The 57,671-nt window shown below is 44.5% G+C and carries 48 protein-coding genes, 2 tRNA genes, 1 other RNA gene and 1 pseudogene (2 of these 52 cut by a window edge); 35 read left to right on the forward strand and 17 right to left on the reverse strand.

Annotated elements, in window-relative coordinates; all coding sequences use genetic code 11:
- A protein-coding gene (locus BACPLE_RS11470; protein ID WP_007562062.1) for a Crp/Fnr family transcriptional regulator crosses the window boundary here: on the reverse strand, positions 1-219 show its beginning. 348 nt of this gene lie to the left of the window's left edge; only the first 219 of its 567 coding nucleotides appear in the window; the start codon lies at positions 217-219; its stop codon lies off the left edge, out of view.
- Positions 220-393: 174 nt separating this feature from the next.
- Positions 394-1,755: an MATE family efflux transporter gene (locus tag BACPLE_RS11475; protein ID WP_040313086.1), complete on the reverse strand. Its 1,362-nt coding sequence runs from the start codon at positions 1,753-1,755 to the stop codon at positions 394-396.
- Between the two features lie 572 nt (positions 1,756-2,327).
- Between BACPLE_RS11475 and BACPLE_RS11480 the strand changes: the two genes are divergently transcribed.
- Genes BACPLE_RS11480 through BACPLE_RS11490 form a run of 3 tightly spaced genes read left to right on the forward strand, consistent with a single transcriptional unit; the run spans position 2,328 to position 5,886 of the window.
- A complete protein-coding gene (locus tag BACPLE_RS11480) occupies positions 2,328-4,328 on the forward strand; it encodes an AAA family ATPase (protein ID WP_007562066.1) in 2,001 nt (666 codons plus the stop codon).
- 49 nt (positions 4,329-4,377) lie between these two features.
- On the forward strand, positions 4,378-4,989 hold the full coding sequence (locus BACPLE_RS11485) for an L-threonylcarbamoyladenylate synthase (protein WP_040313049.1): 612 nt from the start codon (positions 4,378-4,380) through the stop codon (positions 4,987-4,989).
- A 30-nt stretch (positions 4,990-5,019) separates the two neighbouring features.
- On the forward strand, positions 5,020-5,886 hold the full coding sequence (locus BACPLE_RS11490) for a mechanosensitive ion channel family protein (protein WP_007562070.1): 867 nt from the start codon (positions 5,020-5,022) through the stop codon (positions 5,884-5,886).
- Between the two features lie 85 nt (positions 5,887-5,971).
- Here the strand turns inward: BACPLE_RS11490 and BACPLE_RS11495 are convergent, their stop codons facing one another.
- The 5 genes from BACPLE_RS11495 to BACPLE_RS11515 all read right to left on the reverse strand — a co-directional run bounded on the left by BACPLE_RS11495 (position 5,972) and on the right by BACPLE_RS11515 (position 9,850).
- Complete coding sequence (locus BACPLE_RS11495; protein WP_007562072.1) at positions 5,972-7,162, reverse strand: FprA family A-type flavoprotein; 1,191 nt, start codon at positions 7,160-7,162, stop codon at positions 5,972-5,974.
- Between the two features lie 29 nt (positions 7,163-7,191).
- Positions 7,192-8,136 (reverse strand): TIGR01212 family radical SAM protein, encoded by a 945-nt coding sequence (locus BACPLE_RS11500; RefSeq protein WP_007562074.1) that lies wholly within the window; start codon positions 8,134-8,136, stop codon positions 7,192-7,194.
- Between the two features lie 154 nt (positions 8,137-8,290).
- Complete coding sequence (locus BACPLE_RS11505) at positions 8,291-9,430, reverse strand: OmpA family protein (RefSeq protein ID WP_007562077.1); 1,140 nt, start codon at positions 9,428-9,430, stop codon at positions 8,291-8,293.
- A 238-nt stretch (positions 9,431-9,668) separates the two neighbouring features.
- Positions 9,669-9,739 (reverse strand) — tRNA-Gln (locus BACPLE_RS11510).
- A gap of 40 nt (positions 9,740-9,779) precedes the next feature.
- Positions 9,780-9,850, reverse strand: a tRNA-Gln gene (locus BACPLE_RS11515).
- Between the two features lie 224 nt (positions 9,851-10,074).
- Here BACPLE_RS11515 and rsfS point away from each other — a divergent pair.
- The 3 genes from rsfS to BACPLE_RS11530 are packed head-to-tail and all read left to right on the forward strand — an operon-like array spanning position 10,075 to position 13,365.
- Positions 10,075-10,434 carry a ribosome silencing factor gene (rsfS, locus tag BACPLE_RS11520; RefSeq protein ID WP_007562079.1) on the forward strand — a complete coding sequence of 120 codons (360 nt, stop codon included), beginning with the start codon at positions 10,075-10,077 and terminating at the stop codon, positions 10,432-10,434.
- A 22-nt stretch (positions 10,435-10,456) separates the two neighbouring features.
- Positions 10,457-12,487, forward strand: a complete 2,031-nt coding sequence (gene ftsH / locus BACPLE_RS11525) for an ATP-dependent zinc metalloprotease FtsH (protein WP_007562080.1) — start codon at positions 10,457-10,459, stop codon at positions 12,485-12,487.
- Between the two features lie 20 nt (positions 12,488-12,507).
- Entirely contained in the window at positions 12,508-13,365 is an 858-nt protein-coding gene (locus BACPLE_RS11530; protein WP_007562082.1) for a phosphatidate cytidylyltransferase, read from the forward strand.
- Positions 13,366-13,399: 34 nt separating this feature from the next.
- On the opposite strand, the gene lpxB is transcribed toward BACPLE_RS11530, so the two are convergent.
- Both lpxB and surE read right to left on the reverse strand, forming a co-directional pair.
- Positions 13,400-14,551 carry a lipid-A-disaccharide synthase gene (lpxB, locus tag BACPLE_RS11535; RefSeq protein WP_007562083.1) on the reverse strand — a complete coding sequence of 384 codons (1,152 nt, stop codon included), beginning with the start codon at positions 14,549-14,551 and terminating at the stop codon, positions 13,400-13,402.
- Complete coding sequence (gene surE, locus BACPLE_RS11540) at positions 14,548-15,321, reverse strand: 5'/3'-nucleotidase SurE (protein WP_007562085.1); 774 nt, start codon at positions 15,319-15,321, stop codon at positions 14,548-14,550. The genes lpxB and surE overlap by 4 nt, the downstream gene beginning before the upstream one ends.
- Positions 15,322-15,535: 214 nt before the next feature.
- Here surE and BACPLE_RS11545 point away from each other — a divergent pair, with 214 nt between their 5' ends.
- The 5 genes from BACPLE_RS11545 (at position 15,536) to BACPLE_RS11565 (ending at position 21,625) form a co-directional block, all read left to right on the forward strand.
- Positions 15,536-16,303, forward strand: a complete 768-nt coding sequence (locus BACPLE_RS11545) for a ParA family protein (protein ID WP_007562086.1) — start codon at positions 15,536-15,538, stop codon at positions 16,301-16,303.
- Between the two features lie 4 nt (positions 16,304-16,307).
- Positions 16,308-17,204 (forward strand): ParB/RepB/Spo0J family partition protein, encoded by an 897-nt coding sequence (locus tag BACPLE_RS11550; protein ID WP_007562088.1) that lies wholly within the window; start codon positions 16,308-16,310, stop codon positions 17,202-17,204.
- A gap of 11 nt (positions 17,205-17,215) precedes the next feature.
- On the forward strand, positions 17,216-17,998 hold the full coding sequence (locus tag BACPLE_RS11555; protein WP_223805040.1) for a DUF5683 domain-containing protein: 783 nt from the start codon (positions 17,216-17,218) through the stop codon (positions 17,996-17,998).
- A 3-nt stretch (positions 17,999-18,001) separates the two neighbouring features.
- Entirely contained in the window at positions 18,002-19,267 is a 1,266-nt protein-coding gene (locus BACPLE_RS11560) for a lytic transglycosylase domain-containing protein (RefSeq protein ID WP_007562093.1), read from the forward strand.
- Positions 19,268-19,345: 78 nt separating this feature from the next.
- Positions 19,346-21,625: a RelA/SpoT family protein gene (locus tag BACPLE_RS11565; protein ID WP_007562095.1), complete on the forward strand. Its 2,280-nt coding sequence runs from the start codon at positions 19,346-19,348 to the stop codon at positions 21,623-21,625.
- 440 nt (positions 21,626-22,065) lie between these two features.
- Here the strand turns inward: BACPLE_RS11565 and ssrA are convergent.
- Positions 22,066-22,462, reverse strand: a transfer-messenger RNA (tmRNA) gene (ssrA, locus tag BACPLE_RS18900).
- Positions 22,463-22,588: 126 nt separating this feature from the next.
- Positions 22,589-23,767, reverse strand: a complete 1,179-nt coding sequence (locus tag BACPLE_RS11570) for a phosphoribosylaminoimidazolecarboxamide formyltransferase (RefSeq protein WP_007562101.1) — start codon at positions 23,765-23,767, stop codon at positions 22,589-22,591.
- Between the two features lie 157 nt (positions 23,768-23,924).
- Between BACPLE_RS11570 and BACPLE_RS11575 the strand changes: the two genes are divergently transcribed.
- On the forward strand, positions 23,925-24,473 hold the full coding sequence (locus BACPLE_RS11575; protein WP_007562103.1) for a beta-class carbonic anhydrase: 549 nt from the start codon (positions 23,925-23,927) through the stop codon (positions 24,471-24,473).
- Between the two features lie 61 nt (positions 24,474-24,534).
- Here the strand turns inward: BACPLE_RS11575 and BACPLE_RS11580 are convergent, their stop codons facing one another.
- Positions 24,535-26,829: an inorganic phosphate transporter gene (locus BACPLE_RS11580; RefSeq protein ID WP_007562105.1), complete on the reverse strand. Its 2,295-nt coding sequence runs from the start codon at positions 26,827-26,829 to the stop codon at positions 24,535-24,537.
- 244 nt (positions 26,830-27,073) lie between these two features.
- Here BACPLE_RS11580 and BACPLE_RS11585 point away from each other — a divergent pair.
- The 6 genes and pseudogenes from BACPLE_RS11585 to rodA form a co-directional block, all read left to right on the forward strand.
- A pseudogene (locus BACPLE_RS11585) lies at positions 27,074-27,658 on the forward strand (IMP cyclohydrolase); the annotation flags it as partial.
- A gap of 81 nt (positions 27,659-27,739) precedes the next feature.
- Positions 27,740-28,762, forward strand: coding sequence for a rod shape-determining protein (locus BACPLE_RS11590; RefSeq protein ID WP_007562111.1), 1,023 nt, complete (start codon positions 27,740-27,742; stop codon positions 28,760-28,762).
- A gap of 89 nt (positions 28,763-28,851) precedes the next feature.
- Entirely contained in the window at positions 28,852-29,703 is an 852-nt protein-coding gene (gene mreC / locus BACPLE_RS11595; protein ID WP_007562113.1) for a rod shape-determining protein MreC, read from the forward strand.
- Positions 29,704-29,733: 30 nt separating this feature from the next.
- Positions 29,734-30,231: a rod shape-determining protein MreD gene (gene mreD, locus BACPLE_RS11600; protein ID WP_007562114.1), complete on the forward strand. Its 498-nt coding sequence runs from the start codon at positions 29,734-29,736 to the stop codon at positions 30,229-30,231.
- On the forward strand, positions 30,231-32,081 hold the full coding sequence (gene mrdA, locus BACPLE_RS11605; protein ID WP_007562116.1) for a penicillin-binding protein 2: 1,851 nt from the start codon (positions 30,231-30,233) through the stop codon (positions 32,079-32,081). Before mreD ends, mrdA begins: the two co-directional genes overlap by 1 nt.
- The gene (gene rodA, locus BACPLE_RS11610) at positions 32,062-33,519 is read left to right on the forward strand and encodes a rod shape-determining protein RodA (RefSeq protein WP_040313051.1); all 1,458 of its coding nucleotides are present in this window, start codon (positions 32,062-32,064) and stop codon (positions 33,517-33,519) included. The genes mrdA and rodA overlap by 20 nt, the downstream gene beginning before the upstream one ends.
- Here the strand turns inward: rodA and BACPLE_RS18905 are convergent.
- The 4 genes from BACPLE_RS18905 to cls form a co-directional block, all read right to left on the reverse strand.
- Positions 33,454-34,005: a gliding motility lipoprotein GldH gene (locus BACPLE_RS18905; RefSeq protein ID WP_081458127.1), complete on the reverse strand. Its 552-nt coding sequence runs from the start codon at positions 34,003-34,005 to the stop codon at positions 33,454-33,456. The genes rodA and BACPLE_RS18905 overlap by 66 nt on opposite strands.
- Positions 33,992-35,389, reverse strand: a complete 1,398-nt coding sequence (locus tag BACPLE_RS11615; protein WP_007562122.1) for a PSP1 domain-containing protein — start codon at positions 35,387-35,389, stop codon at positions 33,992-33,994. Before BACPLE_RS11615 ends, BACPLE_RS18905 begins: the two co-directional genes overlap by 14 nt.
- Before the next feature lie 6 nt (positions 35,390-35,395).
- On the reverse strand, positions 35,396-36,526 hold the full coding sequence (gene holB, locus BACPLE_RS11620) for a DNA polymerase III subunit delta' (RefSeq protein ID WP_007562124.1): 1,131 nt from the start codon (positions 36,524-36,526) through the stop codon (positions 35,396-35,398).
- A 103-nt stretch (positions 36,527-36,629) separates the two neighbouring features.
- Entirely contained in the window at positions 36,630-37,919 is a 1,290-nt protein-coding gene (cls, locus tag BACPLE_RS11625) for a cardiolipin synthase (protein ID WP_007562126.1), read from the reverse strand.
- Between the two features lie 582 nt (positions 37,920-38,501).
- On the opposite strand from cls, the gene BACPLE_RS11630 reads away from it, so the two are divergent.
- Positions 38,502-39,503: a malate dehydrogenase gene (locus tag BACPLE_RS11630; protein ID WP_007562130.1), complete on the forward strand. Its 1,002-nt coding sequence runs from the start codon at positions 38,502-38,504 to the stop codon at positions 39,501-39,503.
- A gap of 392 nt (positions 39,504-39,895) precedes the next feature.
- Positions 39,896-41,290: a phosphatase PAP2 family protein gene (locus BACPLE_RS11635; protein ID WP_040313053.1), complete on the forward strand. Its 1,395-nt coding sequence runs from the start codon at positions 39,896-39,898 to the stop codon at positions 41,288-41,290.
- A 13-nt stretch (positions 41,291-41,303) separates the two neighbouring features.
- On the opposite strand, the gene BACPLE_RS11640 is transcribed toward BACPLE_RS11635, so the two are convergent.
- Positions 41,304-42,857, reverse strand: a complete 1,554-nt coding sequence (locus BACPLE_RS11640; RefSeq protein ID WP_007562134.1) for a hybrid sensor histidine kinase/response regulator transcription factor — start codon at positions 42,855-42,857, stop codon at positions 41,304-41,306.
- A gap of 206 nt (positions 42,858-43,063) precedes the next feature.
- Here BACPLE_RS11640 and BACPLE_RS11645 point away from each other — a divergent pair, with 206 nt between their 5' ends.
- From BACPLE_RS11645 to BACPLE_RS11715, 15 genes are all read left to right on the forward strand, one after another.
- Complete coding sequence (locus BACPLE_RS11645; RefSeq protein WP_007562137.1) at positions 43,064-44,194, forward strand: site-specific integrase; 1,131 nt, start codon at positions 43,064-43,066, stop codon at positions 44,192-44,194.
- A gap of 258 nt (positions 44,195-44,452) precedes the next feature.
- Entirely contained in the window at positions 44,453-45,097 is a 645-nt protein-coding gene (locus BACPLE_RS11650; RefSeq protein WP_032953679.1) for a hypothetical protein, read from the forward strand.
- 198 nt (positions 45,098-45,295) lie between these two features.
- Positions 45,296-45,670 carry a helix-turn-helix domain-containing protein gene (locus BACPLE_RS11655; protein WP_004294465.1) on the forward strand — a complete coding sequence of 125 codons (375 nt, stop codon included), beginning with the start codon at positions 45,296-45,298 and terminating at the stop codon, positions 45,668-45,670.
- Positions 45,648-46,772, forward strand: a complete 1,125-nt coding sequence (locus BACPLE_RS11660) for an AAA family ATPase (RefSeq protein ID WP_007562144.1) — start codon at positions 45,648-45,650, stop codon at positions 46,770-46,772. The genes BACPLE_RS11655 and BACPLE_RS11660 overlap by 23 nt, the downstream gene beginning before the upstream one ends.
- Before the next feature lie 81 nt (positions 46,773-46,853).
- A complete protein-coding gene (locus BACPLE_RS11665) occupies positions 46,854-47,741 on the forward strand; it encodes a toprim domain-containing protein (protein ID WP_007562147.1) in 888 nt (295 codons plus the stop codon).
- Between the two features lie 240 nt (positions 47,742-47,981).
- Positions 47,982-48,428, forward strand: a complete 447-nt coding sequence (locus BACPLE_RS11670; RefSeq protein ID WP_007562149.1) for a hypothetical protein — start codon at positions 47,982-47,984, stop codon at positions 48,426-48,428.
- 1 nt (position 48,429) lies between these two features.
- On the forward strand, positions 48,430-48,756 hold the full coding sequence (locus BACPLE_RS11675) for a DUF4134 domain-containing protein (protein ID WP_004289321.1): 327 nt from the start codon (positions 48,430-48,432) through the stop codon (positions 48,754-48,756).
- Positions 48,757-48,832: 76 nt separating this feature from the next.
- Positions 48,833-49,198, forward strand: coding sequence for a DUF4134 domain-containing protein (locus BACPLE_RS11680; protein WP_007562151.1), 366 nt, complete (start codon positions 48,833-48,835; stop codon positions 49,196-49,198).
- Positions 49,199-49,210: 12 nt separating this feature from the next.
- On the forward strand, positions 49,211-49,507 hold the full coding sequence (locus BACPLE_RS11685) for a DUF4133 domain-containing protein (protein WP_007562154.1): 297 nt from the start codon (positions 49,211-49,213) through the stop codon (positions 49,505-49,507).
- 103 nt (positions 49,508-49,610) lie between these two features.
- Entirely contained in the window at positions 49,611-52,316 is a 2,706-nt protein-coding gene (locus BACPLE_RS11690; RefSeq protein ID WP_085930687.1) for a TraG/VirB4 family ATPase, read from the forward strand.
- A gap of 23 nt (positions 52,317-52,339) precedes the next feature.
- Positions 52,340-52,750, forward strand: coding sequence for a DNA-directed RNA polymerase subunit alpha C-terminal domain-containing protein (locus tag BACPLE_RS11695; RefSeq protein ID WP_004289328.1), 411 nt, complete (start codon positions 52,340-52,342; stop codon positions 52,748-52,750).
- Between the two features lie 34 nt (positions 52,751-52,784).
- Positions 52,785-55,331, forward strand: a complete 2,547-nt coding sequence (locus BACPLE_RS11700; RefSeq protein ID WP_032953677.1) for a hypothetical protein — start codon at positions 52,785-52,787, stop codon at positions 55,329-55,331.
- The gene (locus BACPLE_RS11705; RefSeq protein WP_007562159.1) at positions 55,328-56,050 is read left to right on the forward strand and encodes a hypothetical protein; all 723 of its coding nucleotides are present in this window, start codon (positions 55,328-55,330) and stop codon (positions 56,048-56,050) included. Before BACPLE_RS11700 ends, BACPLE_RS11705 begins: the two co-directional genes overlap by 4 nt.
- 206 nt (positions 56,051-56,256) lie before the next feature.
- Positions 56,257-57,021: a DNA-methyltransferase gene (locus tag BACPLE_RS11710; RefSeq protein WP_007562162.1), complete on the forward strand. Its 765-nt coding sequence runs from the start codon at positions 56,257-56,259 to the stop codon at positions 57,019-57,021.
- 67 nt (positions 57,022-57,088) lie between these two features.
- Positions 57,089-57,671: the 5' portion of a DUF5045 domain-containing protein gene (locus BACPLE_RS11715; RefSeq protein WP_007562164.1), read on the forward strand. 185 nt of this gene lie beyond the right edge of the window; 583 of the gene's 768 nt are visible here — the first part of the coding sequence; it begins with the start codon at positions 57,089-57,091; its stop codon lies off the right edge, out of view.

Here is a 57,671-nt window from a genome sequence, read left to right on the forward strand (position 1 = left end):
CTCTGCCCCGAACGAGGTAGTGTATTCCTCTCCATCGACCACCCAATAGGCTCTTAAGATACCCTTCTCTATAAAATAAGCATACTTACAATAAATACCTTCTTTTATAAGTTGATACCTTTTAGGGAAACTGCAAGGTGTTAAATAGGATTCAAGTTCCTTTATAGTCAAATCGGACACCGGATATTGCTTTCTGATACTCTCTATTATATTTTTCATTTATAAGATTTGGTTTTCAATAAATAAAACTTGCATGCCGGGCTAATCAGCTCGGAAACACAACCGTATTCGTTTTTACATTTTAAGCCATCCCAATAATAGCCACGATATACTTGGAGGATAAAGTTATAAAGATTTATAGCATAGCCGATGATTTCTATCAGAAAATTAGTTCTATACCAGATTCTGCATCTTACGAAGTATCTTCGGGAACTGCCAGAAGAAGAGTAATGTACAACAGATGGCAGCCGTAGCATCCGAAACTGCTTCGGCCATAAATACACCTTCCACGCCACAGAAGCGAGGCAGAACCAGAGCAAGAGGTACCAACAATATAACCTTACGCAGCAAAGCTATAAAAATAGAAATCCGTGCCTGACCAAGGGCTACAAACATATTCTGGCAGGCACGCTGCAAACCAAAGATTGTCATTCCAGCCAGGAAGAGCGGCAGCACATGCTCTACGGTAGCTATTAACTCCGAATCACTCGTAAATGCCGAAGCGACTACCGTAGGGAAACAAATCATCAGTAACATCAGGACAAAATTGAAAGAGAACATTACCGTCAGTACAATGCGAAAACAGTCTTTCACCCGCTGGCGGTCACCATGTCCGTAGTTGTAGCTGGCCACCGGTACAAAACCTTGGGCAAAGCCTGTAAGTGGTACACTGACCAGCTGCATGGCACTCTGCAAAATAGCCAGGGCTCCTACATATATATCGCCAAATTTCTCCAGACTGCCGTTCAGCACAAATCCTACCAGACTCTCTGTACTAGCCATAATGAAGGGAGATATCCCCAAAGCCAACATCCCCCCGACGATACGGCGGTCGAATTTCAGGTAACATTTTTGCAAGCGCAAAGAGGCACGGTCGGAACATAGAAACCCTAACACCCACCAGGCGCTGCATGCCTGCGAAAGAATAGTGGCCAGTGCCGCTCCTTTTACGCCCATATCGAACCAGAAAATAAAAATCGGATCGAGCAAGATATTCAGCAAAGCCCCAATCAAGACGGAATACATCGCAATATTGGGGCGCCCCTGTGAATTGATGAACGTATTGAGTCCGGTAGAGATTTCCACAAACAAGGTACCCAGCAAGTACACTGAAAGATAATCTTCTGCATAGGGGAGTGTAACGACAGATGCCCCCGCAAACCGCAGAATAGGCTCCATAAACAAATAAGATACCAGCGAAGTCAGCACGGTAAACAGAATCAGCAGCATGAAACCGTTGCCTAAGAATTTCCCCGCACGCACCCGGTCGCCTTGCCCCAGTGCCATGGCAGCCAGCGGTGCACCTCCGGCCCCCACGATAGCCGAAAAAGAAGAAATCAGAATTACAATAGAGGTGGTCACGCCTACTCCCGCCAATGCATTTGTCCCTATTTCCGGTATATGACCGATATAAATACGGTCTACTATATTATATAGGAGATTGACGAACTGCGCGGCCACTGCCGGTAAAGCCATTTTGAAAATGAGAGGAAGCATCCGCTCCGTTCCCAGGCGTTCTTCGTACTGATTGTTCATTCTTGCTGCCATAGGTATTCTACAAAACGGCTGCAAAGTTACAAGTTTTTCGGGAGAGAAAGAGGAAAATGTAATTGAAAAGAAATAACCCTGTCTCCGGATTTGATTTACATCAACAAATTGGCCTTTTACAAGAAAAACATGCTATAAAACATATTTTATAAAGAAAAAAGGCCTATATTTGCAGTGTAAAAAGAAAGGCTAAAAGAAAAGGCCAATAAAAAGTTTTCAAGGTAAATAAGGTAACAAGTACAACGGCCGGCTGGGAAGTCCGCTAAGAAGATTTAATTAAACTAACTAAAAAAAGAAAGGGTAACAATTATGAAAAAGGTAAAAAACATTTTCCACAAGATTGCAAATGCAGATCCAATGATCTGGGGTTATGTAATGCTGAATGACGAAAGACGCAAATAAAACTGCGACGCTGACAAGTTCAGCATTTAAAGACGAATCTGATAAATGCCGAAAGGCTTCTCGTAAATATTCTGACGAAAAAGCGGTTAGACTTCTAACCGCTTTTTTTATTTCCCATTTGTCCGTATCTTTGCATGAATCTCTAAACACAACGACAGATGACTCCTACCCTGATAGATACCGACAACCTCGAATTTCAGAATGCACTGAAACTCATCCAATATACCCGCCAATCGGTCTTTCTGACCGGAAAAGCGGGAACGGGTAAGTCTACATTTCTGAAATACGTCTGCCAGCATACCAAAAAGAAATATGTGGTACTGGCTCCTACGGGCATTGCCGCTATCAATGCGGGTGGCAGTACCCTACACAGTTTCTTCAAACTCCCGTTTCATCCGCTCCTGCCCGATGATCCGAAGTTTCAGGGGCGGAAACTGAAAGATTTTCTGAAGTATTCTTCCGATCACCGGAAACTTATTCAGAACATCGAGCTCATCATCATTGATGAAATTTCCATGGTGCGGGCCGACATCATCGACTTTATCGACAAGGTGCTTCGCACGTACTCTCACAACTTACGTGAGCCGTTCGGTGGAAAACAATTGCTGTTAGTGGGTGACGTATTCCAACTGGAACCGGTAGTAAAAAGTGACGAACGGGAGATTCTGAACCGTTTTTATCCGAATCCGTATTTCTTTTCGGCTAAAGTGTTTCAGGAGATGGAACTGGTATCCATCGAACTCACCAAGGTATACCGGCAAACAGACCAGGTATTCGTCAGCGTACTCGACCATATCCGGACCAATACTGCCGGAAATGCGGATTTACAACTATTGAACACCCGTTATACTCCGACACCACCTTGTCCGGAAGAGAATGATTTGTACATCACGCTGGCCACCCGGAGAGACAATGTAGATTATATCAACGAAAAGAAACTCAACGAACTGCCAGGCGAACCGATCACATTAAAAGGAGAAATACATGGTGAATTTCCGGAAAGCAGCCTCCCTACCCTGATGGAACTGGTCATCAAGCCGGGAGCACAGGTGATTTTCATCAAGAACGACCAGGAAAAACGCTGGGTAAACGGTACCATCGGTACGGTTTCAGGCCTTTCGGAAGACGGTACCATCTATGTAATAACGGAAGACGGGAGTGAATTCGATGTACACAAGGAAAGCTGGAGCAACATCCGCTACCGATATAACGAGACGGAAAAGAAAATAGAAGAAGAGGAATTAGGCACATTTACACAATACCCCATCCGGTTGGCCTGGGCCATCACCGTACACAAGAGTCAGGGGCTGACTTTCAATCGGGTAGTTATCGACTTTACGGGAGGAGTTTTTGCCGGAGGACAGGCTTATGTAGCCCTGAGCCGCTGCACCTCATTGGACGGCATCCAGTTGAAGCGGCGGATTTCGCACGCAGATGTGTTTGTCCGACCGGAAATTGTCAGCTTTGCCCAGCGCTTCAATGACAACCAGACATTTGAGAGGGCCATGAAGCAGGCACAGGCAGACATTCAATACGTAGCTTCCGTAAAAGCTTTCGACAAAGGCAATTTTGCCGAATTCTTAGAAGCTTTCTTTAAGGCCATCCACAGTCGATATGACATTGAAAAACCGTTGATACAGCGTTTTATCCGCCGGAAATTAGGCATCATCAACCGGTTAAAGGAAGAAAACCGATTGTTGAAGGAGCAAATGCAACAACAGCGCCAGAATTTACAGAAGTACGCCCGGGAATATTACCTGATGGGAAACGAATGCATCACTAAGGCACACGACCCGAGGGCAGCACAAGCCAACTATGACAAGGCTCTGGAGCTGTATCCGGAGTATGTGGATGCCTGGGTACGAAAAGGAGTGACATTCTTTGATGAAAACCGAATGGAAGAAGCTGAGGAATGCCTGAATCGTGCCGTACAACTACGGCCACAGGATTTCAAAGCAGTGTACAACCGAGGAAAACTTCGTCTGCTGACCGGGAAAACGGAAGAAGCGCTTTCCGATTTGGACAAGGCTACCAGCCTGAAGCCACAGCATGCCGGTGCTCATGAATATTTTGCTGAAGCACTCGAAAAAAGCGGAAAGGAAATAGAAGCCGCCATTCACTATCGAATTGCAGAAGAACTGCGAAAGAAAAAGAAATAATTTTCTTATTTTTGCGTTCATACGAAGTCAAATCTTCGTAGATAACGCCATGTTACTTAAATTATATTCTAAAAACAACCGACCTGAAGACCTACAGCGCATAGTAGACATTCTGAACGATGGGGGCATCATTATCTACCCCACAGACACGGTATACGCATTAGGCTGTCATGCGCTGAAGGAACGCCCTATTGAGCGTATCTGCAAACTGAAAAATATCGATCCGCGCAAGAATAATTTATCCATTATCTGTTACGACCTGAGCAACATCAGCGAATATGCTCGCGTAAGTAATGCCACTTTCAAACTGATGAAACGCAATCTGCCCGGTCCGTTTACCTTTATCCTGAATGCAGACAGCCGCTTGCCCAAAATCTTCCGCAACCGGAAGGAAGTGGGTATCCGTGTACCCGATAATGCCATCATCCGTGAAATCTGTCAGCTGCTCGATGCACCGATTTTGACTACCACTCTGCCGTTAGAGGAAGGAGAAGACATTGAATACATCACTGAGCCGGAGCTGATTGACGAAAAGTTTGGAGAGAAAGTAGACCTTATTATCGATGGAGGTACGGGAGGTATTGAACCTTCTACCGTCATAAATTGTTGTGATGATGTACCTGAAATTGTCCGACAAGGCAAGGGGATATTAAATGAATGATTAACTATAAAAATTTAATTCACATTACACATGTTACTTACATTATTACAAGCTACAGCACAAGCAAGCAATACTGCTTCAAGAATTAACGTAGAACAGCTGCTGGACAGACTGCTCAACTGGGGAATCGAGGTTGGAAAAGACATTCTGGCTGCCATTATCATCTACATCGTCGGCCGGTTTATCATCAAGCAAATCAGCCGACTGGTCAGCAAAATTTTGGAAAAACGTAAACTGGAAATCAGTGTACAGACCTTCTTAAAAAGTCTGCTCAGCATACTTCTGAACCTAATCTTAGCATTTGCCATCATCAGCAAATTAGGAGTGGAAACCACCAGCTTCGCTGCAATCTTAGCTTCTGCCGGTGTGGCAATCGGTATGGCATTGTCCGGAAACCTGTCTAACTTCGCCGGAGGATTAATCATCTTAGTATTCAAGCCCTTCAAGGTAGGAGACTACATCGACGGACAAGGTGCCAGCGGAACAGTAAAAGAAATTCAGATTTTCCACACCATTCTGGCTACGGTAGACAACCGAATTATTTATGTACCAAACGGTGCACTGAGCAGCAATGCCATCACCAATTACAGCAAACAAGACATGCGCCGCGCTGAATGGGTATTCGGTGTAGAATACGGAGAAGATTATGAAAAAGTAAAAGCTGTACTGGAGAGAATCATTGCGGCCGATGAACGAATCCTCACTACTCCAGCTCCTTTTATCGGACTTGGAGCTTTGTCTGCCAGCAGTGTAGATATTAAGGTACGTGTGTGGACCAAGACTGAAAACTACTGGGATGTGTATTTTGACATGAATAAAATCGTATACGACACATTCAACAAAGAAGGCATCGGATTCCCGTTCCCGCAACTGACCGTACACCAGGCAAAAGACTGATAAGCAGATATCACTCCATGAAAAAACTTCCACCAAGGGAAAATCCTTTAGTGGAAGTTTTTTTTATATCTATCAAAAAGATGATTTATTTACGGTCTGCTTTCAAACGGTCGGCCATTGCCTTAGCCAATTCCTTAGCCTGGGCATAATTGTCGGCCTTCATGCTCTGCTTCATTTCTACCGGGTTACCTACTACTTCAAATTTCAGTTTTTCAGTAAACTCACCCAATTTCTTCACTGCTGCACTGGCCCAGGTGAACGAGCCGAAGTAACCAAACAGACGATTCTTCATTTCACGAGCAGCTACCTTGCTCAACAGAGATTCCATTTCAGGATACAAATGCATGTTATAAGTAGTACAGCCTGCTATCAAAGCTTTATACTTAAAGATGTCGGCCAGGATATAAGAATGATGCGTATGAGAAACATTGTGCAGAATGATATTCTTGATGCCCTGTGCACTCAGTTCTTCTGCAATAGCTTCAGCCAGTTCTTCTGTATTACCATACATGGTTCCATACACAATCACTACACCTTCTTCACCTTCATAGCGGCTCAGCTTGTCATACATATCTACCACTTGCGGAATACATTCTTCCCATACCGGTCCATGAGTCGGACAGATTGTCTTGATAGGCAGTCCTCCACATTTCTGTAAAGCTTTCTGTACCGGATTACCGAACTTACCTACGATATTAGCATAGTAACGGCGCATTTCATTCCAATAAATATCAGTATTGATGTTACGGTCGATGCATCCTCCGTTCAATGCTCCAAAACAGCCGAAAGCATCTCCAGAGAACAGGATACCTTCTGTTTCATCGAAAGTTACCATTGTTTCCGGCCAGTGTACCATGGGTACCAGATAGAAGCGAAGGCTATGATGTCCCAGTTTCAGGAAATCTCCATCACCTACCACATAACGTTCACCTGTTACTCCATAATATCCTTCTACCATTTCGAAAGTCTTCTTGTTACCTACCAATACGATTTCAGGATAGTATTTCTTAATCAGAGCAATTGAACCGGAATGGTCAGGCTCCATGTGATTTATAATCAAATAATTGATTTTACGGTCTCCGATAACACTGCGTATCTTTTTAATATATACTTCAAAGAAAGCCACATCTACCGTATCGACCAATGCGACCATATCGTCATCGGCAATCAGGTAAGAGTTATAAGACACGCCATAAGGAAGTGGCCACAAATTTTCAAACAAAGCTTTTGTACGGTCGTTCACACCGACATAATGAACTTTACCTTTAATTTCCATTGAATCCTAACTAATTTAAAAATTTGATATTATATTGTTTCCTTTTTTACTTCTTCATAGAATTTTCCCTGCCAGGTATCTCTTTCCTGAAGACGACGCTGCATACGAACGGCAAATTCGTAATTTTTAATGCCCCAGTCTGGAGCTATCAGCAATTCCTTGGGAGACTGCGAAACAAAACGTTCCAGCACAAGATCCGGACGCACACGCTCCAGATAATCAATCACAAGATCAATGTATTCATCTACCTCATACAAATGAAAATCTTCAGGACACAACTCATATTCATGTGCCATCCGTGTACCGCGCACTAACTGCAGCTGATGCATTTTCAGCGTTGTCAAAGGAAGTTCGGACACCTGTCGTGCCTGACGGATGATAGCTTCATGATTTTCTCCCGGAAGTCCTAAAATCACATGACCTCCCACACGTATCCCTCTTTCCGCTGTACGTTTTACGGCATCCACCGTACATTCAAAAGTATGTCCCCGGTTTATTCGCTGCAAAGTATGATTATCCGTACTCTCAATACCATATTCCACTAAAAGAAAGGTTCGCTTATTCAACTTTTCCAGATAATCCAGCAATTCTTCGGGCATACAATCGGGACGCGTGCCGATAACGAGTCCGACAACTCCTTCTACCCGCAATGCCTCTTCATACATCTGACGCAGCTTGTCCAATTCTGCATAGGTATTCGTGTAGGCTTGAAAATATGCCAAAAACTTCATTTCCGGATATTTTCTGGCGAAAAACTCTTTTCCTTCCTCCAACTGCTGCGTAACAGACTTGTCTGTCCGACAATATGCCGGATTAAAGGTCTGGTTATTGCAATAGGTACATCCTCCATATCCTTTTACACCATCTCTATTCGGACAAGTAAATCCCACATTCAATGAGATTTTTTGCACCTTAAAAGGAAAATGAAGGGCCAAAAACCGGGCAAAATCATTGTATCGTGTACGTTCTCCCATGAGTTTACAAATTCCTCGCAAAGATAAGGATTTTCAGTTACTTTTCCCAGTCTTTATCTGTACAAGAAATGTAAAAACAAAGAGACATAAAAAAAGGCTGCCACAGTATTTACCTGCAACAGCCTTCAGACTACATTATTTCAATAAAAAAGAATTATTCTGATTCACTCAAAGTAGCAATACTTACACGGTTCCAATCCGGTTCTGAGAACATAGATCCTACACCCTGACCTTCAGCTGTGATACGTGAAGCACTAATTTTATACTTACTTATCAACATATTCTTTACAGCTTCCGCACGCTGCTTAGCTACACGTGCATTTACTTCGGCACTACCTTCTGGAGAAGCGTATCCCTTGATAGATACCGTACTCTTTGGATTATTCTTCATATAAGTTGCAATACGCTCTACATTAGGCACCTGATCAGTACTGATTGTGGTCTTTCCCTGACGGAACGTAACAACTGATTCCAATGACTTGGAATGTGTATTCTGAATAATAGTTTCTACCTGCTTAGGTGCATTACGCAAATCTGTCAGTTCTTTTTCCAAACGTGCATTTTCTGCATCCTTTGCTCCTAAAGCTTCATCTTTACGGGCATTTTCTGCACGCAAGGCATTAATCGTTTCATTCAAAGAGTTCACCTCAGCCTGGTTGTATGGCTTCTGAATAGTCATATAGTGCTTTCCGTTGCTGCTTGCGAAACGATAAGTTACTCCAGCCAAAATTTCAATCTTCGACTTGTTTACATTCAGCTGTTGTGCACGATCGCCATCCATTCTGTAAACAATAGCCGGACGTACATTTACAGCCCATGCTTTTTTCTCACCCAGGTTGAAGTTAAAGCTGGCACCAAAACGGCTTACCATATAAGAACGATCATAACCACTACCCGAGTTCATGAAATCATGTCCCCAACCAAATCCGGCGATACCTTCTACTTCAAATAATCTGGGTTCACCGTTATATCCCCCAAAAAGATTATTTAAATTAATCTTACCCAATACACCTAAATTCAAATCATCAAAAGCTGTTTTGCTGAAAGATGTATTGATACCTGTCAATCCTTCAAAAGAAACACCTAACACCGGAGTAATCTGTTTTCCTAGCTCAATGCCAGTTTCAGCACGCATGTTAGGCCAAAATGCAGAATGAGCCGTAGGAGTAGTTACTCCACCTTTCACACCTACATACCAATTATCCAAGAAACGAGTTCCTTCATACGCTTTTTGTGCATTCACAGAAAGAGCAGATACAGCTAACGCTGCTACTAAAAAACTTACCTTTTTCATTTTTTCATTCAAAAAACTTTAATACCTAATTACTTTTATCAATCTCGATGACTTAATAACTACAATATCGAACATTTTGTTTTCACAACAGCGCGCATTAACATCTGTTAAGCATCGACAAGTCCTATGAATCATAGCATAAGAAGTTGATTCTGAATGCGGATAGGAATTAAGAGAATTCACCAATGAGAATAAGAAACAAAAAAGGTGTTCTGATTACTCAGAACACCTTTTTTGTTTGGGCTACTCGGACTCGAACCAAGAAAAACAGGACCAGAATCTGTTGTGTTACCATTACACCATAGCCCAATAAGGCTTTATTCTCTCCGTGAGAATGCAGCAAATGAAGTTGGGCTACTCGGACTCGAACCAAGAAAAACAGGACCAGAATCTGTTGTGTTACCATTACACCATAGCCCAAAATCAGAGAACGATTGTCATCTTTTTGTTTTGACGGTGCAAAGGTACAACTTTTTTGGAACATACAAAGCTTTTCGGCATTTTTTTCTTTCAAAAAACATATTTTTCTTCTTTTTTCTTCATCTTTCAAGTAAAAATTTTCGGATATACAGAAAACCAAGTATATTTGTCCTATGTTATAATAGAACTTTATTTTCAATTTTAAAATAGGAATAATCAAAAGAATGAACGAAACAACGACTTTAATAGAAAAAATCATTGAAGGAATTCAAGAGAAAAAAGGCAAGCAAATCGTAGTAGCTGATTTAAACGAAATAGAAGATACCATCTGTAAATATTTTATCATTTGCCAGGGAAACTCTCCCAGTCAGGTATTGGCAATTGTAGACTCCATCAAAGAACATGTAAGAAAAGAGACCGGCACTAAAGCATATGCCATAGACGGCCAAAGAAATGCACAATGGGTGGCTATGGATTATAGCGATATCATTGTACATATTTTTTTACCGGAGGTACGACATTTTTATAATCTGGAACACTTGTGGGCAGATGCCAAACTGACCAACATACCAGATTTAGACTAATATATAATAAGGAAAGAGAAATATGAGTGATAACAATAAACCAAAAATCAATGTACCACGCTTTAATCTAACGTGGCTTTATGTCATTATTGCCTTGATTTTTGCCTTTCTCTATTTTTCTGGAGACGAAGGAAGTGCCACCAAAGAGGTGAACTATACCGAATTTCAGGAAATGGTGTCCAAAGGCTATGCTGACAAAATCGTGGCATACGACAACAATGCGGTGGAAATGTATATCAAGCCAGACCACATTGTAGATGTATTCAAAAAAGATGCCAGCAAAGTTGGAAGAAGTCCTTCCATCAACGTACAGATCGGCTCCATGGAAGCTTTAGATAAGTTTCTGGATGAACAGACCAAAGAAGGTAACTTTACCGGTTCTATCCAATACGAAAAGAAAAGTGACTATTTTAGCATAATCCTGTGGAACGTTCTGCCGTTTGTCTTCCTTATCGGTATCTGGATGTTTGCCATGCGCCGCATGGGTGGCGGAGGAGGAGCCGGAGGAGGCTCAAATGTATTTAATGTGGGAAGAAGCAAAGCACAGCTTTTTGAAAAAGGGACTAATCGCATTACATTTAAGGATGTTGCCGGACAAGCCGCTGCCAAACAGGAAGTACAGGAAATTGTAGATTTCTTGAAACAGCCGCAAAAATATACAGAACTAGGTGGAAAGATTCCCAAGGGTGCTCTGCTTGTAGGCCCTCCGGGAACTGGTAAGACATTGTTAGCCAAAGCCGTCGCAGGTGAAGCCGATGTACCCTTTTTCTCTATTTCCGGATCAGACTTTGTAGAAATGTTTGTCGGTGTCGGTGCTTCTCGCGTACGTGATTTGTTCCGTCAGGCAAAAGAAAAATCGCCTTGTATCATCTTTATTGATGAAATTGATGCTGTAGGCCGTGCCCGTGGCAAAAACCCAAGCATGGGAGGAAATGACGAACGTGAAAATACATTGAACCAGCTTCTGACAGAAATGGACGGATTTGGTTCAAACAGTGGAGTCATTATCTTAGCGGCAACCAACCGTGTAGATATTCTGGATAAGGCCTTACTGCGTGCAGGACGTTTTGACCGACAAATATATGTAGACCTTCCTGATTTGAATGAACGAAAGGAAGTGTTTGGTGTTCATCTTAAACCTTTGAAACTGGACAGCAACGTAGATGTGGATTTGTTAGCGCGTCAAACCCCTGGATTCAGTGGTGCAGACATTGCCAACGTATGTAATGAGGCTGCTCTTATTGCAGCACGTCATCAAAAGAAGAGTGTAGATAAAGATGATTTCTTAGCTGCAATTGACCGTATCGTAGGTGGCTTGGAAAAGAAAACAAAAGTCATGACTGCTGCCGAAAAACGCGCCATTGCGCTTCACGAAGCAGGTCATGCCACCATCTCATGGTTCTTGGAACATGCCAACCCGCTGATTAAAGTAACGATTGTCCCAAGAGGACGTGCATTAGGAGCAGCATGGTATCTGCCTGAAGAGCGACAGATTACCACCAAGGAACAAATGCTGGATGAAATGTGTGCCACATTAGGCGGACGCGCTGCTGAAGAAATTTTCATCGGACACATCTCTACCGGAGCGATGAATGACTTGGAAAGAGTCACCAAACAGGCTTACGGCATGATTGCATACGCAGGTATGAGTGACAAGCTTCCTAATCTCTGTTATTATAATAGCAATGAAGATTACAGCTTTACGAAACCATACAGTGAACATACAGCTGAGCTTATAGACCAGGAAGTACAGCACATGATTAATGAGCAGTACATGCGTGCAAAGGCCTTGCTGCAAGAACATAGTGAAGGGCACAATCAACTGGCACAGCTGTTAATTGACCGAGAAGTAATCTTTGCAGAAGATGTTGAAAAGATTTTCGGTAAACGTCCATGGACTTCCCGTTCGGAAGAAATTATGGCGGCCAATGAGCAGCTACCGGAAACCAAACAACTGGAAAACAAGCAGGAAAATACGGATGGTGAAAATAACTCTTCTAGTGAAAACAACACCCCTTCACAGGAAGAAAACCAAGAAAAAGAAGAAGCATAACCGAACAAAAACCTACCAACGTGAAAAATAACTTTATTCAACGAGCAATTACGGGAATAATCTTCGTAGGAGTACTTATTGGTTGTATTCTTGGAGGTCCTATCTCTTTCACCCTATTGTTTGCACTGATTACAGCCCTGACTATTCATGAGTTCGGGAACATCGTAAGCAAACAACCGGATGTAGAGATAAACAAACCTATATGTATGTTGGCCGGTGTATTTTTATTTTTCGGATTTGCCTATTTAGGTGTCATGCCTGGACAAACAGAAATACTGATTCCTTACTTATTTCTTATCATATACCTGCTTGTCAGTGAGCTATATTTAAAGAAAAAGAATCCACTGAACAACTGGGCGTATGCCATGATGAGCCAAATCTACATCGCACTTTCGTTTGCGATGTTAAACGTACTGGCCTATCATTCTATTGGAAATGAAGGAGAACTGTCACATTATCAGGTACAGTACAACCCGATATTGCCGTTGTCAATATTTATTTTCACATGGATTAATGATACGGGAGCATATTGTACAGGCATGCTATTCGGGAAACATCGCTTGTTTGAACGAATATCCCCTAAAAAATCATGGGAAGGTTCCATTGGTGGAGGAGTCTTCAGTATCATAGGGGCTATTGTAATGGCGCATTTCTTTCCGTTTATGCCAATCAGTATCTGGATAGGCTTGGCTTTGACCGTTGTGATATTCGGTACATTAGGAGATTTGACAGAATCGTTGCTTAAACGCACTATTGGAATAAAGGACTCAGGCAATATATTACCTGGCCATGGAGGTATGTTAGATCGCTTTGACAGTACCCTGATGGCGGTTCCAGCAGCGGTTGTTTATCTGTATATCATTTCTTTTATTGAATAATATAAGCAGAAAATTGATAACAGGTCCTTCAGTCTTACTGTAAGGACCTGTTATATTTTTGAGATAAAAGTTCAACGATTTTTCCGGCTGCCCGTTCAGAAGCTCCTTCCTGTCCTAGAATTTTAATCAACGCATCATAATCCTGCAACATTTTCTCACGAGTCATTTGCCCAGGTAGGATTGCATCTAATTGTTGCTTCACATTTTCTACGGTCATACCATCCGCTACCAGTTCAGCCACGACTTCACGACCAGCAATCAAATTGACCAAAGAAATATATTTAACTTTTAAAATATGTCGGCGTAAGAATGAAACCAGTTTTCCTGCAGCAGTATAATAACACACCACCTGAGGCACCCAGAACAAGGCTGTTTCAAGCGTAGCCGTACCACTGGTAACCAAAGCAGCCGTAGCATGACTTAGTAAGCTATATGTCTGCCCAAATATAATTTTAGTATCAGTCCCCATATAAGCCTGATAAAATTCAGGTGCTATTCCAGGAGCTCCCGCAATAACAAACTGATACTCTGTATAGTTACGGGAAGCTTGTATCATTCGCTGTAGATTATCCTTAATCTCCTGTTTACGGCTACCAGCCAACAAAGCAATAATCGGCTTTTTATCCAACCCGTTACGAAAGGTAAATTCCTCAAAGCTCTCGGTATATCCTTGCCTAAAACAATGTACGGCATCTACACACGGATTTCCGACATAATGAATGGGATAATTATGTTTCTTGAAAAAATCCACTTCAAAAGGTAATATAGAGAACAATTCATCCACATCTCGTTTAATATTCTTGATGCGGTATTCCTTCCAAGCCCAAATTTTAGGAGAAATATAATAGAAGATTGGAATATTCGTATGCGCTTTTATATATTCAGCTATTTTCAAGTTAAACCCCGGATAATCCACCAAAATCAATGCGTCAGGATTCCACTGAACAATATCTTTCTTACAAAAATCCATATTACGAAAGATTGTCCGCAAATGAAGCAACACCGGGATAAATCCCATGTATGCCATATCCTTATAATGCTTGACCAGTGAACCTCCTGCTGCTGCCATTAAATCACCTCCGAAAAAACGAAACTCGGCTTTGGAATCTTTTTCTTGCAGTGCCTTCATTAAATTAGATGCATGCAAATCACCCGAGGCTTCACCTACAATTAAATAATATTTCATAGCTGCCAATTCCAGTGATTCAATTGCTCCATCAAAGTATAAGCCGTTACATCTATCTGAGTAGGAGTAATAGCTACGTATCCATGATCTAATGCCCAATGGTCGGTATCTTGTGCCTCAGGTTCATCGTTCCGGTAAGAACCTGTAAGCCAATAATAGTTTCCACCTCTAGGATGAACAGACTTTACGAACTCATTTGTCCAGACTCCGTCTGTTTGACGACAAATACGCACACCCTTCAGCTCCTTTACATCAGGGAAATTTACATTCAAACAGGTGCCTACAGGCAACCCATGCTGCAATACCTCTTCTACGATACGTTGTATATAAGGGAAAGTAGGCGTAAAATCAGCATCTTCCGCATGATTACAAAGAGAAAAACCGACTGAAGGTATTTTTTTCAGACATCCTTCTATTACAACTCCCATTGTACCTGAATAGTGTACATTAACAGAAGAGTTATCTCCGTGATTAATTCCTCCTATCACCATATCAGGCGTACGGGGTACCAAGTCGTGCAAGGCCAGTTTCACACAGTCCACAGGAGTACCCGTACAACTGTACAATGAAAATCCCGGTGCCGACTCTATCTTTTTACAACGAAGCGGATGCTCTGAAGTAATAGAACCGGAAGCTCCAGAACGTGGTCCAGAAGGTGCTACTACCATCAAATCAGCCATTGGTCTTAATACTTTTATCAGTTCCTGAATGCCCTTTGCGGCAAATCCATCATCATTCGACAACAACAGAAATGGTTTCTCTTTCATCATATCTTTATTATCCAAACTTTTATGAGTGTAAAGTTACAACAAATCTTAATCTTACCAAACCACATCATGCAATTAGCTAAAAATATATATCTTTGCCCGCGTGAAGTTATTAACAGATGAGGTGAGTTTTCAACACTTTCCCAAAAGTCATGGAATTTTAATTGAAACTATCGTCATTTATTAGTTACTTCGCAATCAGAATAAACTGATTAATATGGGAAAAATTATTGCTTTAGCCAACCAAAAAGGAGGTGTAGGCAAAACTACTACCACTATAAATTTGGCTGCATCTTTAGCTACTCTCGAGAAGAAAGTACTAGTGATTGACGCTGACCCTCAGGCAAATGCCTCATCCGGCCTTGGTGTAGATTTGAAAGACATTGACTGTTCAATCTATGAATGTCTGATCAATCAGGCTGATATACGGGAAGCGATTTATACAACCGATATTGACGGATTAGACATCATACCTTCTCACATTGACCTGGTGGGTGCTGAAATCGAAATGCTGAATTTGGAGAACCGTGAGAAAATCATGCGACGCGCGTTAGAGCCGATGAAAAGCGAATACGATTACATTTTGATAGACTGTTCTCCATCTTTAGGTTTAATTACCATCAATGCCTTAACAGCTGCCGACTCTGTAATTATTCCAGTGCAATGTGAGTATTTTGCGCTAGAGGGTATCAGCAAGCTTTTAAACACAATCAAGATTATCAAGACAAAACTAAATCCTTCATTGGAAATCGAAGGATTCCTGCTGACGATGTTCGACTCGCGTTTGCGTCTGGCCAACCAGATATACGACGAAGTGAAAAGACATTTCCAGGAACTGGTTTTCAAAACCATTATTCAGCGTAATGTCAAATTAAGCGAAGCACCCAGCCACGGCATTCCTGCTATTCTTTATGATGCAGAATCAACCGGAGCTAAAAACCATTTGGCTTTAGCCAATGAAATTATAACAAGAAATAGCAAATAAGTATATGGCAGTACAAAAAAAATTTGCATTAGGACGAGGACTTGATGCTCTGATATCCAACGAAGAAGTGAAAACTTCCGGATCATCATCCATCAACGAAATAGAACTGGACAAAATATCTGTAAACCCCAACCAGCCTCGTCGTGAATTTGACCCTATCGCCTTACAAGAACTGGCTGATTCCATTGCGGAAATAGGTATCATCCAGCCCATCACCTTACGTAAGCTCAACGAAGATTCTTATCAAATTATTGCAGGTGAAAGACGATACAGAGCATCTATACTTGCCGGTCTGAAAACAATTCCAGCATACATTCGTACTGCAGATGACGAGAATGTGATGGAAATGGCCTTGATTGAAAATATTCAACGCGAAGACCTGAATTCTCTGGAAATCGCATTGGCCTACCAGCATTTAATTGAACAATATGAACTGACACAAGAACGCCTGAGCGAACGCATTGGCAAAAAACGAACAACCATAGCAAACTATTTACGTCTGCTAAAATTGCCAGCCCCCATCCAGGTAGCCTTGAAGAATAAGGAAATAGATATGGGACATGCACGCGCGTTACTAACTCTGGAAGATCCTAAAACTCAGATACGTATTTTTAATGAGACGGTCGCTCAAGGGTATTCCGTGCGTAAAGTGGAAGAAATCGTAAAAGCACTGGCTAACGGTGAAAGTATAAAAAGTGGAGGAAAAACAATCTCTGCCAAAGGCACACAACTATCTGAAGAATACTCTATGCTTCAAAATCATCTATGTACTTTCTTTGGAACAAAAGTACAGCTTTCCTGTACCAATAAAGGGAAAGGAAAAATCAGCATTCCTTTCAACAGCGATGCAGATTTGGAAAGAATTATGGAGATTCTGGATTCTTTGAAAAAAACGGAATAAACAAAAATAATTTGAGAGCACATACTTTTACATATATTCTGTCGCTTATCCTGCTATTCTGTATCCCTTGGGGAAACATGGAAGTGAATGCACAGCGAGCCCAAAAACGCAGGGAAGGTATACTTACAGCCGATTCTATCCGCTCACAGAATCGTGCTGACAGTCTAGCCTTGGCCGATACGACCAACCTACACCGGCAACTTGCTTTGGAAACGCTGGAAGCGCCTATAGATACAGCTGCTCTAGCAAAACAGAATGATTCTATTCAAAAGAACTTACCTCCAACTCAGGAGAAAAAACGCTGGATACCCAATTCTAACCGTACAGTATGGTTAGGACTCGTTATCCCTGGAGCCGGACAGATTTACAACCGGAAGTACTGGAAACTACCTATCATTTATGGAGGTTTCGTAGGATGTGCATACGCCTTGACATGGAACGGACAGATGTATAAGGATTATTCGCAAGCCTACCAAGACATTATGAGCGATAACCCCAATAACAACAGCTATCTGGATTTCCTTCCCCCCGGAACAAATGTCAATGACCGTTTGGAGTATTGGCAGGAAATCTTCCGAAAACGAAAAGACCTTTATCGCCGTCAACGCGACTTAAGTATATTTGCATTCATTGGTGTATATCTGCTATCAGTGATTGATGCCTATGTAGATGCTGAGCTGTCTGATTTTGATATCAGCAAAGACCTCAGCATGAAATGGGAACCTACCGTGTTCAACGATGCATTCCGCAACCGTCCGCAAGGAGTTGGTTTGCAATGCTGTATTAAATTTTAAAAGATGAAAAGAATAATTTTTAGTTTACTTACTGCTGCAATCTGTAACGCTTCATCTCTTTTTGCCCAACAGACAGAAAAGACGATTACCATACAAGCTAATGGACAAGAAGATGTAATAGATTTACCAGAAGGAATGATTTCTACCACGGATAGTCTGTACTTGGACTGGATTTCCAAACATTACATAAATCCAGCCGAGAACTGTACAATGACTACCCAAAATCCAGAAGTCAGCGATTCTATCTACATGGATCGTTTACAGCGCATTCCTGCCATCATAGAGATGCCTTATAATGACATCATACGGAAATTTATAGACATGTATTCTACCCGGCTCCGCCAAAAGGTTTCATTTATGCTGAGCGCCAACAATCTATACATGCCTATTTTTGAAGAAGCATTAGATTTGTACGACCTTCCTTTAGAATTAAAATATCTTCCTGTTATTGAATCTGCATTAAATCCAACTGCAACTTCTTCACAGGGTGCTGTAGGATTGTGGCAATTCATGCTTCGCACGGGACAAGTATACGGTTTGAAAGTTAATTCACTTGTGGACGAACGCAGAGACCCTATTAAATCTACCCGCGCAGCAGCTCGATATTTGAAAGACTTATATGATATTTATCAAGATTGGAATCTCGTTCTAGCAGCCTATAACTGTGGACCTGGTACTATCAACAAGGCTATCCGCCGTGCTGGAGGTGAAAAAGACTTCTGGAAAATCTACAACTTTTTACCCAAAGAGACCCGAGGCTACGTACCTGCATTTGTAGCAGCAAACTACATCATGACTTATTATTGCGAGCACTACATTAGCCCTATGGAGATGAACATGCCAGAAAGTACTGATACTGTCCATATCAACCGCTCATTAAATTTGAATCAAATAGCTGAAGTCTGTAAGATTGACATTGATCAACTACGAGCGCTCAATCCGGAGTTTAAAAAAGATATCATTCCAGGAAATGAGAAGCCTTATGCCTTACGGTTGCCAACTCAGATGATGAGCTGTTTTATTGATCACGAAGACAGTATCTACAACTACAAACCGGAAATTTATCAGACACGTCGTAATACTGTAACAGTCAGCAATACCACTACTAAAGGGAAAAATAGCGGGAAAGCTGTATACCACCGTATCCGTAACGGAGAGACATTAGGAGGTATTGCCGCTAAGTACGGAGTTAGCGTAAGCCAATTACGGAGACTGAACGGAATCAAGGGAAGTAGCATCCGGGCTGGCAAATCTCTACGCATCCGGTAAGAAAACCCCTCATTTGCTTGTTTGATTCGTATTTTTCTCTATTTTTGCATTATTGATTCAAAGAAAAGGGAGAGAATTATGACCGAGGAGAAACTTACGCAGGAACAGACAGATGAAAAACTGATTGATGAAGCATTTCAGGAGCTATTGGACCAATACCTGAAAAGTAAACATCGGAAAAAAGTCGAGATAATTACAAAAGCATTTAATTTCGCCCGACAGGCACACAAAGGAGTGCGCCGACGTTCGGGCGAGCCTTATATTCTACATCCTATCGCTGTAGCACGCATCGCCTGCGTAGAAATCGGCTTAGGATCTACCTCTATTTGTTCTGCTCTACTCCACGACGTAGTAGAAGATACTGACTACACCGTAGAGGATATCGAAAACTTGTTTGGACCTAAGATTGCTCAAATTGTAGATGGATTAACCAAAATCTCAGGAGGAATCTTCGGAGACAGAGCTTCTGCACAAGCAGAGAACTTTAAGAAGTTGCTTCTCACAATGAATGATGACATCCGTGTCATTCTTATAAAAATTGCCGACCGGTTGCATAATATGCGTACCTTAGGCTCCATGCTTCCAAGCAAACAATATAAAATTGCCGGGGAAACACTCTATATCTACGCTCCTCTCGCCAACCGACTGGGTCTGAATCGTATCAAGACTGAATTGGAAGACTTAAGTTTTAAATATGAACACCCAGAAGCTTACCAGCAAATCGAAGAAAAGCTAAAGGCTACTCAAGCAGAAAGAACCAACTTATTTGAAGAATTCACAGCTCCCATTCGCGAACAATTAGATAAAATGGGACTCCCTTATCGTATTCTGGCACGTATCAAGTCTCCCTACTCCATCTGGAACAAGATGCAAAACAAACATATCACGTTTGAAGAAATCTATGACATACTTGCCGTACGCATCATATTCACTCCTAAGAATGAAGAGGAAGAACTGAATGACTGCTTCAACATTTATGTAGCTATCTCCCGGATATATAAGCCTCATCCTGACCGTTTGCGCGATTGGGTCAGCCATCCAAAAGCCAATGGATATCAGGCTCTTCATGTGACATTGATGAGCAACAAAGGACAGTGGATTGAAGTTCAGATCAGAAGTGAGCGAATGAATGATGTAGCAGAACAAGGTTTTGCTGCACACTGGAAATACAAAGAAGGAGGAGGAAGTGAAGACGAAGGAGAACTTAGCAAATGGCTGAAAACCATCAAAGAAATTTTGGATGATCCGCAGCCCGATGCCCTTGATTTTTTGGATACAATCAAGCTTAATCTTTTCGCATCTGAGATATTTGTATTTACTCCTAAGGGTGAAATTAAAACGATGCCTCAGAATGCAACCGCACTTGATTTTGCTTTCTCCATTCATACATTCTTAGGAAGCCATTGTATTGGAGCTAAAGTAAACCATAAACTGGTACCACTGAGCCATAAACTGCAAAGTGGAGATCAGGTAGAAATTCTGACTTCAAAATCACAGAAAGTACAACCTTCATGGATTAATTTTGCCACGACAGCAAAAGCCAAGGCTAAAATATTATCCATCCTCAAAAGAGAACGAAAGGAAGTCCAACAGGCCGGAGAAGACATGCTGCATGAATTCCTTAAGAAAGAAGGCATTGAAGCTACCGAAACGAACATCCAGAAGCTCTGTACCCTTCATAAATTAAAAACTCCTGAAGACTTGATGTACCAGATCGGGCAAAAAGTTTTCACCTTAGGAGATTTGGATAAGAATGAGTTAAAAGAAAAATCCACCCCTACAAATTGGAAAAAATACATTGCATTTGCATTTGGAGGAGGAAGCAAACCCAAGTCTCAGGATAATGCATCTTCCAAAGAAAAACCTGCTTTGAACATCGACAAGAAGAAAATTGTCAAGCTTACGCCTGAAGAAATTCAGAAACACTACATCATTGCAGACTGCTGTAAACCAATCCCTGGAGATGATGTCTTAGGATATATTGACGACAACAATCGAATTATTATCCATAAGCGCCAATGCCCGATAGCTACGCAACTGAAAACCAGCTTTGGCAACAGATTATTGGCCGTACAATGGGAAATTGGCAAAGCACTTAACTTCCCGGTAAATGTATACATGAAAGGAATCGATGGAATTGGGGTGCTTAACCAAGTAACAGGTATTATATCACAACAGTTGAACGTAAATATTCACAAATTGAATATCGAGTCCAATGATGGTATTTTTGAAGGCCGAATTCAATTGTTTGTACACGATGTAGATGATGTAAATACCATCTGCGAGAACCTTAAGAAATTAGACCACATCAAGAAAGTCACCCGAATAGAAAACTTCGATGACACCATTACCGATTAAAAACTTGCTGTTGTCGCATTTCCGTTATAGCCAATCCGATAAAAAATCTTACTCAAATTCAGGACCGGTCTCTCCGCTGAGATACCGGTCTCTTTTGTTTTTGTAAAGAATTCCTGAACTTTTTCATGAAATATCCGTTCGTTATTTCTTGAAGACAAAACCAGATTTACCTCGACACGTACGTGACGAGGTCATGACACGTACGTGCGGAGAGGTCGACACGTACGTGTCGAGGTCTTAACACGAACGTGCTGCGACATCATCGTAAAGATATTTCCTGTACAATTTCTATTGCATCGGGCAATAATATAGAACAGCTCTATCCGAATAGAGCTTCAGATTTTTATATAGCTTTTCTGATGGAGCTGACTGATAAAACGGGAAAAGTATAAGAGCTAAAAAAACAAAAACCGCTGATATTCAGCGGTTTAAAATAATCATCGTGGACCTGGAGGGAGTCGAACCCTCGTCCAAACAAGGAAGCCATATGCTTTCTACATGCTTATCTCTGCCTTCGGTTTTCGTGCATAAGCAAGACCAGAGCCACCCACTTATACCTTAGTTCCTAAAATTTCATTTCAGTCGCGGAACGAGACCAAAACTATTTCCGAATTTGCTGCACCGCTAAACCAAACGCTTCGGAACAAGAGCTTTTGAGCGATGTCTCGTTTCCATCACTTTGACGGAAATAAAGCTAATCTACTGTACTTCGATTAAGCAGCGAGAGCATAGTTTTCGTTGCCAGATAATTGTTCAGTAACTGAGATTATAGTGCAAATCACTGACGCACTGCATGCTTACATACCACATCTCTCGCTGTCAAAACCAAACAAGCCCAAGATTAGTATCAAACTTTTGCAAAGATAGTAAATCAAATACTATTTACAAAAAAAGAGAGGTAAATTCACTTGTTTTTCATCCTCGCCAGCAAATTTACCCCTCTATTTTCAGACTAATTCATTATTAATGATGGAATAAACGGATTCCCGTAAATGCCATTGCAATACCGTATTTATCGCAAGTTTCAATCACATGGTCATCACGCACAGAACCTCCTGCCTGAGCAATATATTCCACGCCACTCTTGTGAGCACGTTCAATATTATCTCCAAACGGGAAGAAAGCATCCGAACCCAATGATACTCCCTTCAATGTATCAAGCCAAGCACGTTTTTCTTCGCGTGTCAATACTTCAGGTTTCTCAGTGTAGAACTGCTGCCATACTCCATCAGCCAATACATCGTCATGATCTTCGCTAATATAAATATCGATGGTATTATCACGATCGGCACGACGGATCTTTTCTACCCAAGGCAAATTCAGCACCTTCGGATGCTGGCGCAAATACCAGATATCAGCCTTATTACCAGCCAGGCGAGTACAATGGATACGGCTCTGCTGTCCGGCACCAATACCGATAGCCTGTCCATCCTTCACGTAGCAAACAGAATTAGACTGAGTATATTTCAAAGTGATTAATGCAATCATCAAATCACGTTTAGCAGCTTCAGGGAAATTCTTATTCTGAGTCGGAATGTTTTCAAACAATTCTGCTCCATTCAATTTCACTTCGTTACGCCCCTGCTCAAAAGTGATACCAAACACATCCTTACGTTCAATGGGATTCGGACGATATTCCGGATCAATTTTAATCACGTTATAAGTACCCTTACGTTTATTTTTCAGAATTTCAAGGGCTGCGTCAGTGTATCCCGGAGCAATCACGCCGTCAGAAACCTCACGATTGATAAAACGAGCTGTTTCTTCATCACAGACGTCACTCAAAGCTATAAAATCGCCATACGATGACATACGGTCTGCTCCACGCGCACGCACGTACGCATTTGCCAACGGAGATAAAGGCAAATTATCCACGAAATAAATCTTTTTCATGGTTTCATCCAGTTCCAGACCGATTGCGGCTCCGGCAGGACTCACGTGCTTGAACGAAGTTGCAGCCGGCATTCCGGTAGCTTCTTTCAATTCTTTCACCAACTGCCATCCGTTAAACGCATCCAGGAAGTTAATGTATCCAGGACGTCCGTTCAATACTTCAATAGGCAGTTCTCCCTCCTGCATGAAAATGCGGGCCGGCTTCTGGTTAGGGTTACAGCCGTACTTGAGTTCGAGTTCTTTAGCCATATTTTAATAGTTTGGTTGAATTTTCTACAAAAGTACGAAAAAATCAGAAGCTTCTTCATGATAAGTGCATGATTTTAAGAATTCCTCCAAAAGCCAACTGGAATATCACAAAATAAATCTGTATTTTTGCCTATATTCTATACAAAATATAAATGTTATGATAGACGAATTATTAAATTTCAACAAGACTTTCGTAGAAACCAAGGGATACGAAAAGTACATAACGAACAAATACCCTGACAAAAAAATTGCCATTGTCACTTGCATGGATACCCGCCTGACAGAATTACTTCCCGCAGCCTTAGGAATAAAGAACGGTGACGTCAAAATCATCAAGAATGCCGGAGGTACCATCACTCACCCTTTCGGCAGTGCCATGCGAAGCTTACTTGTGGCAATCTATGAGTTAGGAGTAGAAGAAGTCATGATTATCGGACATACCGATTGTGGCGTACAGCACATGGACAGTGAAACCATGCTACAGCACATGCGTGAAAGAGGAATCTCACAAGACCATATTGAAATGATGCAATATTGTGACATCAACCTTAACTCATGGCTCAGCGGATTTAACGACACGGAAGAAGCCGTACAAAAGAGTGTACACATCGTACGCCATCACCCGCTCGTGCCTCAAGACATAAAAGTAAGAGGGTTTATCATGAATTCCACAACAGGGAATCTCACCGAAATAGAAGACAAATAAAAAAATAAAAGCCGATAAAGGGCATTAACCCTTTATCGGCCTTCTTTTTAAGGATACAAAATTATCTTTCTTCTGTAAGCGCAATCATTGAAACTTCCTGAGGTACATAATCTCCCTGGAAGAAGCGGCTGGCACGAAGCAAATGACGCCAGATACTTACCAACTCCTGAGATTCCTGAAGAATATTCAAATATACCATAGATGCCTTCAAGCTTGCATTATCGCCTTCCTGCATGCGGTTCATCTGCTGTTTACGCAAAGCAGAGATACGATTTTTCAGGTCATCTCCTTTTTTCAGAATATCATCTGCATCTTCATAATTATCCTGGCTGATAGCCACTTTGGCACGTTCCATCAGTTTGCATAATTCATCACGTACAGGCAAAAATTCTTTTACACAATCCGGAGAAATCGGATTAAAGTTATTGTCTACATGCTCCTTACATGGTTCACAAATTCGCTTCAAGCAATAAAGCATCTGCTCACAACTGTTACTTCCCAAGTGGAACCAAGTATTCTTTTCCATAGCCACGGTTATCGGCAAACGGCGGAGACCAAGTATTTCCTTACGACGACGTTTCTTCAACATTTTTTTCTGGTCGTCCGTCGCACTCATAGCCTTTCGCAAGCTACGCAAATCTTCATTAATGAACCCGTCGGTTACCTGTACATACGTCTTTTCACAGAAACCCACATAATCAGTCAGTGTTTCCTGTACATGCTGACGAAGCAAAGCCAAAGTTTCACCCTTATCCTTACTACTCATCATGCGTTTAAACACATCATCCTGGCTTTCAATCTTTTCCTTCTTTCCATATTTAATATTACTACGAACAAGAAGTACCACAGCTATTACGATAAATACAAACATACCGAAGAAGCTGGTGTAGAACATGATGAAAGTTACCAAAGCACAGATAGTGAAAGCTACAAATGCAGTGATAAACCAACCACCAATCACAGAAAGCATACCCGTAATACGATATACAGCACTTTCACGACTCCAGGCGCGGTCGGCCAACGAGCTACCCATCGCTACAATGAATGTAACATAAGTAGTAGACAAAGGCAGTTTCATGGTTGTACCGATGATAATCAACAATCCGGAAAGAACCAGATTCACAGAAGCACGTACCATATCAAACGCAGCTCCGTCTGCCAAAATAACCTCATCTTTATTGAAACGGCTGTCAATCCAACGACGAACATTTACCGGAATAACACGTACCAGAAAATCATTGATATTAGTCGCACGACGAACAATCACACGAGCCAATGCAGAAGAACCGAACATTTCATCACCTTCTTCCTGACGAGCCAAATCTACAGAAGTCTTGATTACATTCTTCGCTTTCTTTGAAGTGGCCAGCGCATATACCATCACGATACCAGACGCAATCAGGAAAATAGGAGGAGTCTTGGCAGAAGACATCAACGAAGACATCATAAAGTCATGTATTCCGGCACCGTTAGAATTAGCGACATAATCTGTATAAGCAGAGAAACCAGCCAAAGGTACACCGATAAAGTTAACCAAGTCATTTCCGGCAAAAGCCAATGCCAGAGAGAATGTACCCAGCAATACAATAATCTTAAACACATTTACCTTGCACCAGTGCAACACCTGCATGAGTATGGTAAACACGACAAAGCATCCACCTACCAATGCCATTGTATTATCTTGAATCCATTGCAAAGCTTCCGGAGTCATAAAAGAAGCACTCTTCAGCCCCTTAATGATAATAAAATACCCCAAAGAAGTTACGGCAATACCACCGAAAATTCCAATAGTCCAAGAAAGATTCTTTTTATAATTGAAACTGAAAATTAGTCGAGATATATATTGTACAATAGTACCGACAATAAAAGCGACAGCTACCGAAAGGAAAATACCCATAATCACAGAAAGGGCCTTTTCCGTATTCATCATATCACCTAAGGTTAACAGTCCGGTTTCATCACCGACAATCTTTAAAATGGCAAGAATAAAAGTACCTCCCAATAATTCAAATACCATTGAAACAGTGGTAGAAGTAGGAAGTCCTAACGTATTAAAGACATCCAGAAGGACCACATCCGTCACCATTACCGCGAGCAGAATACACATGATTTCATAAAAGCTGAAGTTTACCGGATGAAAAATTCCGTGACGGGCAATATCCATCATCCCGTTACTCAGCACCGCTCCAGCAAACACTCCGATAGCAGCTACAATAATAATTGTTCTGAACTTTGCCACTTTTGCACCTACCGCAGAGTTCATGAAATTCACTGCGTCATTACTGACCCCCACCAGCAAATCAAAGACTGCCAGCATAAATAAGAAAATAACAATTCCTAAATAAACAGTTTCCATACTTGTTTTGTTAAGTTTTTTCCGAGTGCAAAAATATTTCGTTCGTGTTATAAAAGAATGTCATATATGTTACAATCGTGTTACAAAATAAAAAGGACAGCCTGAAAAAACTTTGTATCTCTTCAAACGACAGCATTAAAACTTTCAGTGAGAATGCAAAAAAAAGATATTTTATGCTCATTATCCTGCGTTTATCATCTGAAAATTCGTAATTTTGCAACTGAATTTTAAATATCAAACATTTATGTCAGAATCAAAGAAAATAAAGACCGCATTGGTGTCTGTTTACCATAAAGACGGTTTGGACGCCATCCTGGCCAAGCTTCATGCAGAAGGCGTTGAGTTCTTGTCTACCGGAGGAACACGTCAGTTCATTGAATCATTAGGTTATCCTTGCAAGGCTGTAGAAGACATTACCACTTATCCTTCTATTCTTGGAGGACGCGTTAAGACATTGCATCCTAAAATCTTTGGAGGTATCCTTTGCCGTAGAGAACTGGAAGGCGACCAGAAGCAGGTTGCTCAGTATGAAATTCCAGAGATTGACTTGGTTATTGTAGACTTGTATCCTTTTGAAGATACAGTTGCAAGCGGTGCAGCAGAACAAGACATCATCGAAAAAATTGATATAGGTGGTATCTCATTGATTCGTGCCGGAGCTAAGAACTTCAATGATGTAGTAATCGTAGCCAGCAAGCATCAATACCAACCCTTATTGGAAATCCTCAACAAACAGGGAGCTGTAACCACACGCGAACAACGCCGTTGGTTTGCAGGTGAAGCATTTACTGTTTCTTCACACTACGACACTGCTATCCGCGATTATTTCAAAAAATAATTGTGCTGGCAGTCATTCAGTCTTCCTAAAACGGATTTATTAATTTCAAAATTCTAGACTTATATTAAAGGAATGGGATTATTCTCCTTTACACAAAACATAGCGATGGACCTTGGCACAGCCAATACCATCATTATCAGCAATGACAAGATTGTGGTAGACGAACCATCTGTTGTTGCATTGGATCGTCGCACAGACAAGATGATTGCCGTAGGTGAACGTGCCAAGCTGATGTACGAAAAAGAAAATCCGAACATTCGCACTGTACGTCCGTTACGTGACGGTGTTATTGCCGACTTCAACGCTTGCGAACAGATGATGCGCGGATTGATTAAAAAAGTAAATACAGGACGCCATTTCTTCACTCCCTCTTTACGTATGGTAATCGGAGTACCTTCCGGTTCTACAGAAGTAGAATTACGCGCCGTACGTGACAGCGCGGAACATGCAGGAGGACGTGATGTCTACCTGATATTCGAACCTATGGCTGCAGCTATCGGTATCGGACTGGATGTAGAAGCTCCGGAAGGTAACATGGTAGTTGACATAGGTGGAGGTTCTACAGAAATCGCCGTCATTTCTTTGGGAGGTATTGTGTCAAATAACTCTATCCGTGTAGCCGGAGATGATTTGACAGCCGATATTCAGGAATACATGAGCCGTCAGCACAATGTCAAAGTCAGTGAAAGAATGGCAGAGCGTATCAAGATTCACGTAGGTGCAGCCATGACAGACCTGGGAGATGATGCACCTGAAGATTATATCGTACGTGGTCCAAACAGAATTACTGCCCTGCCGATGGAGGTTCCGGTATGCTATCAGGAAATCGCGCATTGTATGGAAAAGAGCATTGCCAAAATAGAAACAGCTATTTTAAGTGCCCTGGAAAATACACCTCCTGAATTGTATGCCGACATTGTAAACAATGGTATCTATCTGGCTGGAGGCGGAGCGCTTCTGAGAGGACTTGACAAACGACTGACAGATAAAATCAACATTCCTTTCCATATTGCCGAAGATCCTTTGCTGAGCGTAGCCAAGGGAACAGGCATTGCACTGAAGAATGTAGATCGTTTCTCATTCCTGATGAGATAATATCATAAAAAATTGAAAATGAAGAGATTTCAGATTTCTTCATTTTCAATTTTCATTTTTTCGTTTATACACCATTCGGATTCTCTGACATGCGAAACCTGCTTAATTTTCTGCTGAAATATAATCACTGGTTCCTTTTCGTTCTTTTGGAGGTTATTTCACTTACCCTGCTGTTCCGTTTCAACAACTATCAGGGAAGTACTTTCTTTACTTCTGCTAATTACCTCGCAGGGATAGTATACGAAGCCTCCAGTCAAGTAACACGCTATTTTGGCCTGACAGAAGTCAACAAAGACTTAACTGCACGAAATGTCGAACTGGAAATTGAAGTGGAACGCTTGTCACAAGCCTTAGAACAATATACACAAGACACTACAGGAGTGGCTAACCTGCGTAAAGAAGCATTAAAAGACTATGTGTTATATGATGCAAGAGTAGTCAACAACAGCATCACACACCCCAACAATTTCATTACCATCGACAAAGGAGAAGCCGACGGCATCCGCCCGGAAATGGGAGTCGTATGTGGAAACGGAGTAGTCGGCATTGTTTACCTCACAGGAAAGCATCATGCCATAGTACTGCCTGTATTAAACTCTAAAAGCAGCATCAGCTGTAAAATCAAACGAACCTCTTATTTCGGTTTTCTGAAATGGGAAGGAGGTTCTTCACAATATGCCTACGTCAAAGATATGCCCCGACATTCCGAATTCTCATTGGGTGATACGATTGTAACAAGTGGGCACAGCGCCGTTTTTCCAGCCGGGATACCTGTAGGCACTGTAGATGACATGGAAGACAGCCACGACGGACTATCTTACCTGCTCAAGGTCAAGTTATTCACGGACTTTGCCCGACTGAACAATGTCAGGGTTTTAGGGTCATTCAACGGCACTGAGCAGGCACAACTTGAGGATAGCATACATTCAATGCAACCATAAAAATTAACGATACAGAAAGCCAAGGTAATTATGCAATATATCATACGTCTTGAATGGTTCATCATACTTGTCTTACTGCAAGTACTGGTACTCAACCACATTCATTTTGAACAATATGCCACACCGTTGTTCTACATCTACTTTTTATTGAAAATAGATTCAGACAACAGCCGTAAGGGATTAATGTTATGGGCCTTTTCTTTAGGACTTTGCATCGATATTTTCAGCAATACACCAGGATTAAACGCTGCCACAGCCGTATGTACAGCCTTCTGCCGCCCATGGATTCTAAGATTGTTTTCCTTGCGTGACATTACAGACAACTTTGAACCAGGCATGTATCAGATGGGATTTGCTTCATTCTTCCGATATACGATAGTCCTTGTTTTATTACATGCTTTCATACTGAATATCTTGGATACATTCTCATTGGCCAACATGCCCACGCTGTTGCTGAAAATTGCCAGTGATACAATTGTCACGCTCATATTCATCTTATGTGTTGATTCTGTCAGGAGGAAAAAATAGTGGAAAGAAACTACGATCTTGAAAAGCGAAAATATGTAATTGGCGGTGCAGTCATTGTGATTGTACTGATTTTTCTTATACGTTTACTTTCACTGCAAATCATGAGTGAAGACTACAAGAAAAATGCCGACAGTAACGCTTTCCTCAAAAAAATACAATATCCAAGCCGGGGAGTCATATACGACCGAAATGATAAACTGCTGGTTTATAATCAGGCTGCTTACGACATCACCGTGATTATGAAAGAAATTACGGAGCTGGATACCATGGATTTATGCCAAACACTGAAAATCTCACCGGAGTTTCTGAGAAAAAAATTCCGTGACATGAAAGATCGCCGGCTTAATCCTGGCTACTCCCCTTACACCAACCAGGTATTTCTTACCCAGCTGTCGGCCGAAGATTGTGGTGTGTTCCAGGAAAAACTATTTAAGTTTCCAGGATTCTATATCCAGCGACGTACCATCCGACAATATACCTACAATGCCGGAGCTCACATTCTGGGAGATATTGCCGAAGTTTCCAAATCCGATATGGAAAAGGATGAATACTATATTCCCGGCGACTTTATCGGTAAATTAGGTGTAGAGCGTTCTTACGAAAAGCAGTTACGAGGAGAAAAAGGTATTGAAATATTATTACGTGATGCCCGAGGACGAATCCAGGGGAACTATATGGACGGAAAATTCGATAAGGCTCCTGTAGCAGGAAAAAACCTGCGACTGAGTCTGGACATCGAACTTCAGGAGCTGGGAGAACGTCTGCTGGAAGGAAAAATCGGAAGTATTGTAGCCATAGAACCATCCACAGGTGAGGTGCTCTGCTTAGTTTCTTCACCGACTTACGACCCTCGAAAAATGGTCGGAAGAAACCGCGGTAAGAACCATCTGATACTGGCACGTGACCCCTGGAAGCCTTTACTGAACCGTGCCATCATGGGTACCTATCCGCCAGGCTCCACTTTCAAAACTTCGCAGGCACTGACCTTCCTGCAAGAGGGAATCATAACCACCCAGACCAGTTATCCGTGTTTTGGTGGATTCAACTTCCGGGGACTTCATGTTGGCTGCCACGGTCACCCCTCGCCGCTTTCACTGATTCCGGCATTAGCAACTTCCTGCAACGGATATTTCTGCTGGGGGCTCTATTACATGATTGGTGCCCGAAAGAAATACGGAACCGTACAAAAAGCCATGAACACCTGGAGAGATTATATGGTATCCATGGGATTCGGTTATCCGTTGGGAATCGACCTTCCCGGAGAAAAAAGAGGATTTATTCCCAATGCAAGCGTCTACGACAAAGCTTACCGAGGCTCATGGAATGGACTGACCATTATCAGTATTTCCATCGGACAAGGTGAGGTCACACTAACTCCATTACAAATAGCCAACTTAGGAGCAACCATCGCCAACAGAGGCTATTTTATCACACCTCATGTGGTGAAAGAGGTAGAAGGTGAACCGCTCGATACACTTTACACACGGAAAAGATATACCATGGTAGACCGTTCACATTACGAGGAAGTGGTACAAGGCATGCGTTCTGCCGTATTGGGCGGAACTTGTAGAGGAGCCAACTTACCCGACATCGAAGTATGTGGAAAAACCGGAACGGCACAGAACCGTGGAAAAGACCACTCAGCCTTTATGGGATTTGCTCCCATGAAAGATCCCAAGATTGCCATAGCAGTCTATGTGGAAAACGGAGGATTCGGTGCGGTATACGGTGTACCCATCGGACGACTCATGATTGAAAAGTATTTAAAAGGAAAACTCTCGCCAGAAGACGAAGTCATGGCTACAGAGATTCAAAACAGGAGGATTGATTATGGGATACATGAGAGGTAGTGTATGGAAAAATGTAGACTGGTGGACCATCGGGCTTTACCTGATACTGGTCATCTGCGGATGGGTCAGTGTGTGTGGAGCAAGTTATGATTATGGTGAGCCGAATTTCCTGGATATTACCACACGCGCCGGTAAACAGCTGATGTGGATAGGCTGTTCACTGGGGATAGGCTTTGTCATACTCATGCTTGAAGACCGCATATATGATACCTATGCCTATCTGCTTTATGGCATCATGATTTTGCTACTATTCGGTACTATCTTCAACCCGCATGAAATCAAAGGTTCACGTTCATGGATTGTATTAGGACCGGTAAGTCTGCAACCTGCTGAGTTCGCCAAATTTGCAACAGCCCTTGCATTAGGAAAATATATAAACGAATATACTTTCCAGATGCAGCGCACCCGCAATCTGATAACCGTATTGGGCATCATTCTGCTGCCTATGGCATTGATTATACTCCAGAAAGAAACAGGTTCTGCCCTGGTGTACCTATCCTTTTTTTTAATGCTCTACAGGGAAGGGATGACCGGAACGGTTCTATTCTCCGGAATCTGTGCTGTGGTATTTTTTATTGTCGGCCTAAAATTCAGTGCAGAAATTATGCCTGATGAAATGACATCATGGGGAGAATTCTCCGTGTTGACGCTGGTCATTCTGCTTTCTTCCTTTCTGGTGGGAAGATATTGCCAGCGTCAGTCGCCCAAACTTGCAGCCTACATTTTCGGTATCGGAGGCGGAGGAACGTTATTAGGAGCTTTGTTTTCCAACTACGTAATTCCGTTTAATGTATGTCATCTCCAGTTAGCCCTTTGTGGAGGTATCGTACTTACACTGGCTTTCTTCTATCTGCGTGAACGACTGAGAGCTTATTTCTATGTAATTCTGTTCGTAGTTGGCTCGGGCATCTTTTTCTTCTCGACCGACTATGTATTCAATCAGGTACTTGAACCTCACCAGAAGATTCGAATCGAAGTGTTATTGGGAATGAAAGATGATCCTGCAGGAGCCGGATACAATGTCAATCAAAGTAAAATTGCCATCGGTTCCGGAGGATTATTCGGAAAAGGCTTTCTCAACGGAACACAGACCAAATTGAAATACGTTCCGGAACAGGATACCGACTTCATTTTCTGCACCATTGGCGAAGAACAAGGATTTGTCGGCTCCGCTTTTGTCATTTTCTTGTTTATGGCACTCATTCTACGCCTTATCGTGCTATCCGAGCGACAGGAAAGCCGCTTTGGAAGAGTATACGGCTACTGTGTACTGAGTATATTCTTTTTCCATCTCTTCATCAATATAGGAATGGTTCTCGGACTAACCCCCGTTATCGGTATCCCCCTTCCCTTCTTCAGCTACGGCGGTTCCTCATTGTGGGGATTTACCATCCTGCTGTTTGTCTTCCTCCGCATTGACGCGGCCAGGGAGAAATAACCGGATTCCCACATCGGATATTCCAGGCAATGGATTCTGCCTCATCAGATGAGTGATACGAAAAATGCGTTCTATTGAGTCGGTAGAGAAAATAACCGGTTTATCTGACACATATACATGCTGATACAATCCTCCCATTGCCCCACTCTGCACCCAGTGTCCTTTTTCATCGGTCAGATAAATGTGCAGTGTATCCGTGCAGGGCGGTATTGAATCGCCTTCCGACTGCGTCACCGAAAGCCAGATATCCCGATAAGGATATTCTCCGGTATGACGGAGGCCTATCTCCATCCGGTACTCACCGGAAGAAAGTCCTACAGGAAGATGGAAAGCCAGGGAATCAGATTTATCCCAGCCTTCTTCACCAGAAACAGCCTGATATACATGATAACGTGTATCTGTATGACAGGCATTCAGCAGGAACAAGACACATAGTGCCAGTCCTGCCTTTATATAATAGATAAAAGATTCTTTAAGCCTGTACATCCGTATTTGTATTACGCTCCGGACGTTTGTTTCCCTCGTTATTCCGACGGAAATTTCTCCGCCCGTTGCGGTTAGGGCGAGGTTCCTGACCGGCTTTTGCCTGTGGTGCATTTCCGGCATTTTCAGCCGCTGGAGCCTGTGGAGCTGCCGGAGCCGGATTCCCTTTCGGTCTCTGTGGACGGTTATTTCTTCCTTGCGGTCCTTTATTTTCTTTCTCCTTAGGAGCGTCTGGAGTTTGTCCATTACCCACTTCTACAGGAGCCGCTGACGCATTGTTTTGTGATGCCTGCCCTTTTTGTTTCTTTTTCCGGTTCTTACCACCTTTTGTCTTATCAAAACGGGTCAAGCTCTCTTGCTCCAGCAAGTCTTTTGAACGCTGCGATTCACGTCCGGAGAATTCGTCATCCAATTTTTCAGGCTTTTCTCCCCGTTTATTCATATTCAGCACTTCAAAGGCTCTGCGTGCGGAGATAGTCACTTCATTTGCCAGGAAACTCTTATCCGTACTATAAGTAATAGTTCCTTTCAGAATATCTGCCTTGAAGTAATAATACATGTTGTCCAACGTTTCAAGGGTAATTTCCTTACTCGGCAAGCGTTTCTGACATTCCACGTAGGCATCTACTTCATAATTCAGGCAGCATTTCAGTTTGGCACACTGTCCGGCCAGTTTCTGTGGATTAAGCGAAATATCCTGAAAACGAGCCGCACTGGTCGACACTGAAACGAAGTTCGTCATCCACGTAGCACAGCACAACTCGCGTCCGCACGGTCCGATTCCTCCGATACGTCCGGCTTCCTGACGTGCACCAATCTGTTTCATTTCGATACGCACCCGGAAAGTCTCAGCCAGCACCTTAATCAGCTGACGGAAATCCACACGTTCATCTGCAATGTAATAGAATATTGCCTTATTGCCATCACCCTGGTATTCCACGTCACCGATTTTCATCTGAAGTCCCAGGCTTTCTGCAATCTTACGCGAGCGAATCATTGTATCATGTTCACGTGATTTTGCTTCCTCATATTTTTCCATGTCCACCGGCTTTACCTTACGGTAAATACGGCGTATTTCTGCATCAGGCTTCAAATTAGCCTTACGCATCTGCAAGGGAACCAGTCTTCCGGTCAGTGTTACCGTACCGATGTCATGTCCCGGACTGGCTTCCACTGCCACAATATCTCCCTTCTCCAAATGCAGCCCGTTGCTGTTTTTATAATATCCCTTACGGGTATTCTTAAACTGAACTTCCACCATATCCTGTTCGTCTGCATTTCCAGGAATATCGGCCAGCCAGTCGTAAGTATTCAATTTATTATTCTGTCGTCCGCAGCCTCCACAGCAGAGTCGGCCACTTCCGTTTTTAAGCTTGAAATCGTCCATATATTGTTATTGTTGTTTCATTTCTACAATCATCCTCAGCGCCATATCAAAAAAAACCATCTTCGGATTCACATTCTGCTCAATGTGTACCTGTGCCTCCTCCAGCAATCCCATCACGGAAATAATGTTCCGCTCATTGATGTAAGGAGCAAAACGGCTGGCAAACTGTAACTCCTCCGGACTCAGATATACCATATCAGGTTGACGGAAATTGCAGATAAAGTTTTCACGCACCATCCGCTGGCAATATTCCAGGAGGTTCTTCTGCCGCTCGCGCCCCATTCCTGCCACCTGCTCACTCCACGCTTTCAGACTACGAATATCACGTTTATAGGCCGTGCGCATCAGGTTCACAAAGAGTTCAAAACAAAGCTTGTTTTCCTCTCCCAAATGCACATTTTCCACAGCCCTCAACAAACTTCCGGCCGAACGGTGTGCTATGTCACGGGCATCTTCCACAGGGAGCATATAACGCTCCACCAGATAACGCTCAATGTCCGACTCCGGCAAGGGCTTTAAATTGATGCGCTGCGTACGACTCACAATCGTAGGAAGCAATAAATCAGGTTCCTCACTCACCAACAGAAAAACAGTCTTTAAAGGAGGTTCTTCCAGCAGTTTCAGCAACTTATTCGCACATTCCACATTCATTTTTTCCGGAAGCCAGATAAGCATGACCTTGTATCCTCCCTGACTGGCTTTCAGCGAGAGTTTCCGTTGAATTTCATCACTCTCACGCACATAAATCTGAGGTTGCTGATTGCCCGCATCAATGACCCTCATCCACTCCTGAAGGTCGGCATACGGATTACGTCCCAGCATTTCACGCCATTGAGGCAGGAATTCATCACAGACCACGTCCCTTCCGGCCTTTTTACGTACCACCGGAAAAGCAAAATGCATGTCAGGATGAGCCAGATGGTCCATCATCTTGCACGAATTACATTGGCCGCACGCATCATTTTCTGCAGGATGATGACAAAGAAGATAACGTGCCACAGCTAAAGCTACGGGTAGCTTTCCACTTCCAGCAGGTCCCGTCAGCAACACAGCATGAGGCATCTTCCCATTCTTTGCACTATGAATGAGAAGTTGTTTCACACCTTCTTGTCCGATTACATCCTTAAAAAACGACATATTGTTCCGTAAAAATCAGGTTCTTTTTTTGACTGTTACTACTATATAATCGGACAAAAATAAGAAAAAAATCGTAGTTTCAGGAGATATTCACCTTTTATTATTATATAACCGGCGTAAACAAATGCGCGAACCACCCTACGAAACGACGCCATACACTCCGCTTCTTATATTCCTCACGGGGCATAATCGTACTATTGAGCTTGTCGTTTTGAAATACTTCCCCCAACTCGGCAGTAGTAGGCAAATCCAGAATAAAAGCATTGATTTCATAATCATAATGCAGACTACGGCTGTTCAAGTTCGTACTGCCCACCGTACAGAACCGCTCGTCCACCATCATGATTTTAGAATGATGAAAGCCTCCATTAAACACGTAGATGTGTGCTCCCGCCTTACGCAGCTTATTGGCTATATAAAATCCGGCATCGGGAGTAAAAGAGATATCCGACTTCCCCGGAATCATAATTTCCACCCGAACTCCCCGTTCAGCCGCCCGTTTGATGGCATTTCTGACCTTACGGGTAGGAGTAAAATAAGGATTGATAATCTGCACCTTACGTTCTGCAGCATCCAACGCTGCAATATAAGCTTCACGCATGATTTCCGGACAAACTTTCGGAATACGCTGCACAATGGCCACCCTTCTTCCGGAACCCTCGCACAACGTATCGTGCACCACTTGTCCTTCTTTCAAACCTTCGTGCGTTTCCTTATTCCATACGCCTAAAAAAGCTTTTTCCAGATACTGCACAGCCGGTCCTTCTATACGGATGTGCATATCGCGCCAGGGACCGATTTCGGGAAGCCCGTTGATATAATAATCGGCAATATTCATGCCTCCCGTATATCCCACCTTTCCGTCAATTACCACAATTTTCTGATGGTCACGACAAAACACGTGATTGATATAAGGAAAACGAATGGGACTGAAACGGGCCATTTCCACTCCTCTTTCCGCCAGCATCTTCAGATGTTCCTTTCGCAAGGGACGACTGTTCGACAAATTTCCAAAGTCATCAAACAGGGCCTTGATTGTCACTCCTTCTTTGGCTTTCTCCGCCAACAAGGTAAACAATTCCTTGGCAATAGAATCACTGCGGAAATTAAAGTATTCCAGATGGATATAGTTTTCAGCCTTCTTTATATCCTCAAACAGATGTTCAAACTTGCTGCGACCGCTCTTCAACAAAGTCATACGATTACAAGCCGTAACAGGAATTTGTTTTTCTTTCAAAAAACGGGCAAACAAGGAATCAGCAGGCAAGTAAACTTTAGCAGTATCTACTTCAGCCCGACCTGGAACCTCTTTCAGGCTTTGTCCTTTGACCGAAATCACACTACATATAATTATTACCCACCCTAACAGGTATAACTTTACTTTCATCTTCATAACGGTTATCGGGCAAAAATATGGAATATTTCAGAAAAGACCATGATTTTCTGAAACAGAATTGAAAGATTTACCATCTATTCCGCCAAATAGCCTTATATATACTCCCCTGACATGATGAAACTCTTAGCTGTAATTACCAAACAAAATACTGCTTCCAAACGCAAGTGCATTCACAATGAAACGTAAGTACATTTGACACAAAACACAAGGAAGTTTCATCTTAAACGCAAGTACATTTCAGATTGAACGAAAAGGTGTTTTTTCAAGGAAGAAGAAAATGCCTCAGGAAAGTGAAAAAAGGATACAAAATCTTGACATCAGCATATTAAATAAGGCAGCAGGGAAAAGAATTTAAAGTGATAAAATGCAAACAAAGAAATGTAACCTACTCTTTGCAAAATTGGGATATGACATCTAAAAATAGTGAAATTTTTCCGTAATTGCCGAAAATCATCTTTTTTCATCCTATATTTACCAGTGTAAAGATTCGTTTTCACTGATAACTTTCCTATCTTTGCATTGAAGAAAAAACAAAGACTGACTATACACTTTTATACATAACTTAAATACATAAGAATTATGGAATTTGTAACAAACGAAAAACTTACCATTGTTGGTGCTGCCGGTATGATCGGTTCTAACATGGCTCAGACTGCTATCATGATGGGCTTAACTCCTAACATCTGTTTGTACGACCCGTACGCTCCAGGTTTGGAAGGTGTTGCTGAAGAATTGTTCCACTGCGGTTTCGAAGGTGTGAACATCACTTTCACTTCAGATATCAAAGAAGCGCTGACTGGTGCTAAATATATCGTAAACTCAGGTGGTGCTGCTCGTAAAGCTGGTATGACTCGTGAAGACCTGTTGAAAGGTAACGCAGCTATCGCAGAAGAATTCGGTAAGAACGTAAAACAGTACTGTCCGGATGTAAAACACATCGTAGTTATCTTCAACCCTGCTGACATCACAGGTTTGATCACACTGTTGTACTCTGGTTTGAAACCGGGTCAGGTAACTACTTTGGCTGCTCTTGACTCTACTCGTCTGCGCAGCGAATTGGCAAAACACTTCGGTATCTCTATGGACGCTGTTGAAAACTGCCGTACTTACGGTGGTCACGGCGAACAGATGGCTGTATTTGCTTCTACTGCTAAAGTAAACGGTAAAGCTTTGACAGACATCATCGGTACTGACGCTTTGACAAAAGAACAGTGGGCTGAAATCCAGCAGAAAGTAACTAAGGGTGGTGCTAACATCATCAACTTGCGTGGCCGTTCTTCATTCCAGAGCCCGTCATACGTTTCTATCGAAATGATTGGTGCTGCTATGGGTGGCAAAGCATTCCGCTGGCCGGCTGGTACTTACGTTTCTAACGAAAAGTACGACCACATCATGATGGCTTGGGAAACTTCTATCACTGCTGACGGTTGCCACTGCGCTGCTTTGAACGGTACTGCAGAAGAACAAGCTGCTTTGGATAAGAGCTACGAACACTTGTGCGCACTGCGTGACGAAGTAATCGCTATGGGCGTTCTTCCTCCAGTAGCTGAATGGAACAAGCTGAACCCGAACATTAAATAATCGGATTTTCCATTAATATAAAAGGAGACTGAATCATCGGTCTCCTTTTTTTATGCCCAATTCTAACGCACTTGTACATCATACAAAATCATAAAAACCTCATTTTTATATATTTACGTTTTCCCAATGTACATCTGAAAACATTCAGTCTCTCTCTTAAAAGCACTACCTTTGCCGCTCTTTACCATGTATTCCTAAAACCACGGGCAGCAATGAGAATATACACTTTACTATTTTTCTTTATTTCAGCACTGATCTGTCACTCGCTGTATGCACATACTCCCGCGAGCAGTTATTTTTTGATGCAAGACTCCACGTCTTCTCTTACCTCATTGACTCTTCCAGCGAAGCCAAAGAAAACAAAGGAACTTTTCCAGCATAACTTTTCGTACATGGGAATTCCTTTTATCGTTTCCGGCTTAATCGTGAAAAAACAAAACCAGGATTTCCGTACACTACGCAATCGCTTCCAGCCTACCTTTCACCACGAATATGACAATTATACACAATATGTCCCGTTAGTTGCTACATGGAGCATGAAATTAGCTGGAGTAGAAAGTCGTAGTTCATGGAAGGAGCTCACAGTCAGCAATGTTTTCTCAGCAGCCCTTATGGCCGGCTTTGTCAACACCCTGAAATATACGACCAAAGAAATGCGTCCGGACAATTCGTCAAACAATTCATTTCCTTCCGGACATACAGCCACCGCTTTTATGTGCGCCACAATCCTGCATAAAGAATACGGCATGCTCAGTCCGTGGTATAGCATCGGGGGATATACCCTGGCAGGAGTGACTGGTATCACGCGACAGCTGAACAACCGTCACTGGATTGGCGATGTACTGGTAGGAGCCGGAATAGGTATGATTTCAACAGACTTAGGCTATTTCTTTTCCGACCTGATTTTTCGTAAGAATACCACCAGCAGCCAGTTAACAACCCACTTCAACCGCTACGATACACCTTCATTCCTGAGTCTCAACATGGGATTTGCCACAGGACCTTCCACTTTACGCACCGCCGACCTCTATGACACAGAAGAAGGAACTCCTTTGGGTATGCGCCTGCATACGGGTACATCGACCGTTGTCAGCGCAGAAGGAGCTTACTTTTTCAATGCGTATATCGGCTTGGGAGGACGCCTGAGAGTAGCTACCGTACCTGTTATTGCCGACATTCCCGAAGAGAACAAACAACATTTTGACCTGGACAATGACTTAAAGGAAGGAGCTCCTGTCAACATGTACCTGCTCGACGGACTGGAATCGGACCATTTAGGCATGTGCGACATCGATTTAGGACTTTACTTTTCTTATCCGCTCAGCAGCCGTTTCTTAATAGGAAGCAAACTGTTAGCCGGACGACGCACTAATGCAAACTTTACCTTAAATTCTATTTCACGGATTAATCCAGCCATTTTCGACCGTCAGAAAGTGAGCCAGGAAGCCTACGACCAATTCTATAAAGCCGACGTAGATTACTATATCCAGCAGGAAGGCCTCAGCGTTCAGGAAATGCTACAAAGCACTTTCATTGATGAAGAGTTTCTTCATATCCGTAAAAGTTCTACATTCAAATTAGGAACCGGCCTTTCTCTCGCCTACCGCTACAAGGAAAATGCGGCCCTGCGTCTCTATTGCGACTATGACTTTGCCTCCCCTCGGCTGACATACGACCTGGAGAACTCCTGGGCAGACGAAGACGGTAACCGGGAAGTCCGTTCGTATAGTAAAAGAACGCCTATGCATAATTTTACTTTCGGAGCTTCCATCGCGTTCATGTTTTAACGGCTAAGTACCCTCAATCCTTGCCACCTTTCCGTCTGAATTCTGCCGGAGCAATGCCGAACTGTGCCTGAAAACATTTCGCAAAATAAGAAGGAGAAGAAAAACCAACCCTGAAACATGCTTCACTACTGGACACTTCTTCCTCCGCCAATAAATATGCAGCCTTTTTTAAACGAATCAGACGGATATAATCATTAGGAGTCATTCCCGATATAGCCTTGATTTTCGCGAATAGACCCGACCTTGAAATCCCGACTTCTTGAGCCAACACATCCACTGTAAAATCAGAGTCAGTCATTCGTTTTTCTATAATCTTTGAGATTTTATCCATCAAAAGTGTATCCAGCTTAGAAATAGAAACAGAAGAGACCAACGGTTTAGTCTTGAAATCTTTCTTCATGCCTTCTCTATTTCTGAAAATACTTGCAATCTGCGCATTTATCACATCACCCGAAAATGGTTTTTCCAAGTATACATCAGCTCCACTTTCAAGTCCCTCCACGTAGTCTTCGGAAGCAGCCTTTGCCGTAAGCAAAATCACTGGAATATGGCTGGTAGAAAGATTCTGTTTGATATTTCGACAAAGCTGTATACCATCCATCACAGGCATCATCACATCACTGACTACCAAATCTGGCATATTCTGTAAGATGCTATCCCAGGCTTCTTTCCCGTTTTCTGCACACGACACTTGATAACGAACAGACAATAGTTGATGTAAATACTCCCTCAAATCTTGGTTATCATCTACTATCAGAACACGATATTGCCCTTCAGGGATGTCGGCCTTATCCTCAGCCTGTATATCTTGAGAGGATACCTGCTCAACCACCTGCCCTTCTTTATGCTCAAGTCTATCAAAGCTGACAATGAATGTAGAACCAACCCCCAGTTCACTTTCCAGATTCAAACCGCCATGCATCAAATCAACCAGTTTCTTAACCAACGAAAGTCCTACTCCCGTTCCGATACGTCCGGAAGATGCCTTATCCGGGACCTGATAGAAAGGAGAAAATATCTTTTCCTGCTCCTTTACATCGATACCCTGCCCGTTATCTCTCACCCGTACCTCCAGTTTCTTATCACCAACTATCAACAAATCAATCCAAATGCAAGTGTCTGTAAACTTCAATGCATTTGATAATAAATTGCTGACCACCTTCGTAAAGGCCTCCTGATCGACACGGGCATAACAAGATTCTTCCGGCATAGTCAGACTAATTTTTATATGCTTTATATCTGCTGAAAGTTGAAAACGCTGATATACATTCATCAATAAAGTTTTGATATTAGTTTCAGCCAATATCACATTCATTCCTCCCGATTCAGCCTTCCGAAAATCCATCAACTGATTCACCAACGTAAGCAAACGTTTCCCGTTTCGTTCTATTACCTGTAATTGAGGAAGTACATCCTTCACTGTTCCAGAACTCTTCATCACATTTTCCAGTGGTGCCAGAATCAATGTCAACGGAGTACGTATTTCATGCATGATGCCCGTGAAGAACTCAATCTTACTCTGATAAATCTCACGGTCTTTTTTAATTGTCAATAAACAAACAGACATATTAAAGATGAAAATAAAATCCAAATAAATACAAGCAAATAGGCTTTATATCAGTTATTTATAAGATAGTTGTTTCTTTCAGTTGTTTTCACTATTTTCTGTTAATTGGTTCTTTTTGGGTACATTTTTGTTCCTTGTTTGTTTCTTGATTTCAGTTTTAATTCGTACATTTGCATACGAAAAATAACGAATGAAAGAATACGATTATGCCACGAATAAAGAAGCCTAAAAAAGTAAAAGAACCAATCCGTCTTCGGATGAAGGATTTGTCCGATGGCAGCAAAAGTCTGTATCTGGATATATATCGTAACGGCAAACGGACATACGAGTACCTGAAGCTGTATCTTATTCCGGGAACGGACAGCAATACCCGTCGGCAAAATGAAATAACAATGGCTGCCGCAAATGCCATCAAGTCGAAACGTATTATCGAACTGACCAGTGGTGAAGCCGGTATCGTGAACCATACGGATAAGGTTTATCTGCTGGACTGGATGCAAACCTATCTGGAGTACCAAGAGAAACGCGACAAGAAGGGCATCGGTCAAATCAAAGCCGTTACCCATATCCTGAAAGAATATGCAGGGGAAAGATTTATATTGGATCGGGTTGACCTCGCTTTTTGCCAAGGCTATATCGACTACATGCTGACAACTTTCCGCCCCAAAGGAAAGCCGATAGCAGCTTCTACACGCAACACCTATTATCAGATATTCAATGGCGCCCTGAATGCTGCCGTTCGGGCTAAACGGTTGTTGAGAAACCCGTTTAACGAGATGGAAAAGTCGGAGAAGCCCAAAATGCCGGAAAGCGTGCGGTCCTATATGACCATCGAAGAGGTACGGGCATTGATTGCCACTCCGATGCAGGAAGGGAGGGTAAAAAATGCCTATCTGTTCTCCTGCTTCTGCGGACTGCGTATCAGCGATATTGTCGGCCTGAAATGGAAGAATGTCTTTGTCGATAACGGACAGTACCGTCTGGCGGTAGCTATGCAGAAGACCAAAGAACCGATTTACCTGCCACTCTCCAACGAGGCGTTGAAATGGATGCCGGAGCGTGAGGACAAAGCTGCGGACGATCCTGTGTTCAACCTGCCTTCAAATATCAATCAGTATCTCAGACCGTGGGCCGAAGCGGCCGGAATCACCAAGCGTTTTACTTTTCACACCGCCCGGCATACATTCGCGACCATGATGCTGACGCTCGGTGCGGATCTCTATACCGTATCGAAGCTGCTTGGCCATACCTCCGTGAGAATGACACAGGTGTACGCCAAAATCATCAACCAGAAAAAAGACGAAGCAGTCAATTTGGTTAACGGCCTATTCGACTGATGTAGTCATACATGTCAAATTCAATTTACAGGTAAATATTTCCGGCTTTTCTCCGATATTTCAAATGGTCGAAGTAATGCCACTATTATAATAAGTATAAACCCATAAAAAACAATTCGACATGAAAGGACAAAACAACAGGTCCTCTCTTTTTTTGAAGGGAGACCACATCTGCACCACTTCGCTACGGAACAGGATGTAGCGGAAGAGTTTTACGCATTACTCTCTGAAGCAAGGGAGCTTTATCTTCAAGACGTCATGGCAGGCGGCAAACGGTATGGCCGCTACGTGGATGACTTTACAAACAGTCATCGGTACATCGACTGCAACAGTGCGGTTTGCAGGAATTGCCATGAAATGAACATTCATATCATCAGAGGGCTGTTGCTCGATTGTACAAGTCTCGTCAAAAGCCTCTTTACCGCAGAAACATTTTCTTTCGAGGAGTGCATGGCCTTGAAACGAAAGTACGACATTGCCGGAGTATGGTTCGACTCTTCACGTATAGAAGATTCCCGAAACGATCCACCTCTCTCCTTCGGTTGTAATTTTTCCCGTGAACAGATGACAGGTATTGTGGCTTGCGCCAACGCTTATCATCTGTTTTGCGTTTCCACTCTCCGCATCGAGGACATGGAAGCGCTTTTTGCCTGCAAGGAGAATTTCTGCATACGTGTGAACAATATCCGCCATGTGGCGGTTCTGTTCGATGCGTTGCTCGAAAACACCTTTATTCTGCCTCACTGGCAGTCGGTTCTCGACAAGGGGCGGTTCCTGTTGTCCAAAGACGGCACAAGATATGTTACCGCTTCAAGCCTCTCGTCCGCCCTGTCTGCGGCGAGGAACAACATTACATCGGCAAACCTCGGCATACGAAAAGCCATCAGCCGGCTGAAAATATGACACGAAGTGCCAAAAAGCCAAGTATGTGAAAGATAAAACAGTGACAGTTGCCGTGATACGTGCATAGTATCACGCCGGAATTTCCGGCTGTCCGGTTCACATCACATAACTTTGACCTCCGTTAGCGCGCTGCATAACGGAGGTAACTCTCCATTGTCTAATTTTAACATGTATTTTATGCAAAACAGAACAACATTCATGGAGCGGTTAAGCGAACGGCTGACCGCCATAGAAGCGGTTCTCAAGAAGTTGGAGCCGGTGGAAGGTCTGTTGGAGCGTGTGGCTTTGCTGGAAAATACCATTTACACGACCAAGAAGGTCTTCACTTTTCAAGAGGCGTGCATGTATATCGGCGTGTCCGAAAGTATGTTGTACAAACTCACATCGAACAAGGAAATTCCGCATTACAAACCTCGCGGCAAGATGCTTTACTTCGCTAAGGAAGAGCTGGACGCGTGGCTCTTGCAAAACTACGAACCTACGGTGGACGATGCCATGCGTATGGCGACGGAAGTATCCGCAACCCAACCGTTCTTTAACCAGAAGCGCTATGGAAAACGAAAAAAGAACTGACCGTAACTCGTGGGCGGAGCTGGACGAGAATCGCTTGTCGGATATTCTCACGGCATCGCAGATAAAGGCCACGGACACCTACGTGACTCCGCCCCAGATTATATGGATCGACAACTCCACCATAGCGACGCTCGGCAATTTCAGCGCTTCGACAGGTAAGGCGAAGGCAAAAAAGACGTTTAATGTCTCTGCCATTGTCGCTGCGTCACTGGCGGGCCGGCAGGTCTTGAACTACCGGGCGCATCTGCCCGAAGGCAAGCGCAGGATCTTGTACGTGGACACCGAACAGAGCCGTTTCCATTGCCATAACGTGTTGGAACGCATTCTCCGCCTGGCGGGACTGCCCACCACAACCGACAACGAGAATCTCGATTTCATTTGCCTGCGGGAATATACGCCGGCCGTGCGTATTGAGGTCATCGACTACGCCCTGCGCCAGAACAAAGGGTATGGGCTGGTCATCATTGACGGCATCCGCGACCTGATGCTCGACATCAACAGCACCAGCGAATCGGTGGAGGTTATCAACAAGATGATGGAGTGGTCGTCGAAATACGACCTGCATATCCATTGTGTGCTGCACCTGAATAAAGGCGACAACAATGTACGCGGGCATATCGGCACGGAAATGAGCAATAAGGCGGAAACGGTGCTGGTCATCACCAAGAGTGCGGAGAATCCCGTTATCAGTGAAGTTCATGCGCTGCATATCCGCGAGAAGGAGTTCAAACCGTTTGCTTTTTCCGTTGATGACGAAGGATTGCCGGTCATGGTGGATAACTATTCGTTTGATGGCAGCGTGAGACCGAAGGCCCGGAGCAGCTTCATGGATTTGTCTATCGAGCAGCACCGGGAGGCGCTTTCCGCCGCTTTCGGGGACAGGCCCATCAAAGGTTTCGAGAACGTGCTGCAGGCTCTCATGGCTTCCTATGAGGCTATCGGGTTCAAACGGGGACGCAGCGTCATGATAAAACTGCTGCAGTACCTGACGGAAAACCTGAAGCTGATCGTCAAACGGGACAAGCTCTTTTATTACGATGTGACCCCGACCGAAGCCTTGCTTTTCGACGAAGAATGCGAGGGCGCGGAAGGTGAAAAATAATTTAGTTTACTTTGGTCCGGGTATATATAGGAGAAAAACCAAAGTAAACCGTTTTTTGAAAACAAGTGAAAAGAAAATGACATGACCATAGCGGAAGCAAAACAACTGCGTATCGTGGACTATCTTGCCAGTCTCGGCTACCACCCCCAGAGTGTAACATCGAAACAATACTGGTATTTGTCGCCGCTACGCAATGAACGTACCCCGTCGTTCAAGGTCAATGACCGGCTCAACGAATGGTATGACTTTGGCGCAGCGACGGGCGGAGACCTTGTGGAACTGGGCAAACACCTTTACCGGACGGACAGCGTGAGCGAAGTGCTTGCCTATATAGGGAAGCACGAGAACGCTATCCCGATACAAAGGGTGCGGATTCCGGGGACAACGCCCCGACCCGTCGAAGCCGACATGAAGGACGTGCTCGTCGTACCGTTGCAGCACCATGCGCTGCTCTCGTACCTTCATTCCCGTGGAATCGACGGAGACATCGGCCGCATGTTCTGCCGGGAGGTCCATTATGAGTTGCGGCAACGGCGTTACTTCGCCCTTGCCTTCGGTAACGTGGCGGGCGGGTACGAGGTTCGCAACCCTTATTATAAGGGCTGTATCCGGTGTAAGGACATCTCTGTCATCAGGCATTCTCATAGTGAAGCACAGAACCGGGTTTGCGTGTTCGAAGGCTTCATGGATTTTCTCTCTTACCTGACACTGAAACAGACGGGTGATGATACAGTCTGCATCGACACATCTTGCGATTACCTCGTGATGAACTCGGTGAACAACCTGAAAAAGGCATTGGAACACTTGCAGGTGTACGAGGAAATACACTGTTATCTCGACAATGATCTCGCCGGGCAGAAAACGGAAGAGACCATCGCCGGCATGTACGGCAAGCGGGTGCACAACGAAGCACTCCGTTATCACGAGTACAAGGACCTGAACGATTACTTGCGCGGAAAGAAACGGTAAGGCATTATCGTTACCCCTCCCTTGAAAGCTCTCCTCCCGGAGGGCTTTTTTTATGCCCGTTTTTCCCTGTACATTCGCCTCAAAGTATGAAATCAAAGTTCAATTTATGTGTTTCGTACTTATTTCTATATAATAAAATACTGTTTGATATAAAGAATGTTCATTATATCAAATATAATACTTTCCTTTGCATTCGTACTTTCAAAGTTCAATTAAAGTTTAATTTCATACTTAAAACAGATGAGTTCATACTTTATATTCGCCCTTGTACTGACGGTGCTGTACATCGTCTATTACGCGGTCAATATTACCCGTGACCTGTATGGAAAGAAGGGAACGGAGAAGACTGACGAGGAAGTTTTCGACCTCGGTCCGATGGATGCCACGGAAGAGAGTGTCGAGGTTTCGGAGAACGAGACCGGGTTTAGTATCGGAAATGAGACATGCGACACGGAAGCCGTAGCTGCCCCGCCTACGGTACAAGACGGCGATACAGGGAAAAAGGAGGCAGCCGCGAAAGAGCGGCTTGAAAGGCTGAAGGCCAAGGCGGAGGCGCAGATGGAAGAGATCGCTCCCTACCTGTCCGACGGCTTTACCGACGAAGAGATGTATAAGGCGATGATTTCCAAAGGACGCTTGGACAACCGTCCCTGCCTGAAATGGAGACCGGTCAAAGATAAGCTGTAAGATGTCGAAAACGAAAAAGATACTATGTGCGCTTTGTTCCATCATCCCCTGTTCAGCTCTGGCGAAAAGCGGCAGCGTGAATTACAGTTGGGGTGCGGATGCGCTGGCGACGATGCACGACTACGTGGTAACGATGATGTTCTACGTCCAAGCTCTCTGTTGTGCCATCGCCGGGATTTGTGTGATTGTGTCCGGATTCCAGATTTACGTAAAGATGAACACGGGCGAGGACGGCATTACCAAGTCCGTCGTAACGCTTGTGGGCGCGTGTCTGTTCCTGATCGGTGCGTTCCTCGTCTTTCCTGCCTTTTTCGGCTATCGCATATAGAAACCATCAACCGGCGGCGTGTTGCCGCGATGATGATTCGGAAGAACTGCAATACTTACCCTAAAAATAAATAATCATGTTTCAAAAAATCAAAAGACAAATGAAAAAAATGTTTTCTGCTAAAAAAGTACAGATGCTCACACTGATGTTGCTGTGTGGCACGACGGCCGTCATGGCCCAGAACTCCGCAGGCGATTATTCCGCCGGTACGACTGCACTGGCGACCGTGACCGAGGAAATTGCCAAGTACGTTCCCATCATGGTCAAACTGTGTTACGCCATCGCAGGCGTGGTGGCTATCGTAGGCGCTATCTCGGTGTACATCGCCATGAACAACGAGGAACAGGACGTGAAGAAGAAAATCATGATGGTCGTAGGTGCATGTATTTTCTTAATCGCTGCCGCACAAGCACTTCCGATGTTCTTCGGTATCGGCGCATAAACCTTCCGCACGATGAAAGGCAAGAACGAACGCTACCCTGACTACCCGCTGTTCAAGGGTCTTCAACGGCCTTTGGAGTTCATGGGCATCCAGGGACGCTATATCTACTGGGCGGCAGGCGTTGCCGGCGGAGCCATCGTCGGCTTTATCATCGCCTACTGTCTCGCAGGGTTCGTGGTCGGACTGGTCGTGCTGGTTGCGGTCGTCTCGACGGGTATCGCCCTTATCATGCTCAAACAGCGGAAAGGGCTGCATACCAAGAAAGACGGGTGCGGGGTGTATATCTACGCCCACTCGAAGAAGCTGTGAGAAGAAAAAAACCATCACGGGCAACGTGTGGTCTTGTTGAATGTTGAACGCGGGCCGGCCGCCTGAAATCCGGGCGGCCCGGCCTTTTTTATCGTATTTTGAGATGACTTTGTACATCATTCTACTTTTTATCGCCTTGTGTGCCGGCATGGCCCTGTCGGTTTATGCCTTCGGTACCGGGGGCAAGCGCAAGCGTATCTTTCAGGACATCTATTTTTCCGTGGAGGAGACGAACGGTGTGGGTGTGCTCTATACCAAGACGGGCGAATATTCTGCTATCCTGAAAATAGAGAACCCCGTGCAAAAATACTGCGCGAACATCGACAGCTACTATGAGTTCACGCACCTTTTCACCGCCCTCGCACAGACGCTCGGCGAAGGATATGCCCTGCACAAACAGGACATCTTCGTCAGGAAACAGTTCGAGAACGAGACGGGCGACAAACACGAGTTCCTCTCGTCGGCCTACTTCCGCTACTTCAAGGGACGCAACTACACAGACAGCGTGTGTTACCTGACCATCACACAGGAGGCGAAGAAGAGCCGACTGTTCTCGTTCGACAACAAGAAGTGGCGCGATTTTCTGGTCAAGATCCGCAAAGTGCATGACCAGCTGCACGATGCCGGGGTACAGGCCAAGTTCCTGAACAAAGCCGAGGCGAGCGAATACGTGGACCGCTATTTCGCCATGAACTTCAAGGACCGGATCGTGTCGATGACCAACTTCAAGGCAGACGACGAGACGGTCTCGATGGGCGACAAACGCTGCAAGGTATATAGTCTTGTCGATGTGGACTGCGCCGCACTGCCTTCACTGATAAGACCTTATACCAATATAGAGGTCAATAACACGGATATGCCCGTGGACCTGCTGGCTGCCATTGACAGCATTCCGAGTGCGGAGGCTGTCATCTATAACCAGATTGTCTTCCTGCCCAATCAGAAAAGGGAACTGGCCCTGCTGGACAAAAAGAAGAACCGGCACGCCAGTATTCCCAATCCGAGCAACCAGATGGCCGTGGAGGACATCAAGCGGGTACAGGAGGTCATCGCGCGGGAAAGCAAGCAGCTTGTGTACACCCATTTCAACCTGATTGTCGCCGTACCGACTGGTACGGACCTGCAAAAATGCACGAACCATTTGGAGAATGCTTTCGGACGTATGGGTATCCATATTTCCAAAAGGGCGTACAACCAGCTGGAACTGTTCGTAAACTCGTTTCCGGGTAACTGCTACGGCATGAACGAGGACTATGACCGCTTCCTGACGCTGGGTGACGCGGCGGTGTGCCTGATGTATAAGGAGCACATACAGCACAGCGAGGAAACGCCACTGAAGATTTACTATACCGACCGTCAGGGCGTGCCCGTGGCGATCGACATCACGGGAAAAGAGGGAAAAAACAAACTGACGGACAATTCCAATTTTTTCTGTCTGGGACCTTCGGGCAGCGGCAAGAGCTTCCACATGAACTCTGTCGTGCGCCAGTTGTACGAGCAGGGCACAGACGTGGTGATGGTCGATACGGGTAACAGCTACGAGGGCCTTTGTGAATACCTCGGCGGCAAGTACATTTCCTATACCGAGGAAAGACCGATTACGATGAACCCATTCCGCATCAACCGGGCGGAGATGAACGTGGAGAAAACGGGCTTCCTGAAAAACCTCGTGCTGCTCATCTGGAAAGGCTCGCAGGGTACGGTCACGAAGACGGAGGACCGCCTGATAGAACAGGTCATCACGGAGTATTACGACACCTATTTCAACGGTTTCGACGGCTTCACGCCCCTGCAACGGGAGGATTTGCGTAAGGGGCTGCTCATCGACGACCGTAACCATGCCGAGAGGCAGGACGAGAACGAAGAAGAGCGGACCGGGCGTATCGAGCGCATGATCGACGAGATGGAACGCCGCCGTAAGGAGTTGAAAGTGGAAGAGCTGTCGTTCAACTCGTTTTATGAGTTTTCCGTGCAGCGCATCCCCGACATCTGTACCGAGAACCACATTTCGGGCATCGACATCTCGACGTACCGTTACATGATGAAGGACTTCTACCGGGGAGGCAATCATGAAAAGACGCTGAACGAGAACATGGACAGTTCACTGTTTGATGAGACGTTCATCGTCTTCGAAATCGACAGTATAAAAGATGATCCTCTCCTGTTCCCTCTTGTCACGCTGATTATCATGGACGTATTCTTACAGAAGATGCGTATCAAGAAGAACCGTAAGGTGCTGGTCATCGAGGAAGCGTGGAAAGCTATTGCCAGCCCGCTCATGGCCGAATACATCAAGTTTATGTACAAGACGGCCCGTAAGTTCTGGGCTTCGGTCGGCGTGGTGACACAGGAGATACAGGACATCATCGGCAGCCCTATCGTCAAGGAAGCCATCATCAACAACTCGGACGTGGTGATGCTGCTCGACCAGAGCAAGTTCCGTGAGCGGTTCGATGAAATCAAGGCTATTCTCGGCCTTACCGACGTGGACTGCAAGAAGATATTCACCATCAACCGGCTGGAAAACAAGGAAGGGCGCAGTTTCTTCCGCGAGGTGTTCATCCGCCGGGGAACGACCAGCGGCGTGTACGGCGTAGAAGAACCAAGAGAATGTTACATGACCTACACCACGGAGCGGGCGGAGAAAGAAGCCTTGAAACTCTATAAACGGGAACTGCGGTGCAGTCATCAGGAAGCTATTGAGGCGTACTGCCGGGACTGGAACGCCAGCGGTATCGGGAAGTCCCTGCCGTTCGCCCAAAAGGTCAACGAGGCCGGGCAGGTATTGAACCTTCATGTAAAACAATAACAATCAAATCATCAATTACAAAAATGGAAAAGATAGACATTAGCCAAAGTGTAAAGACACTTGAGTTCGGGAGCAAATATGAAGCCCGTATCCAGCGGATATTCCGTGAGTTCGACATCAAGACCATCCGGGATTTGTGCCAATGGCCCGGAAAGGACTTGGTAAGGGTACGCGACATGGGAAGAAAAAGCATTGAGGAAATAGAGGATGTTCTGGAAAGATACAATCTCCGGTTGGGGATGCTCGGTAAAGAACTGGACGAATACGCCGGCATAGAAAATTCCGTACAGGACGAGGAAGAAGAGGCGAAGTGGGAACAGCGCAGGTACGAGATCGCCAAGGAGGTATTCATACATCACCGTCTGGTGGCAAATTCCGCCGTATATGAGGCCGACGGACTGATACGTGCACTAAGAGGCATGACGCACCGTTGACGGATATCTGTTTTTAACCGGAGAGGAATCCATGATGAAACGGCTGTCACTTATCCTTATACTCCTGTCGCTCGCCGCCATGCAGCGTGTTCACGCCCAGTATTACAGCGTGAACTACGACGCACGCACGGTAGCGGCAATGGCTACCGCTTTCGGTACGGAAGCCGTGGCGGAAAGCTATTACCGGGAGCAGGTCGATGACATTCTCAAGCACTACAATGCGGCGGAAGTGGCCACGGCGGGGATTTTTGCCTCCAAGTTCTTGGAGCATAAAGCCTTTTCCGACCTCGGTATCTGGAATAGCAGTACGGAAAATTACTACTACCGCCGCATTTACCGCATGGTCTCGGAGAAAATCATGCCGAAGATATGGGTGGTGGCGAAACTGATGCTCCGCTCGCCTCAAACGGCTATCTACTGGGGCAGTTACCTGATGAAAATCTGCGACGAGACGAAAAGTCTGTGTATGCAGTTCGAGAGTGTAGTGACGAACAGCACGCTGGGCTTTTCGGACATCGTGTTTCTGGAAATCAACCGAAACATCGCTCCTCTGCTGAAACTCTCGGCAGTGGGCGACATCGACTGGCAGCGTATGTTGGACGATCTCGCCAGCGTGCCGGGTAACTTTACCAAGGAGAACCTGCAGCACGACATCGACAACCTCTACAACATGGGTGTCGGTCTTGCCTCGGCAGGTATCGGAAATATCGGTGACGTCCTGCTGCAGACCAGTTCTTTCCATGATCTGATGGGCGGCAGGGTCAGCAAGGTCATCGACCTGTATGACCATTACGGTGCGCTCTTCGAGCAGGCGGAACATGACCTCGGAGGTCTGCTGATTGATATGGTGGGCGGAGAGGACAACGTGGCGGGACTGTTCGATTTCAGCAACTACGACCTTACCTCGTGGATGACAGATTATCTGGACAAGACAGCGGGAAACTACTACACGCAACGGTGGTATATCGCCCGTCGCGAGCAAGGGAGTATCGCCCTGTGCGATTACTACCCGCCGACGGACGACAACAGCATATTGAACGGCGGAGAGTGGACGCGTTTCGAGACGACCGATCCCGGCTTCTATCCCAATGCCTCGCAACGGGAGCAAGCGCTCGCCAATTCGGAACGGTACGCCGGTTGGTCGAGAAGCCGGGTTCAGCAGCTCAACAGCCAAAACGACGGCTATACCTACACCATCGACTACTGGCAGAACGGTTACATCATCAGTCGGGGCGGCAAACAGACGAAGAAGGCATACGCTTACGAAATCCATGTGAAGAAAAGCTGGAACCGGGAGGAAATCATTTACGAGGAGGTGTTCGATTCCTATTCGATGGACCTGAACACGTTCAAGGCGCAACTCAATGCCCGCCTCTCGGAGTTCAACGACAACGAGGAGGGTTATACCTACTATATCGCTTCCGATGCGCGGAACTACTATCAGGCGACGGACGCTGCGAAGTTGCAAGGCTGCGAGAGCGTGACCATCAGTGTAACCTGCTCGGATGGGGCTACGCTCGGTCAGGGCACGACGCAGTACAAGTGCAGAAAGTGCGGCAAATCCCTGAACGCCCATTCAAAGGAGTGTGCCATGCAGACCACGGTTACGGAGAACGAATTGGACTTGTCCGAGTTGGACGCCATGCTGCAGGAGGCGGAGAACCAGGTGGCCGTCCTTCAGTCGCAAATCAATGCGTTGGAGAATGAGAATGCCGACCTGCTGAAAAAAATCGCCGAGGCGAGCGTGGAAGATGCGGCGGTGTACCGACAGCAGTACAATGCGAACAAAACACAGATAGACCGCCTGAAAAGCGAGCTGTCCGAATGGCAGAAGAAACAACGGGAATACACCGACGCGAAAACCGAGGCGGCGGGCGATAACGATGTGGCAACGGACGACTATTACCGCATACCGGCCATCATGCAGGACTGCAAGACGGCTTACAGCCTGTCGTGGCAGGACGGCGGGGCGTGGAACGGCTACACCTATGTCCGTAAGGCGACCATGCCTAACATCAACGGGGTCATCACGTTCAAGGCAACGGTCTCGATAGCCCGCAAACCGAAATATTTCCTCGGTATCAAGATACACCGTGCCATCGTGCAGATCAGTTGGGAACTGACCACGGAATATACCGACACGTATGTGGCTGACGTGCTGACACTCGACCCGAACCTGTCGGACGCGGAGAAAACGAAACTGGTGAACGACCGTATTGCGGAGATTGCACGGGAACACCCTTCGTGCAAAATCACGACGGAATACGCCCGTACCCCGCCATTGGAAGAGACTCCGACCGGGGAGGTGTACCATCTGCTGTGGTCGAGCGACCGGCTCGAAATCGCACGGGAAGTGGATTCCCGGATTACAAAAATCTATGCCGACCTCGTGTCGCTGGAAAAGATGATGCATTATAAGCGGAGTATCATCGACGTGCTGAAGGACGTGCTGCCCGAACTGGACATGGACGAGGGACGCAGGCTGACGCTCGTGGAGGAATGCCACGAACGTTGGGTGGAGAATGCGCGAAACCTGCGGGACGGAAACGGCAAAGACAGCGGAAAGGAGGTGCGGCCATGAAACGTGCCCTGTTGATGACAGTCGTGCTGCTGGTTCTCCTGCCCGGCATCGCCAAGGCGCAATGGACCTTCGACATCGTGTCGGTGGAAGCTTACATCAACGACCACAAGAAACAGCGGAGCCTGCTGCTGGCCCGCAGTACGCTGGAATACAGCAACAAGCTGCTGCACGAATACAGCCGCAAGGAGATCGGCGAGTACAAGGAACTGAATGTGGACTTGGACCGCTACACCCGTGCCTTCGATGTCATCGACGTGATGTACCAGTCCTTGCGGACGGTACTGAACGTGAAAAGCACTTATACGGCGGTCAGCGACCGTATCGGCGATTACAAGAGACTGTTGGAAGATTTCAACGAGAGAATCGTGAAACGGGGACGCATCGACCCCGGCGATGCGGTGATACTGGCCATCAACGAAAAGGCAATACGGGACATTGCCAACGACGGGGAGCAGCTCTACAAGTCAGTGAGCGACCTTGTGCTGTATGCCACCGGGGCGGCGGCCTGCTCGACCTCCGACCTGCTGCTGGTACTGGAAGCGGTGAACACGTCGCTGGACGACATCGAGCGACACCTGAACCGGGCGTATATCGAGACATGGCGGTACATACAGGTGCGTATCGGTTACTGGAAAGCGAAGATTTACCGTCCCAAGGTCAAGGAGATTATCGACGGAGCTTTCGGACGATGGCGCAAAGCGGGACGGCTGGATTATTAACGAACGATGAAAGGGAAAGGAGGCAGACTATCTACAAGTTGGGGGTTGACCTCCATGCCATCGACATCGAGCAGGAATATTTTAAAGGACAGAAAAGGCATTTCGCCTTGAATGTCCGGAGAAATAGAAACAGAGAAAGAAATTTTAATACAAACAAGCCTATTGGGATTATAACCAAGGGATAAAGAGACATTTAGATTGATGCAATGGAAAAGATTGTTTTTGCAAAAGACATTACGTTATATAAAGCCGACTGTCTTGAAGTAATGCCTTTTCTTCCGGAATCAAGTATCGACTTGGTTTTATGTGATCCCCCCTTTGGAATCACAGCTTCACAGTGGGATAAAATAATACCATTTCCGGAAATGTGGAAAGAGATCAGGAGAGTCAGGAAAGAAAATGCACCTACGGTCTTATTTGGCAGCGAACCGTTCAGCAGCCTTCTACGCTGCGGCAATTTAGAGGAATTTAAATATGACTGGGTTTGGGAAAAGTCAAAAGCAAGCAATTTTCTTCTCGCTAAAAAACAACCTCTAAAAGCACATGAGCTAATAAGTGTCTTTGGTAAAGGTAGAACCCCTTATTATCCCATCATGGAGGAAGGTGAGCCTTACGGGAATCGCACGAAGAGAGGGAGCAATTGGACAGGAATAGGCAAGGTACCCAATCCTACATTCAGGAATGAAAACAGAGGAACAAGGTATCCACGAAGTGTGATATACTTCAAAACAGCGGAATCAGAAGGCAAAACGATTCATGTCAACCAAAAGCCGATTGCATTATTGCAGTATCTGATAAGAACATACACAAAGGAAGGAGATACTGTCCTTGATTTTGCATCGGGGAGCATGAGCACCGCAATTGCCTGTATCTATACGCATAGAAAATGTATTTGCATTGAAAAAGACGAGACGCATTTCTCGCAGGGAGAGAAACGAGTCAGGAATGAGTACCAATATTTACGGCTTTGAAGCAGGCCCTCAAAGTATGACTATACGATATAAATAACTGTAAAATAATGAATAACCGGAAATTAATATGAACAGAACTCTCTTACTCATGGCGGTTGCAGCAGTTGCAACGAGCGGTGTCAAGGCGCAGTCGGTTACTTACAACCATGACTCGCCGAAACAGAACCAGATTACGGTCATGGAAACCGGTACGGGTGCTCTGTCGCCCGAACTTTACTACACGCTGCTGCACAACAAGTACAAGAAGTCGGCGGCAAGCAAGAACAAACTGTCGTTCCGCACGCTGGCGGGTGTGAACCTGTACAACCAGACAGACGAGGCGGAAGCCATTGACTCGGCTCTGGTCAAACGTGCCGAAATCGAGGCGCTGAATGTGGCCGACCGGCAGATTGACCTCGCATGGCTGGCCGAGGGCGATAAGATAAACGCTCAAATGGAGCGGTTTCAGCGCAACATAGACCGGATTCTCCTTGCCGGGGGCACGACGGACGACAAGGAGCGGTGGACGGAATACTATCATGTGTACCAGTGTGCCATCGACGCAACGAAGGACGCTTATATGCCCAATGCGCAACGAAAGAAAGAATACCTGCGGATCTACGAAGACGTGGTACGGCAGAACGAGATTCTGGTCGGCTACCTTGCCCGAA

This window comes from Phocaeicola plebeius DSM 17135 (genome assembly GCF_000187895.1).
Lineage (GTDB): Bacteria > Bacteroidota > Bacteroidia > Bacteroidales > Bacteroidaceae > Phocaeicola > Phocaeicola plebeius.

What these genes read in the sequence shown, in the direction of transcription:
- BACPLE_RS11545 (WP_007562086.1), top strand. Translation starts at nt 15,536, where the DNA reads ATGGGAAAAATTATTGCTTTAGCCAACCAAAAAGGAGGTGTAGGCAAA.
- BACPLE_RS11680 (WP_007562151.1), top strand. Translation starts at nt 48,833, where the DNA reads ATGTTTCAAAAAATCAAAAGACAAATGAAAAAAATGTTTTCTGCTAAA.
- BACPLE_RS11550 (WP_007562088.1), top strand. Translation starts at nt 16,308, where the DNA reads ATGGCAGTACAAAAAAAATTTGCATTAGGACGAGGACTTGATGCTCTG.
- mreC (WP_007562113.1), top strand. Translation starts at nt 28,852, where the DNA reads ATGCGAAACCTGCTTAATTTTCTGCTGAAATATAATCACTGGTTCCTT.
- cls (WP_007562126.1), bottom strand. Translation starts at nt 37,919, where the DNA reads ATGAAGATGAAAGTAAAGTTATACCTGTTAGGGTGGGTAATAATTATA.
- BACPLE_RS11695 (WP_004289328.1), top strand. Translation starts at nt 52,340, where the DNA reads ATGGAAAAGATAGACATTAGCCAAAGTGTAAAGACACTTGAGTTCGGG.
- BACPLE_RS11700 (WP_032953677.1), top strand. Translation starts at nt 52,785, where the DNA reads ATGAAACGGCTGTCACTTATCCTTATACTCCTGTCGCTCGCCGCCATG.
- mreD (WP_007562114.1), top strand. Translation starts at nt 29,734, where the DNA reads ATGCAATATATCATACGTCTTGAATGGTTCATCATACTTGTCTTACTG.
- BACPLE_RS11710 (WP_007562162.1), top strand. Translation starts at nt 56,257, where the DNA reads ATGGAAAAGATTGTTTTTGCAAAAGACATTACGTTATATAAAGCCGAC.
- rodA (WP_040313051.1), top strand. Translation starts at nt 32,062, where the DNA reads ATGGGATACATGAGAGGTAGTGTATGGAAAAATGTAGACTGGTGGACC.
- BACPLE_RS11570 (WP_007562101.1), bottom strand. Translation starts at nt 23,767, where the DNA reads ATGGCTAAAGAACTCGAACTCAAGTACGGCTGTAACCCTAACCAGAAG.
- BACPLE_RS18905 (WP_081458127.1), bottom strand. Translation starts at nt 34,005, where the DNA reads ATGTACAGGCTTAAAGAATCTTTTATCTATTATATAAAGGCAGGACTG.
- BACPLE_RS11615 (WP_007562122.1), bottom strand. Translation starts at nt 35,389, where the DNA reads ATGGACGATTTCAAGCTTAAAAACGGAAGTGGCCGACTCTGCTGTGGA.
- rsfS (WP_007562079.1), top strand. Translation starts at nt 10,075, where the DNA reads ATGAACGAAACAACGACTTTAATAGAAAAAATCATTGAAGGAATTCAA.
- BACPLE_RS11660 (WP_007562144.1), top strand. Translation starts at nt 45,648, where the DNA reads ATGGAAAACGAAAAAAGAACTGACCGTAACTCGTGGGCGGAGCTGGAC.
- BACPLE_RS11675 (WP_004289321.1), top strand. Translation starts at nt 48,430, where the DNA reads ATGTCGAAAACGAAAAAGATACTATGTGCGCTTTGTTCCATCATCCCC.
- BACPLE_RS11505 (WP_007562077.1), bottom strand. Translation starts at nt 9,430, where the DNA reads ATGAAAAAGGTAAGTTTTTTAGTAGCAGCGTTAGCTGTATCTGCTCTT.
- BACPLE_RS11645 (WP_007562137.1), top strand. Translation starts at nt 43,064, where the DNA reads ATGCCACGAATAAAGAAGCCTAAAAAAGTAAAAGAACCAATCCGTCTT.
- BACPLE_RS11590 (WP_007562111.1), top strand. Translation starts at nt 27,740, where the DNA reads ATGGGATTATTCTCCTTTACACAAAACATAGCGATGGACCTTGGCACA.
- BACPLE_RS11630 (WP_007562130.1), top strand. Translation starts at nt 38,502, where the DNA reads ATGGAATTTGTAACAAACGAAAAACTTACCATTGTTGGTGCTGCCGGT.
- BACPLE_RS11560 (WP_007562093.1), top strand. Translation starts at nt 18,002, where the DNA reads ATGAAAAGAATAATTTTTAGTTTACTTACTGCTGCAATCTGTAACGCT.
- BACPLE_RS11650 (WP_032953679.1), top strand. Translation starts at nt 44,453, where the DNA reads ATGGCAGGCGGCAAACGGTATGGCCGCTACGTGGATGACTTTACAAAC.
- BACPLE_RS11480 (WP_007562066.1), top strand. Translation starts at nt 2,328, where the DNA reads ATGACTCCTACCCTGATAGATACCGACAACCTCGAATTTCAGAATGCA.
- ftsH (WP_007562080.1), top strand. Translation starts at nt 10,457, where the DNA reads ATGAGTGATAACAATAAACCAAAAATCAATGTACCACGCTTTAATCTA.
- BACPLE_RS11485 (WP_040313049.1), top strand. Translation starts at nt 4,378, where the DNA reads ATGTTACTTAAATTATATTCTAAAAACAACCGACCTGAAGACCTACAG.
- BACPLE_RS11565 (WP_007562095.1), top strand. Translation starts at nt 19,346, where the DNA reads ATGACCGAGGAGAAACTTACGCAGGAACAGACAGATGAAAAACTGATT.
- BACPLE_RS11685 (WP_007562154.1), top strand. Translation starts at nt 49,211, where the DNA reads ATGAAAGGCAAGAACGAACGCTACCCTGACTACCCGCTGTTCAAGGGT.
- surE (WP_007562085.1), bottom strand. Translation starts at nt 15,321, where the DNA reads ATGATGAAAGAGAAACCATTTCTGTTGTTGTCGAATGATGATGGATTT.
- BACPLE_RS11665 (WP_007562147.1), top strand. Translation starts at nt 46,854, where the DNA reads ATGACCATAGCGGAAGCAAAACAACTGCGTATCGTGGACTATCTTGCC.
- BACPLE_RS11490 (WP_007562070.1), top strand. Translation starts at nt 5,020, where the DNA reads ATGTTACTTACATTATTACAAGCTACAGCACAAGCAAGCAATACTGCT.
- BACPLE_RS11705 (WP_007562159.1), top strand. Translation starts at nt 55,328, where the DNA reads ATGAAACGTGCCCTGTTGATGACAGTCGTGCTGCTGGTTCTCCTGCCC.
- BACPLE_RS11690 (WP_085930687.1), top strand. Translation starts at nt 49,611, where the DNA reads ATGACTTTGTACATCATTCTACTTTTTATCGCCTTGTGTGCCGGCATG.
- BACPLE_RS11580 (WP_007562105.1), bottom strand. Translation starts at nt 26,829, where the DNA reads ATGGAAACTGTTTATTTAGGAATTGTTATTTTCTTATTTATGCTGGCA.
- BACPLE_RS11495 (WP_007562072.1), bottom strand. Translation starts at nt 7,162, where the DNA reads ATGGAAATTAAAGGTAAAGTTCATTATGTCGGTGTGAACGACCGTACA.
- BACPLE_RS11670 (WP_007562149.1), top strand. Translation starts at nt 47,982, where the DNA reads ATGAGTTCATACTTTATATTCGCCCTTGTACTGACGGTGCTGTACATC.
- BACPLE_RS11635 (WP_040313053.1), top strand. Translation starts at nt 39,896, where the DNA reads ATGGGAATTCCTTTTATCGTTTCCGGCTTAATCGTGAAAAAACAAAAC.
- lpxB (WP_007562083.1), bottom strand. Translation starts at nt 14,551, where the DNA reads ATGAAATATTATTTAATTGTAGGTGAAGCCTCGGGTGATTTGCATGCA.
- BACPLE_RS11575 (WP_007562103.1), top strand. Translation starts at nt 23,925, where the DNA reads ATGATAGACGAATTATTAAATTTCAACAAGACTTTCGTAGAAACCAAG.
- BACPLE_RS11475 (WP_040313086.1), bottom strand. Translation starts at nt 1,755, where the DNA reads ATGAACAATCAGTACGAAGAACGCCTGGGAACGGAGCGGATGCTTCCT.
- BACPLE_RS11655 (WP_004294465.1), top strand. Translation starts at nt 45,296, where the DNA reads ATGGAGCGGTTAAGCGAACGGCTGACCGCCATAGAAGCGGTTCTCAAG.
- holB (WP_007562124.1), bottom strand. Translation starts at nt 36,526, where the DNA reads ATGTCGTTTTTTAAGGATGTAATCGGACAAGAAGGTGTGAAACAACTT.
- BACPLE_RS11640 (WP_007562134.1), bottom strand. Translation starts at nt 42,857, where the DNA reads ATGTCTGTTTGTTTATTGACAATTAAAAAAGACCGTGAGATTTATCAG.
- BACPLE_RS11500 (WP_007562074.1), bottom strand. Translation starts at nt 8,136, where the DNA reads ATGGGAGAACGTACACGATACAATGATTTTGCCCGGTTTTTGGCCCTT.